We start from the raw sequence: 55,464 nt of genomic DNA, 5'->3' as shown, positions 1-55,464 counted from the left end.
GACCTGCCGGAGTACGACCCGGTGGCGATCCACGGCTCGCGCATCCCGGCCGCGGACGTGCGCCGGGTCAGCGAGCGCCTCCTGGCCATGCCGCGGCAGCAGCGCGCGGCGCTGCCGGTCATGCACCCCGGCCGGGTCGACGTCATCGGCGCCGGCGCGCTGATCCTGCGCGTGATCGTGGACGAGTTCGGCATGGACGAGGTCGTGGTCAGCGAGCACGACATCCTCGACGGCATCGCGCTGCGCCTCGCCCGCGGCTGAGCCGTTCAGCCGCCGGCGCGGGCCTGCCGCACGCGGTGCATGGCGCTGCGGGCGAGCTCCCGCGCACGGCCGTCGAGCGCCCGCCGCGCCATCGCCAGCACGGCCGAGGCGGCGGTCGTCACGGGGATGTAGCCGGCGGAGCCCAGGAGGCCGGGCCGGGGGAGCAGCACCCGCTCCGCCGTCACGTGGTCAGGACGCCAGCGGAGCTTGTAGTCCTCGTCGCCCCGCAGGAACGAGTAGCGGGGGAGCTCCAGCCGTTCGGCGAGGGCCAGGGCGCCGCCCACGAGGAGCACCGAGGTGTCGATGTGCTCGCGCAGGTCCGGGTCGATCCCGGCGAGGTAGTAGGCCAGCTCCCGGTGCCCGACCAGGTCCACCTCGCTGGCCATCACCCGGCCGTCCAGGCGGTACTCGACGACCACCGCCCGGCCTCCGGCGACCATCGCCGTGAGCGCCTCGGCCAGGAAGGTCCGGAACCGCTCGGTGAGGTGCTCGGGGTTGCCGCGCCGGCCCGCCCACTGCGCCTCGTGCAGCCGGATCAGCTCCGCGACGGCGTCCGGGACCTCGGCCGGCGTCAGCTCGACCCGCTCGATCCCCAGCTTGTCGACCTTCTTGAGCTTCCGGCGCAGGGTGCCGGCCGTCCGCGACGGGACGCGCGCCAGGAGGTCGGCCTGTGGCAGCACCGGCAGCTCGAGGTTGAGCGAGGACGGGGACCGCCGCACCCGGCCCGGCCAGAGCTGCACCCACCGCTCGGCCGCCGATCCCGGCAGCACCTCGGGCAGGTCGAGGACCCGCCACCCGGGGACCTGCGCCAGCGCGCGGACGAGCCGCGGGCCCGCGTCGGGGACCCGCGGGTCGAGGAGGACGTCGGAGGAGTCGCTCAGCGGGCCGCCGAGGAGAGCCAGCACCGTCACCGGCCCGCGGCGGGCCCGGAAGAGCGGAGCCGCGGCGACGAGCACGTCACCGTCCCAGACGGTGACCGCAGCCAGCTGCCCGGCGGGCACGTAGGCGCGCGCCCAGGCGCTGCACCACGCGTGCGACGAGAAGGCCGTGGCGGCGGGGCTGCGGCGCCAGAGGTCGTCCCACGCCGCGGCGAGGGCGTCGAACCCGCCGAGCTCGGAGACGACGGTCGTCCGGGAGGCGCCCGGGTGCGGCCGGTCGGGTCCTGTTCGCTGCAGCTCGTGCGCAGCGGGCAGCGCCGTCGCGCTCATCCGGGCTCACCCTTCGTCCGTGCGGCATCTCGCGCCGTCCGGGCGGAGTGCTGACCTCCCGAGCGTAGGGACGGGGGGACCGGGGCGAACCCCTCCGAAGAGGGATCTTGACCCGCAGCCACACTGGGCCGTGCTCTCCGACGCCGCGGCAGGCCTCCCCGTCACCCGGACAGCGGCGGGGGTCGTCCGCTCCGCACGGGCGACCCGGGAGCTCACCGTCCTGGACCGACGGATCTCGAACTGCTTCGCCTGCCCCCGCCTGGTGGCGTGGCGCGAGGAGGTCGCTCGGGTGAAGCGTGCCTCGTTCCGCGAGGAGGACTACTGGGGTCGGCCGGTGCCGGGGCTCGGCCCGGCCGACTCGCGCATCGCCGTCGTCGGGCTCGCACCCGCCGCGCACGGGGGCAACCGCACCGGACGGGTGTTCACCGGCGACCGCAGCGGCGATTGGATCTTCGCGGCGCTGTGGCGGGCCGGCCTGGCCAACCAGCCGGCCTCGACCCACGTCGGGGACGGCCTCCAGCTCACCGGCGTGCGGGTCGCGGCGGCGGTCCGCTGCGCCCCGCCGGCCAACGCGCCCACCCCCGCGGAGCGGGACACCTGCTCGCCGTGGCTCGCCCGCGAGCTGGACCTGCTGCCGCAGCTCCGGGTGGTCGTGGTCCTCGGGGGCTTCGGGTGGACGGCGCTGTGGCCGGTGCTCGCCGCGGCCGGCTACGCGGTCCCGCGCCCCCGCCCGGTCTTCGGTCACGGCGCCGAGGTGGAGCTCACCGGTCCGCGCGGCCCGCTCACCGTGCTGGGCAGCTACCACGTCAGCCAGCAGAACACCTTCACCGGCAAGCTGACCGAGCCGATGCTCGACGCCGTCCTCGGCCGGGCGACGGAGATCGCCGGATCGGCCGGCACCGCGCCGCACTAGCGTGCAGGCAGCGAGGACGTACGGCCCCCGTAGCCCAATCGGCAGAGGCAGGCCCCTTAAAAGGGTCCCAGCGTCGGTTCGAACCCGACCGGGGGCACCACCGGCACCGGCCGGGAGCGTCGTCGACACGCCGGAACTACCGGGGACCTCCGGGCGTTGACCAGACCGAGTGGAGTGCACCACCGTGTACGACACGATCCAGCGGTCACCTCGAGGAGATGACAATGCCCAGCAGTAACCCCGCTTTCCGGGGGCTCGGCGGCGCAGGCGGCCAGCAGCAGGCGGGCTGGGGCTCCGCGCCGCAGTACGGCGCGCCCGGCCAGTACGGTGCCCCCACGCAGGACCCCTACGCCGCTCCGTCGCCGTACTCGGCGACGACGACGCGGTACATGACGATGGACGACGTCGTCACCAAGACCGGGCTGTCGTTCCTGGTCACCGTGATCGCCGCGGCGGCCGTGTGGGCCGCCCCCGGTCAGGCCGCGTGGGGCCTGGCCCTCCCGGCCGTCCTCGCCGCCTTCGTGCTGGGCCTGGTGATCTCGTTCAAGCAGATCGCGAACCCGATCGCCACGCTCTCCTACGGCGCGCTCTACGGCGTCGCCCTGGGCGCGATCAGCGAGGCGTTCAACACCGTCTACCCCGGCATCGTGGTGCAGGCCCTGATCGGCACCTTCGGTGTCTTCGGCGGCATGCTGGTGGTCTACAAGACCGGCGCCGTCCGGGTGACCCCCAAGCTGACCCGCTGGGTGATCGGCGCGCTCGTCGGCGCGCTGGTGCTGATGCTGGCCAACTTCGTCGCCTACTTCTTCATGGACGACGGCCTCGGCATCCGCAGCGACGGCCCGCTGGGCATCCTGTTCAGCGTCGTGATGATCGGCATCGCCGCGTTCCTGCTGCTCATGGACTTCGACGCGGCCGACGAGGCCATCCGGCGCGGCGCCCCGGCGAAGTTCGCCTGGTACATCGCGTTCGGCCTGCTGGTCACCGTGGTCTGGCTGTACATCGAGATCCTGCGGCTGCTCAGCTACCTGCGCGAGTAGTACCCGGACACCACCGAGCAGTGGCCCGGTCCCCGCACGGGGGCCGGGCCACTGCCTCGTCCGGGGGGCGTCGCCCTCGGAACGCACAGCGGCCCGGCCCCACGAGGGGCCGGGCCGCTGCCTTGCTGGAGCTGGATCAGGACAGGCGCTCGATGACCATCGCCATGCCCATGCCGCCACCGACGCACATGGTCTCCAGACCGAAGGTCTTGTCCCGGGTCTGCAGGCCGTTGATCAGCGTGCCGGTGATGCGGGCACCGGTCATGCCGAACGGGTGCCCGACGGCGATGGCGCCACCGTTGACGTTCAGCTTGTCGATGTCGATGTTGAGGTCCCGGTAGCTCGGGATGACCTGAGCGGCGAACGCCTCGTTGATCTCGACGAGGTCGATGTCGTCGATGCTCATGCCCGCGCGCTTGAGCGCCAGCTTCGAGGCGTCGACGGGGCCGTAGCCCATGATCTCCGGCGACAGACCGGTGACCGCCGTCGAGACGATGCGGGCCAGCGGGGTCAGGCCCAGCTCGGCGGCCTTGGTGTCGCTCATGACGACCACGGCGGCGGCGCCGTCGTTGAGCGGGCAGGCGTTGCCGGCGGTGGCCCGGCCGTCGGGGCGGAAGGCCGGCTTCAGGCCGGACAGCGCCTCGACGGTGGTGCCGCGACGGGGGCCGTCGTCCTGGCTGACGACGGTGCCGTCCGGCGTCGTCACGGGGGTGATCTCGCGGGCCCAGAAGCCGTTGTCGATCGACTCCACGGCCAGCTGCTGGCTGCGGGCGGCGAACTCGTCCATCTCCTGGCGGGAGACGTCCTTGATCAGCGCCAGGTTCTCCGCCGTCTGGCCCATGGCGATGTAGACGTCGGGGATCTCGCCGCTCTCGCGCGGGTCGACCCACGTGTCGGCGCCGCTCTCGGCGGCCTTGGCGGCCTTGGCCTGCGCCTCGTTGAACAGCGGGTTCTTCGTGTCCGGCAGGCCGTCGCTGTTGCCCTTGACGAAGCGGGACACCATCTCGACACCGGCGGAGATGAAGACGTCGCCCTCGCCGGCCTTGATGGCGTGCAGCGCCATGCGGGTGGTCTGCAGCGACGAGGAGCAGTAGCGGGTGATCGTGGTGCCGGGCAGGTGGTCCATGCCCATGAGCACGCTGACGACGCGACCCATGTTGTAGCCCTGCTCACCGCCGGGGAGGCCGACGCCGAGCATCAGGTCGTCGACGTCGCGGGGGTCCAGAGCCGGCACCTTGTCCAGCGCGGCCTTCACGATGGTGGCGGCGAGGTCGTCGGGGCGCAGGTCCTTCAGCGAGCCCTTGAAGGCGCGGCCGATGGGGGAGCGGGCGGTGCTGACGATGACTGCTTCGGGCATGGGTCCTCCACGATGAGGGGGTCCGGCCACGCTCTCGCCGGACGTCGGGTCACCCACGAAGCTACCCCGGCCGCGTCCGCGCCTATGAGCCGCGGCACACGACGGCGCGCGCTGTGGTCCGCGTCACGCGGCGCTCAGGGCGCGACCGGCTCCTGCTCGGCCTGCTCGGCGAGCTCCGCCGCGGGGATCTCCGGCGGCCGGCGGCGGCGCAGCAGGGCCCAACCGCCCCGCGGCCCGGCGGCCGAGCCGGCCACCTCGGCCGGCTGCACCTCGCTGCCGGTGCGGCTGGCGGCACGGGCGGCCGCGCTGGCGACCGGGCGCACGGTGTCGCGGCGCAGCGGACCCCGGCGGCGCTCGGCCGCCGGCCAGACGCCGAGCGCGTCGGCCACCGACGGCAGGATCACCGCGGCGGCGTGCGCGTAGCCGTAGGCGCTGGGGTGGAACTCGTCCCGGCTGAACAGCGAGCGGTCGGTGGCGAAGGACGGCCCGAGGACCGACCCCAGCGAGACGGTGCGGCCGCCGGCCTCGACGACGGCGATGGTCTGCGCCGCCGCCATCTGCCGGCTCCAGCGGCGGGCGAGGGTCCGCAGCGGCTGACCGATCGGGCGGATCGTGCCGAGGTCCGGGCAGGTGCCGACCACCACCTCGGCACCGGCCGCGGTCAGCCGGCGGACGGCGTCCCCGAGGTGGCGCACCGAGACGGCCGGCTTGGTCCGGCTGGTGACGTCGTTCGCGCCGATCATGATGAGCGCGACGTCGGGCCGCTCCAGGAGGGCGGCGTCGACCTGCGCGTCGAGCTGCGGGGACTTGGCGCCGGAGACGGCCAGCCGGGTCAGCCGGACCGGCCGCTCGGCCAGCTCGGCCAGCGCGGCCGCGACCAGGACACCCGGGGTCTGGGCCGCGCGGTCGACACCCAGGCCCACCGCGCTGGAGTCGCCGAGCACGGTGAACGAGATCGGGGTGCCGCGGCCCCGGCCGTAGACGCCGTCGCCGGACGGGGGATCAGGCTCGCGGCGGGCGTCCACCCGGCGCCGGGCGGCGCGCGCCTCCTCCCGGAGCAGCGCGTAGACCAGCGCCCCGAGGAGGCCGACGCCGCCACCGCCGTAGGCGGCACCCGAGGCCAGCCTGCGGGCCGCGCTCGCTCGCGTCACGGTGCCTCCCTCCGGCCGTCGTCGGATGCGTCCCCGGTCGTCGCCACCGAGGTTATCCGCCGCCTACCGTGCACCCCGTGGCCGTCTCCCCCGCAGGTGTGACCCCGTCCGCGCAGCTCGACGAGCGGTCCCGGCAGATCGTCGACGTCCTCGTCGAAGCCTTCTCCGACCTGATGGCAGCCGACGCCGCGGCCTTCCGGACCAAGTTCCGGAAGATGGCCGCCGACCCGTTCGCCTTCTACCGGGGCAGCGCGTGCCTGTTCTACGCCGACATGGCGGGCACCGAGGACCGCTGGTGCGACGAGCGCACCTCGCGCGTGTGGATCCACGGCGACCTGCACGCCGAGAACTTCGGCACCTACATGGACGCGACGGGGCGGATCGTCTTCGACGTCAACGACTTCGACGAGGCCTACCTCGGGCACGTGAGCTGGGACCTGCGCCGGTTCGCCGCCAGCTTCGCCCTGCTGGCCTGGCGCAAGGCGTTCTCCGACGAGGTGATCGGCGAGCTCCTCGCCGTCTACCTGGACGCCTGGCTGGACCAGGTGGAGGCCTTCACCCGCTCCGACGCCGACCGGGACTTCGCCCTCGTCGCGGGCAACACCGAGGGCGCCGTGCGGGACCTCATCCGCCGGACGGCCGGTCGGACCCGGTTGGGCCTGCTCGACCGGATGACCGTCGTGGAGGACGGGGAGCGCCGCTTCGCCGACTCGCCGCGCAACCGGCGGCTGGAGGAGGCCGAGCACGACGAGGTCAGGGCGGCGCTGGACCGGTACCAGGCCACGCTGCCGCCGCGCCCCTGGCGGCGCGAGGTCGCCTACGACGTGAAGGACCTCATCGGGACCGCCGGGTTCGGCATCGGCAGCGCCGGGCTGCCCGCCTACAACGTGCTGCTCGAGGGCTACGACCAGGCGCTGGAGAACGACGTCGTCCTGTCGGTGAAGCAGGGCGCCGTGCCGGCGCCCAGCCGGATCGTGACCGATCCGGCGATCCGGGGGTACTTCGAGCACGAGGGGCACCGGACGGCGGTGAGCCGGCGGGCGTTGCAGTCGCACGCGTCCCAGTTCCTCGGGTACACCGAGCTCCGCGGGACCGGCTTCGTCGTCGCCGAGCTGTCGCCCTACGAGCTGGACCTCGAGTGGGAGGACCTCACCGAGCCCGACGAGATCCGGCCGGTGCTCGCGCAGCTGGGCCGGGCGACGGCCAAGCTGCACTGCGTGGGCGACGCCGACAGCGACCACGCGCTGGTGCCGTTCCAGACCGAGGAGGCGATCGTCGCGATGCTCGACGGCCGGCGCGAGGAGTTCGTCGCCGACCTGGTCGACTTCGGGCACGCCTACGCGCGGCGGACCCAGGAGGACTTCCGGCTCTTCGTCGACGCGTTCCGCGCCGGCGCCGTCCCCGGCATCAGCTCCAGCGGCGCGCAGCCGGGGCGCTGACCGCGGGCGGCAGGTGCGCGGCCAGCCGGTCGGCGAGGTCGGAGACCTGCCAGCGGTGCCCGCTGCCGGGCAGGTGCACCCGCTCGGCGGCCGGCAGCGCGGCGACGAGCGCATCCGCGGCGTCGTGCATGAACGCGAAGGTGCCGGTGCCGACGAGCACGACGGCCGGAGCGGTGATGCCGGCCCACAACCGGGACCGGGGCGCCGACTGCGTCCAGGCCAGCGCCTCCGCGTCGGCCTCGAGGGTGGGGGCCATGCGCTCGTACAGCGGCCAGCGCGGCCCGTCGCGCATGTCCCGGAACCACTGCGGCGGCATGCCGTCGGTGTAGAGCCGCCACACGGCCTCGCGGTCGCCGGCCGCCACGAGGTCCCGGACGGCGGACAGGTACGCGGGCCCGTCCGCCCCGCACTCGGGGCCCAGCGGCACCTCCCAGAGGAACAGCCGCTCCACGCCGTCGAGCTCGGCGGCCGCGGCGAGGGCGATCGCGCCGCCCGACGAGCTGCCGTACAGCCACGCCCGGCCGCCGACGAGGTCGAGCAGTGCGCGGACCGCCGCCACCTCGCGGGCCAGCCCGAACGGCGGCTCGCCGCCGCTGTCGCCGCGGCCGGGCCGGTCGTGGTGGACGACGTCGAAGCCGCGCCGCGCCAGCTCGCCGGTCAGCAGCCGCGTGTCGGCGTCCACCGCTCGGAACTGGCCCGCGCCGCCGATCAGGACCAGCGGCTGGCCGGCGCCCTCGCGGTCGTAGGCGATGCGGGTGCCGTCCGCGGCCAGCGCGTACTCGGTCATGTGCTGCAGACCGCGGGCGCGCCCAGGAGTGAGCGGTCAGCGGCTGCGGCGGCCCTTCCGCGACCGCAGGTAGTCGGCCACGACGAACTCGCCGAGCCGGTCGCTGTCCGGGGTGAACACCCGGCCGCCGGCTCGCTCGGTCAGGTCGTGCACGAAGTGCACCAGACCCGGGTCCGGGTCGAGCGCGAACACGTTGACCGTGGCGCCGGAGCGGGCGACCCGCTCGACCTCGGCCACCGTGCGGGCGATCGTCTCGGGCATCGGTGGCCAGCAGAAGAACGGCGTCCCGTCGTCCTCCAGGTGGGCCGTCGGCTCGCCGTCGGTGACCACCAGCACCACCGGCTCGGCGTCGTGGTGCCGGGCCAGGAACCGCCGGGCGAGCATCAGGCCGTGCTGCAGGTTCGTGCCCTGCAGCGTGTCGACCGACAGCTCGGCGAGGGTCTCCGGGCGCAGCACCTGCGCGGTCGAGGCGAAGCCGATGATCTCGATGGCGTCCTGCGGGAAGCGGGTGGTGACCAGCGAGTGCAGGGCCATCGCCGTCGACTTCGCCGCGCCCCACGTGCCGCGCAGCGCCATGGAGTAGGAGAGGTCGACCAGCAGCGCGACCGCGGCGCCGGTGCGCCGCTCGGTCTCGACGACCTCGAAGTCCTCGACGGCGATGCGGACGCGGCGCTCGTGCTCGGGTCGCGGCTCGTGCGCGGTGCGCAGGACGGCGTTCTTCACCGTGCGGACGACGTCCAGCGGCTGCTCGTCGCCGAACCGCCACTCCCGCGAGCTGCCGGTGAGCTCGCCGGCCGCGCCCGCGTCGGCCACGTCGTGGTCGCCCCGGCCGGCGGCGTCGAGCTGGGCGAACACGCGGCGCAGCGCCGTCGCCCCCAGCCGCCGCACCGCCTTGGGCGAGAGCTCCAGCTTCCCGCCGGACCGGTTGAGGTAGCCCTGCCGCTCGAGCTCGGTCTCCATCTGCCGCAGGGCGGCGAGGTCGTCGACGGCGGGCCGGCCGAGCGCGCGCTCGAGCAGCTCCTCGTCGATGTCGGCCAGCGAGGCGCCGGCGTAGCCCTGCGAGAGCTGGTTGGACAGCGCCTCCAGGTCGGCGAGCTCGGCGACGGCGGAAGTCGCGTCACCCATGCCGAGGGCCTGCTCGCCGTCGGGCACCTGGCCGCGCCGGCCCCAGGGGAGGTCCGGACGGGCCTGGCGCAGCGCGTCGCCCAGGTGGGCCATCTCGCTGGCCAGCCCCATGTCCTCCATGGTCTGCGCCATGAGGTCGGCCAGCTCGGCCCGCTGCTCGGGGGAGAGCCCGGCCATCATGCGTTCCTGCGCGGCGGCCCGGCGGGCCAGGGAGTCGATGAGCTCCTCGACCGACTGCGGGTCGTCGGGGAAGAACTGGCCGTGCTTGTCCATGAAGTCGGCGAACCGCTCGTCGGTGTCCTCGCCGCGGTTGTGCGCGTCGACCAGCTGCGAGAGGTCGGCGACCATGTCCTTGATGGCCTGCATGTCCTGCTCGCCGGCGTTCTCCAGCGCCTGCTTCATGGAGGCGAAGGAGCTGTCGAGCACCTCCCGGCGCAGCAGGTCCTGGATCTGCTCGTAGGCCTGCCGCGCCTCGTCGGACCGCCACTGCCAGTCCTTGAGCGCGCGCACGGCCCCGGCGGTGTCCTCGGGGAGGGCGTCGAGCTCGCCCTCGGCCAGCCGGGCCGAGTCGTCGGGGTCCGGGAAGAGCTCGCGGCGCTCGGCCTCGACCGCCCGGTCCAGCAGCTCGCGCACCTCCTGCAGCGTGCCGTCCATCCGGCCGGCGGTGCGGGCCTTGCGCAGCCGCTCGCGCACCGAGCGCCGCAGCTCGTCGAGGCCGCGGCGGCCCTCGGCGCCGCGGCGCAGCAGCTCGCGCAGCGCCTCGCGCACGCCGCTGCCGGCCAGCACGGAGTCGCCGATCTCGTCGACGGCGTTGCCCAGGTCGTAGGGCGGCGCGAGCGGGTCGGGCCCGCCGCGCCAGCGTCCGTAGCGGTACCCCTTCGGCGTGCGCCCCCGGGTCATGGTCAGGCCCCGTAGATCGTGCGGCCGCCGTCGGTGTCCTTCGCCAGCCGCCGGGTCAGGTAGAGGCCCTCGAGTGCGAACTCCACGGCCGCGGCGGCCTGCTCGGCGGACTGCTCGCCCTCCGGGACGCCGAGCCGGCCGAGGAGCTCGGCCAGCCGCGGGATGGTGCCGAGCTGGCCCAGCAGCGCCGGGGCGCTCACCAGCTCGCCGGACTCCACGGTCTCCCCGCCGGTGAAGTGCTCCTGCAGCCCGGTGAGGTCCAGGCCGGCGCACCGCGCGCGGAACGTCTGCGCCGTCGCCTGCCGCAGCAGGTGGTCGAGGATCTCCAGCTCGCGGTCGTCGTCGTTGTCGCTGCCGGAGTCGGCGAACTCGACCTTGCCGCGGCTGGCCGGGACGACGCTCGGGAGGTCGACCACGCGGGCCACCGGACGGGTCTCCCCGGCGATGGCCGCCCGGCGGACGGCGGAGGCGGCCACCGTCTCCAGGCCGGCGATGGCGAAGCGGGCGCTGACGCCGGAGCGCTGGTCCACGTGCGTGGACTCGCGAACCAGGCGGGTGAACCGGGCGACGATCTCGGTCAGGTGCTCGGGCACCAGCGGGGCGCTCTGGTCGTCGCCGCCCAGCGCGGAGGTCTGCGCCTCCTGGTGCAGCAGCCGGATCTCGTCGGCGAGCTCGATCGGGTAGTGGGTGCGCACCTCGGCGCCGAACCGGTCCTTGAGCGGGGTGATGATCCGGCCGCGGTTGGTGTAGTCCTCGGGGTTGGCGCTGGCCACCAGGAGGAGGTCCAGCGGCAGCCGGACCCGGTAGCCGCGGATCTGGATGTCGCGTTCCTCGAGCACGTTGAGCAGCGCGACCTGGATCCGCTCGGCCAGGTCGGGCAGCTCGTTGACGCTGAAGATGCCGCGGTTGGTGCGCGGGACCAGCCCGTAGTGGACCGTCTCGGGGTCGCCGAGCGTGCGCCCCTCGGCGACCTTGATGGGGTCGACGTCGCCGATGAGGTCGCCGACGCTGGTGTCGGGGGTGGCCAGCTTCTCGCCGAAGCGCTCGCTGCGGTGCAGCCAGCCGACGGGGGTGGCGTCGCCGTGCTCGGCGATCTGCCGGTGGGCCCACACGCTGATCGGGGCCAGCGGGTGCTCGTTGAGCTCGCTGCCCGTGAGCACGGGGGTCCACTCGTCGAGCAGGCCGACCAGCGTGCGGATCAGCCGGGTCTTGCCCTGGCCGCGCTCGCCGAGCAGCACCAGGTCGTGGCCGGCGATGAGCGCCCGCTCGACCTCGGGCAGCACGGTGTCCTCGAAGCCCACCATGCCGGGCAGGCTGGGCTCCCCGCGGCCGAGGCGGGCGAGCAGGTTGGCCCGGATCTCGGCCTTGACCGGGCGGGCGGTGGCGCCGCTGGCGCGCAGCTCGCCGAGCGTCGTGGCAGCGGGGGCGGGGGTGGTCGGTCCGGTGGCTGTTCCGGCGGTGTCCGTCACCCCAGGAACGGTACGACGCGGACGGCCCGAACGGGGGCGCCGAACGATCTCCCTCGCGGCGGGCGCTGAGTTCGGCGCCCGAGCGCGGTCGTCACGGTCATGGATGCCCAGCGCACGCTCCGCTCTCCGCGAAAAGCACTCGGGAACTGTCGGTACCCCGCCCTAGCGTGGCCGGCATGACCGACGCGATCGTCGTCGAGGGCCTCGTGAAGCGCTTCGGCGCCACCACCGCCCTGGACGGAGTGGACCTGACGGTGACCGAGGGCTCGGTGCTGGGGCTGCTCGGCCCCAACGGGGCCGGGAAGACCACGGTGGTGCGGATCCTGACCACGCTGCTGACCGCCGACGCCGGTCGGGCGGAGGTCGCCGGGCTCGACGTGGCGGGCGACGCCGACGCGGTCCGCGCGACCATCGGGCTCACCGGCCAGTACGCCGCCGTCGACGAGTACCTCACCGGCTTCGAGAACCTCGAGATGGTGGGCCGGCTGTACCGGTTGCCCCGGGCGGAGGCGCGGAAGCGGGCGGGCGAGCTGCTGGAGCGGTTCGACCTCACGGGGGCGGCGAACCGGCCGGCCAAAACCTACTCCGGCGGCATGCGCCGCCGGCTGGACATCGCCGCCTCGCTGATCAACCGGCCGCGGGTGCTGTTCCTGGACGAGCCGACGACCGGCCTGGACCCGCGCAGCCGGCTGGCGATGTGGGAGTTCATCGCCGAGCTCGCCGACGGCGGGACGACGATCCTGCTCACCACCCAGTACCTGGAGGAGGCCGACCGGCTGGCCGACCGCATGGTGGTCATCGACCGCGGCCGGGTGATCGCCCGCGGCACCGCCGACGAGCTCAAGGCGCAGGTGGGCGGGCAGCGGCTGGAGTTCACCGTCACCGACGCCGCAGTCCTCCCCGGGATGGTCGAGGCGTTGCGGCCGCTGGCGGTGGACGAGCCGAACGTCGACACCGCGAGCCGGCGCTTCTCGATGCCGGTGAGCGGCGGCGCGGAGGTGCTGGCCGAGGCGCTGCGCCGGCTGGACGGCTCGACCGCGCAGATCTTCGACGTCGGCCTGCGCCGGCCCGACCTCGACGACGTGTTCCTCGCCCTGACCGGGCACGCGGCCGAGGAGGCCGCCACCGACGACGACGACGAGCACCGCGAGGTCGCGGCCGTCCCCACCGGAGGAGTCCGATGAGCAGCCTGGCCGCGACGCTGTCGGACAGCGTCGTCATCACCAAGCGCAACCTGATCAAGGTCAAGCGGGTGCCCGACCTGATCGTGTTCGCGACGCTGTCGCCGATCATGTTCGTGCTGCTGTTCCGCTACGTCTTCGGCGGCGCCATCAACCTGCCGCCGGGCATCAACTACGCGGAGTTCCTGCTGCCCGGCATCTTCGCGCAGACGGTGGTCTTCGGGTCGACGGTGACCGGCGCCTCGATCGCCGAGGACCTGCAGAAGGGCCTCATCGACCGGTTCCGGTCGCTGCCGATGTCCCGCGCCGCGGTGCTCATCGGCCGCACGGTCGCGGACGCCGGGCTGAACGTCATCTCGATCACCGTTATGGCGCTGACCGGGCTGGCGGTCGGCTGGCGGATCAACTCGTCGGTGCTCGAGGCGGCCGGTGGGTTCCTGCTGCTGCTGGTCTTCGCCTACGCGGTCAGCTGGCTGATGGCGCTGGTCGGACTGCTGGTGCGCACGCCGGAGGTCGTGAACAACGCCAGCTTCATGGTCATCTTCCCGCTGACGTTCGCGTCGAACGCCTTCGTGCCGCTGGAGTCCTTCCCGTCGGTGCTGCAGACGTTCGCGGAGTGGAACCCGGTGTCCACCGTCGTCCAGGGAGCCCGGGAGCTGTTCGGCAACACCGTCCCCGGTGCGCCGGTGCCCGACGCGTGGCCGCTGGAGAACCCGGTGCTCTACACGCTGCTGTGGACGGCGACCATCCTGGTGGTCTTCGTGCCGCTGTCGGTGCGCGCCTACCGCCGGACGGCGTCCCGCTGACCGGCGGCCCGCGGGACCGCGGTGTAGACAGCTCGTGATGAGTGCTGCAGACACCCCCTCGGTGACCTCCGCCAACCCGTTGTCGACCCCCTCGACGCTGCCGTTCGCGCTGCCGCCGTTCGGGGAGATCACCGCGGAGCACTGCCGGGAGGCGCTGCTGGCCGGGATGGTCGAGCAGCGGGCGGAGGTCGCGGCGATCGTGGGCTCCGCGGAGCCGGCGGGCTTCGAGAACACGGTGGTCGCGATGGAGCGCTCCGGCCGGCTGCTCACCCGGGCGTGGAGCGTCTTCGGCAACCTGACCTCGTCGGTGTCCACGCCGCGGCTGCGGGAGATCGAGCGGGAGATCGCACCGCTGGCCGCCGCCCACTCCGACGCGCTGCGGCTGGACCCGGCGCTCTTCGCGCGCATCGACGCGGTGCACGAGGCCCGTCACGACCTCGGTCTCGACGCGGAGCAGCTGCGCCTGGTCGAGCGCTACCACCTGGACTTCCGGCTGGCGGGCGCTCAGCTGGACGAGGCCGGGCGCGAGCGGCTCACCGCGCTCAACCAGGAGCTGTCCGGCCTGACGACGACCTTCGGGCAGAACGTGCAGCTGGCCATGGAGGCCGCGGCGGTGCACGTCGACGACGTGGCGCAGCTGGCCGGGCTGAGCCCGGAGGAGATCGACGCCGCACGGACCGCCGCGACGGACCGCGGGTCGGAGGGGTGGCTCCTCCCGCTGTTCCTGCCCACCCGGCAGCCGGTGCTGGCCAAGCTCCGGGACCGGGACCTGCGGCGCCGCGTGCACGAGGCCTCGGTGGGCCGGGCGTCCTCCGGGGAGCACGACAACGGTCCGGTGGCCGTCCGCATCGCCACGCTCCGCGCACAGCGGGCGCGGCTGCTGGGCTTCGCCTCGCACGCCGAGCTCGTGCTGGCCGACCAGACCGCTCGCACCACCGAGGCGGTCGACGCGATGCTGGCCTCGATGGTCCCGGCGTCGGTGGCCAATGCCGAGGCCGAGGCGGCGGTGCTCGCCGAGGCCGCAGCCCGCGACGGCGTCGAGCTCGCGCCGTGGGACTGGGCCTTCTACAGCGAGCAGGTCCGCGCCGAGCGCTACGCCGTCGACACCGCCGCGCTGCGCTCGTACTTCGAGCTGGACCGGGTGCTGGTCGACGGCGTCTTCCACGCCGCCGAGCTGCTCTACGGGTTCCGCTTCACCCCGCGCCCGGATCTGTCCGGCTACCACCCCGAGGTGCGGGTCTGGGAGGTCAGCGACGCCGACGGTTCCCCGGTCGGGCTCTACCTGGGCGACTACTTCGCCCGCGAGGGCAAGCGCGGTGGCGCCTGGATGAACTCCTTCGTCACCCAGTCACGGCTGCTCGGCACCTCACCGGTCGTGGTCAACAACCTCAACGTCTCGCGCCCTCCGGAGGGCCGCCCCGCCCTGTTGACGCTGGAGGAGGTGGACACGCTCTTCCACGAGTTCGGGCACGCCCTGCACGGGCTCAGCTCGTCGGTCACCTTCCCGCGGTTCGCCGGCACCAGCGTGCCGCGCGACTTCGTCGAGTTCCCGAGCCAGGTCAACGAGATGTGGGCGACCTGGCCGGAGGTGCTGGGCAACTACGCCCGGCACGTCGAGACCGGCGAGCCGATCCCGGCCGCGGCGGTGGAGGCGGTCGACGCCGCGCGGCTGTGGGGCGAGGGCTTCGCGACGCTGGAGTACCTGGCGGCCACGCTGCTGGACCAGGCCTGGCACCGGATCGGGCCGGACACCGAGGTCGGCGACCCGCAGGAGTTCGAGCGGGGCGCGCTGGAGCGGGCCGGCGTGGTCTCCGAGCTCGTGCCGCCGCGCTACCGGACGACGTACTTCAACCACGTCTTCGCCGGCGGCTACTCGGCCGGCTACTACTCCTACATCTGGTCGGAGGTCCTCGACGCCGACACCGTGGAGTGGTTCAAGGAGAACGGCGGGCTGAGCCGCGAGAACGGCGACACCTTCCGTCGCGAGCTGCTCGCCGTCGGGGGATCGGTGGACCCGCTCGAGGCCTTCCGCGCCGTCCGCGGCCGCGACGCCGACCCCGGCCCCCTGCTCAGGCGCCGGGGCCTGGCCTCATAACCAGGGCAGGGACAGCACCAGGTCCAGGTCGTCGGGGGCGTCGCCGTCCCGGACGAGACGGTTGGGCTGGCGGTGGCCGCAGGCGGTGCAGCGGTGCACCACCTGCCAGCCCTTGCCCGACTTCTCCACCAGCCCGACCGGCTCCATCGGCTGCCGGCACGTGCTCGCCCGGTCACCGGGCAGCTCGTCGACGTGCAGCGACCACAGGCAGTACGGGCAGTGGTTCCGGTAGTGCCCGTCGGTGTTGGCGGGCACCGGTGTCGCGCAGTGCACGCACGCGAACCCGGTGTTCTCTGCCCGACGGGATCGGGTCACCGGCAGATCAGGGGACGAACGGCTCGACGCCGACGACCTCGACGGTCATGTCCCGGCCGTTGGGCGCCTGGTAGGTCACCGTGGCGCCCGGAGCCGCGCCCAGAATGGCCGCGCCCAGCGCCGACTCGGGGGAGTAGACGGTCAGGTCGGTGGTGCCGGCGATCTCGCGAGAGCCGAGCAGGAACTTCTCCGTGTCGTCGTCGCCGGCGAACTTGACGGTGATCACGGTGCCGAGCGCGGCGTTGGTCGCCGTCGCCGGCGGCTCGCCGACCTGGGCCTTGCGCAGCAGGTCGGTCAGCTGGCGGATCCGGCCCTCCTGCTTGCCCTGCTCGTCCTTGGCGGCGTGGTACCCGCCGTTCTCCTTGAGGTCGCCCTCTTCGCGGCGGGCGTTGATCTCCGCGGCCATGGCCGGGCGGTTCGCCACCAGCTGGTCGAGCTCGGCCTTGAGCCGGTCGTAGGCGTCCTGGGTCAGCCAGACGCCCTGGTCCTGCTCGTCGGTGGGGGTGGACACGACGGACTCCTGATAATCGGGAGGCCGCCCCCGAACGGGGACGGCCGGTGGTCGAACGGCCAAGCTAACACCGCGCGGAAGGCGGGTGCACGGAGCTGCGGGGCCGCTCCCGGGTTACGAGACGGTACCGGTTCGGGGGTGACCGGCGACACAGTTCACCCGTCCGAGGCGCCGGTCGGGGCACCGGTCCGGCGGGTGCGGGGACGGTCCACCGGCTCCGCGGCCGGACGGGGGACAATGCTCCGGTGACCCGACCCGACCAGCTGCGCCTGCTCGCCGTCCACGCCCACCCGGACGACGAGTCGAGCAAGGGCGCCGCCACCATGGCCAAGTACGTCGCCGAGGGCGTGCAGGTCATGGTGGCCACCTGCACCGGCGGCGAGCGCGGCTCCGTGCTCAACCCGGCGATGGACCGCCCCGAGGTGTGGGAGCGGCTGCCCCAGATCCGCGTCGAGGAGATGGCGAAGGCCCGCGAGATCCTCGGCGTCGAGCAGGAGTTCCTCGGCTTCGTCGACTCCGGCCTGCCCGAGGGCGACCCGCTGCCGCCGCTGCCCGAGGGCTGCTTCGCGCTCGTGCCGCTCGAGGAGGCGGCTGCGCCGCTCGTCGCCCTGATCCGCCGCTTCAAGCCGCACGTCATCACGACCTACGACGAGCGCGGCGGCTACCCGCACCCCGACCACATCAAGACCCACGAGGTCTCCGTGCACGCCTTCGAGGCCGCCGGCGACCCCGACCGCTACCCCGGGCTCGGCGACCCCTGGCAGCCGAGCAAGCTCTACTACCACATGAGCTTCACGCTGCCCCGGACGAAGGCGCTGCACGAGGCGATCCTCGCGACCGGCGCGGAGTCGCCGTACACCGAGTGGCTGGCCAACTGGGACCCGGCGCGCGACATCTCCCACCGCGTCACCACGAAGGTGCCGTGCGGCGAGTACTTCGCCGTCCGCGACGCCGCGCTCATCGCCCACGCCACCCAGATCGACCCGCTGGGCCGCTGGTTCGCCTGCCCGATCGAGACGCAGCAGGAGATCTGGCCGACCGAGGACTACGAGCTCGCCCGCTCGCTGGTGGAGGCCTCGGCGCCGGAGGACGACCTGTTCGCCGGCCTGCGCAGCGAGGTGGCCGCCCGATGAGCACCACCCTGGGAGCCGTCCTGGCCGCGGAGCAGCAGCTGCCGGAGGACGTCGGCAAGTCCGGCCCGCTGGGCCTGCTGCTCATCGTCGTGCTGCTCGTCGCGGTCGCGTTCCTCGTCCGGTCCATGACGGGACACCTCCGGAAGCTGCCCCGCAGCTTCGACCCGGCCGACGAGGCCTCCTCGGTCGTCGTCCCCGACGACATCTCCGAGCTGGACCGGCGCGACGAGCCGGGGCAGGAGCTGCTGGACACGCTGCGCCGGGCGCCGCGGGCGATCGAGGCGCCGCGCCGGGACGACGACCGGCCCGAGGGGCCCACGCCCCGGGGATAGGTCGCGTTCGCCGTCGGCGGAGCGGGCGACCCTTGCGAACGGTCCGCTGCGGTCTACCGTTGTAAGCGTGTAATCAACCGCTGCACCGGGAGGTCGCCATGCACGCCCACCGATTCGCCGACGCCGCCTTCGGTCCCGGCTCCCGCCGCGGACGCGGCCGCGGGCCGGGCGGCCGCGCCCAGGAGACGGCGCCGCCGGTCGACCGCGCGGAGGTCGCCGGCTGGTTCGCCGGCCGGCTCCCGGACGGCTGGTTCACCGGTCCGGTCGAGCTGCTCGTCGACCGCGACGAGATCACCGTCGTCGGCACGTTGCCGGAGCCCTCGGCCGGGGAGGGGGACGCCGTCGCCGCGCAGGCCGGCCGGATCGCCCGCTTCCGCGAGGACACCCGGCGCGAGCGGATGGCGATCGCCGACGCCGCCCAGGAGCGGTACGGCCGCTCCGTCGCCTGGGGCGCCGCGTGCGGCGGCACCCGCGAGCTGTTCACCACCCTGTCGGTTCCGGTGATGACCCGGCTGCGCCAGCCCGAGCGGCTGGTCCTGGACACGCTGGTCGACGCCGGGGTCGCCCGGTCGCGGTCCGAGGCGCTGGTCTGGGCCGTGCGCCTGGTCGGCCGCAACACCGAGGACTGGCTGGCCGAGCTGCGCGCGGCCATGGCGTCGGTCGAGGAGGTCCGGGCACGGGGTCCGCAGCCCGGCTGAGCCGACCAGGGACACTGGGTGACGTGCCGACCAGCGCCCTCCCCGCCGCCACCGACGTCCTCGTGGTGGGAGCCGGGCCGGCGGGGTCCGCGGCCGCTGCCTGGGCGGCGCGCGACGGCCGCGACGTCGTCCTCGCCGACGCCGCCGTCTTCCCGCGCGACAAGACCTGCGGCGACGGGCTGACGCCGCGCGCCGTCGCCGAGCTCGACCGGCTCGGGCTCGGCGACTGGGCGCGCGGCAAGGCGCGCAACCGGGGGCTGCGGGCCGCGGGCTTCGGCCGGGAGTGGCAGCTGCCCTGGCCGGGCGGGGAGCTCCCCGACCACGGCAGCGCCGTGCCCCGGACCGAGCTGGACGCGCGGATCCGGCAGGTGGCCCTCGACGCCGGGGTCGCGCCGATGGACGGTGCCCGCGCCGTGGACGTGGAGCGTGACGGCGACCGGGTGCGGGCCGTCGTGTTCGAGCACTCCGACGGGCAGCGGTCGACCGTGGCCTGCCGGCGCCTCGTGGTGGCCGACGGTGTGCGCTCGCCGCTGGGCCGGCTGCTCGGCCGCACGTGGCACCGAGACACCGCCTACGGGGTCGCCGCCCGGGGCTACGTCCGCTCCGCCCGGGCCGACGACGAGTGGATCTCCTCGCACCTGGAGCTGCGCGGGGTCGAGGGCGAGCTGCTCTCGGGCTACGGGTGGATCTTCCCGCTGGGCGCGGAGGCGGGGGAGGTGAACATCGGCGTCGGCACGCTGGCGACGTCCCGCCGCCCGGCCGGGGTGCAGCTGAAGAGCCTGCTCGAGAAGTACACCGACACCCGCCGCGCCGAGTGGGGTCTCGACGGCGACGTCCGGCTGCCGGCCTCGGCGCTGCTGCCCATGGGCGGCGCGGTGTCCGGCGTCGCAGGGCGCAACTGGGCGCTGGTCGGTGACGCCGCCGGCTGCGTCAACCCGCTCAACGGGGAGGGCATCGACTACGGCCTGGAGACCGGCCGGTCGATCGCCGGGCTGCTCGACGAGCCCGACTGGTCGACCGCGTGGCCGGAGACCCTGCGCGGGCACTACGGCGAGGCGTTCTCCATCGCCCGCCGGCTGGCCGGGCTGCTCACCCTGCCCCGCTTCCTGCCGGCGGCCGGGCCGGTGGGCATGCGCTCCCGCCCGCTGATGACCGTCGCGCTGCGCGTGATGGGCAACCTGGTCACCGAGTCCGACAGGGACCTCACCGCCCGCCTGTGGCGCACCGCCGGGCGGCTCTCCGTCCGCCTGGACGACCGCCCGCCCTTCAGCTGACCCGGTGCCCTGACCGGCCGGCTCAGTTGAAGGGCGAGTTGTACATCGCGAAGTAGACGGCGATGTAGTGGCAGATCGCGGCCACGACGGTCATCGCGTGGAAGACCTCGTGGTAGCCGAACGTGCCCGGCCACGGGTTGGGCTTCTTGATGCCGTAGGCGATGCCGCCGAGGGTGTAGAGCACGCCGCCGGTGGCGAGCAGGACCAGCGACGCGACGCCGGCGAAGTGCAGGATGTCGGTCAGGACGAAGACGGCGACCCAGCCCAGGCCGATGTAGAGCGGCACGCCCACCCAGCGGGGCGCCGTCGGCCAGGTCATCTTCAGCGTCACGCCGCAGATCGCGCCGATCCAGACCACCGCGAGCACCCAGAAGCCGGTCACCTGGTCGACGGCCAGCAGCGCGAAGGGCGTGTACGTCCCGGCGATGAACAGGAAGATCATCGAGTGGTCGAGCCGCTTCATGATCTTCCAGCCGCGCGGTGACCAGCGGCGGCGGTGGTAGAGCGCGCTGACGCCGAAGAGGCCGCAGATCGTGAGGCAGTAGACGGTCACGGAGAGCCCCGCCCGCGCGCTCTGCACATAGGCCAGCGGGATGAGCACGGCGCCGGCGACGATCGCGCCGAAGAACGAGAACAGGTGCAGCCAGCCGCGCATCCGCGGCCGGGTGTCGGGGTGGTTCCAGTCGGAGTCGCCGAAGTCCTCGGCGGTCCAGGCCCGTTCGACCCGCTCGCCCTCCTCGAGGACGGCGGTGACCGCCTCCTGGCGCGGCGCTTCCAGCTCCGCGCTGTCGGCCTCGACCCGGACGGGCTCGCGGTCGGCGGGGGACGAGGTTCTCATGCGCCGAGGCTACGGAGCCGTAGGTCCGCCGTCATCCGGAGGCACTGTGAGCTTGCTGCCAGCGGCGTCGTGTCCGCCGCGGGCAGTGGGCCTAGGGTGAGCGTTCGTGGGTGTGCGGCGCGGTGTGCGGGACGCGCTCACCCGCGTCTACGAGCGCCGGCTGGCCCGTGGGCTGGTCGGTGCCGACATCCCGCGGCACGTCGGCGTGATCATGGACGGCAACCGCCGCTGGGCGCGCTCCATCGGCATGGAGGACGTCGCCCACGGGCACCGCCGCGGTGCCAGCAAGATCGTCGACCTGCTGGGCTGGTGCGACGACGCCGGCGTGCAGGTGGTCACCCTCTTCATGCTGTCCACCGACAACCTGCGCCGTCCCGAACCCGAGCTCAGCGCGCTGCTGCGGATCATCGAGGACGTCGCCGTCGACCTGGCCGGTCCCGGCCGCCGGTGGCAGATCCGCTCGATGGGCGCCGCGGAGGTGCTCCCGCCGGAGACCGTCGCCGTCCTCAAGCAGGTCGAGGAGGACACCCGCGACCGCGGCGGCGCCACGGTCAACCTGGCCGTCGGCTACGGCGGACGGCGGGAGATCGCCGACGCCGTCCGCTCGCTGCTGTCCGAGCACGCCGCGCGGGGGACGTCGCTGGACGACCTCGTGGAGGCCCTCGAGGTCGAGCACATCGCCGAGCACCTCTACACCCGCGGGCAGCCGGACTGCGACCTGGTCATCCGGACCAGCGGCGAGCAGCGCATGTCCGGCTTCCTGCTGTGGCAGACGGCGAACGCCGAGTTCCACTTCACCGACGTGTACTGGCCCGACTTCCGGCGGGTCGACTTCCTGCGCGCCCTGCGCGACTACTCCGCCCGGCACCGCCGCTTCGGCGAGTGACCGCGGGCTGCGAGACTGCCCGCATGAGCGCCGGAGCCCTCGACCTGCCCGCGGAGTACGTGCGGCTGGGGCTGCGCTTCGACCGCCTGGAGGCCGGCTTCGTCGACGCGTTCACCGGCGACCCGCGCATCCGCGCGCAGGTGCTCGACGAGCCGGCGCCGACCCCGCAGCAGCTGCGGGACCGGGCCCGCGACCTGCTCCGGGAGCTCGACGCCGCGGGCCTGGCCCCCGACCGGGCGGAGTTCCTGCGCGGGCAGCTGACCGGTCTGGAGTGCAGCGCGCGGAAGATGAGCGGCGAGCCGGTGGGGTTCGTCGAGGAGGTGTCCCGCTACTTCCAGGTCGACGTCACCCTCGGCGACGAGGCCGACTACGCGGCGGCGCACGCCGAGCTCGACCGGCTGCTGCCCGGCACCGGCTCGCTCACCGAGCGGTACGCCGCCCACCGGCGGCGGGAGGAGTGCCCGCCGGACCGGCTCGAGGCCGCCGTGCACGCGCTGTCCAGCGCGCTGCGCGACCGCGTGCGCGGCCGGTACGGGCTGCCCGAGGTGGAGACCGTCCGGTACGAGGTGGTCACCGACAAGCCGTGGTCGGGCTTCAACTACTACGAGGGCGGCTTCCGCTCGCGCGTGGCGATCAACGCCGACCTCCCGCACCGGCTCTCCCAGCTCGCGCACCTCGTCGCGCACGAGTCCTACCCCGGTCACCACACCGAGCACTGCCGCAAGGAGCGCGGGCTGGTCGAGCGCGCCGGCCGCGTCGAGCACACCGTCTTCCTGGTCAACACCCCGGAGTGCCTCATGGCCGAGGGGCTGGCCGACCTCGGCGTCGAGGCGGCGATCGGCGACGGGTGGGGGCCGTGGTCGGCGGAGATCCTGGGCGACCTCGGGCTGCGCTTCGACGGGCACCTGGCCGAGCGCATCGCCGCTGCCGCGGCGCCGCTGAACCGGGTGCGGCAGGACGCGGCGATCCTGCTGCACGACCGCGGCGCCGACGCCGACGACGTGGCGGCCTACCTGCAGCGCTGGTCGCTGGTGGCCGGCGACCGGGCCCGCCAGCAGATCCGCTTCCTCACCGATCCGCTGTGGCGGGCCTACATCTCGACCTACGTCGAGGGCTACGGGCTGCTGTCGCGCTGGCTCGGGGCGCGGCCGGAGGAGCAGCCGGCCGCCGACCGCTTCCTGCGGCTGCTCGACGAGCCGCTCACCCCGGCCGCCGTCGCCGGCGAGCTCGCGGCCGCCTGAGCGCCGTGCGCCGCGATCCGCGAGCCGCCCGGGTGCTCGGGCTGTGGACGGCGGGCTGGCTCGCCGTCCTCCTCGTCGCGGGGATGGTGTGGCTCGGCGAGCCCTCCGTGCAGTGGCCGGTGCTGGCGGTGCCGCTGCTGTGGGCGCTGGTGGCGCTGCGCCCGCGCCGGCGCGCGGCCGCGCAGTGGTCCGACGACGAGTGGGACGGCTACCCGGACGACGAGCACGACGACCGGTGGGACGACGGCTGGGACGACCGCGCGCGGCAGGAGCGTCCCCGGGTGCCGCCGGGGGAGCGCACCGACACCGTGGAGCGCCCCGCGCTGCGCCGTCCCGAGGACGACGACCCGTGGGAGCGGCGCCGCGGTCGCTGACCGCGGCTGACGTCCCGGGGCGTGACCGGGCGGTGGTTCGGGCGTGGCCGGTGTGACCGATCAGGTGAACGTTGTGTTCCGCCGGGTGTCGGCGCGGCGCTTTCGTCGGTGGCCGGGCCTACCGTCCGGGGTGAACGGCGCGGAACCGCCCGGGCCGTTCGCGGGAGGCCCGGTTGGTGCTGACGAGTTCGTCGACCAGGGGGGCCGGCGCCCGGCCTCCGTGCCGGGGCCCGGCCACCTTCGAGTCGGGGCGTGCCGCGCGCCCCACGGGAGCTGTCACGTGAACCCTCGTCGCACGTACGTCCTCGACACCTCGGTCCTGCTGTCTGACCCCGGCGCGCTGCTGCGCTTCGGCGACTCCGACGTGGTGCTCCCGCTCGTGGTGATCGGTGAGCTGGAGGGCAAGCGCGACCACCCCGAGCTGGGCTGGTTCGCCCGCCAGTCGCTGCGCATGCTCGACGACCTGCGCGTGCGGCACGGCCGGCTGGACGCCCCGGTGCCGGTCGGGGAGGCCGGCGGCACGCTGCACGTGGAGCTCAACCACAGCGACCCCGCCGTGCTGCCGGCCGGTTTCCGGAACGACAGCAACGACAGCCGGATCATGGTCGTGGCGCTGAACCTGCGTGCCGAGGGCCGCGACGTCTGCCTGATCACCAAGGACGTGCCGCTGCGGGTCAAGGCGGCCGCGGTGGGCCTGGCGACCGACGAGTACCGGGTGCACGACGCCGTCGACACGGGCTGGACCGGCATGGCCGAGCTGTCGCTCGACGACGCCGAGCTCGGCGAGCTGTACGACGCCGGTGAGGCGTTCCTGCCCGCGGCCGCCGAGCTGCCGACCCACACCGGCCTGGTGCTGCTGTCCTCCCGCGGGTCGGCCCTGGGCCGCGTGCTCCCGGACAAGAAGGTGCGCCTGGTGCGGGGCGACCGGGAGGCGTTCGGGCTGCACGGCCGCTCGGCCGAGCAGCGCGTTGCCCTCGACCTGCTGCTCGACCCGGACATCGGGATCGTCTCCCTCGGCGGGCGCGCCGGCACCGGCAAGTCGGCGCTCGCGCTGTGCGCCGGCCTGGAGTCGGTGATGGAGCGGCGGGCGCACAAGAAGGTGGTCATCTTCCGGCCCCTCTACGCCGTCGGCGGGCAGGAGCTCGGGTACCTGCCCGGCAGCGAGGGCGACAAGATGTCGCCCTGGGCGCAGGCGGTGTACGACACGCTCGGTGCGCTGGTCTCGACCGCGGTGCTCGACGAGATCGCCGACCGCGGGCTGATCGAGGTGCTGCCGCTCACCCACATCCGCGGGCGGTCGCTGCACGACTCGTTCGTGATCGTCGACGAGGCGCAGTCGCTGGAGCGCGGTGTGCTGCTCACCGTGCTCTCCCGCCTCGGCGCCGGGTCGCGGGTGGTGCTCACCCACGACGTCGCCCAGCGCGACAACCTGCGCGTCGGCCGGCACGACGGCATCGCCGCCGTGGTGGAGAACCTCAAGGGGCACCCGCTGTTCGCGCACATCACGCTGACCCGCTCCGAGCGCTCGCCGATCGCCGCGCTGGTCACCGAGATGCTGGAGGACCTGCCCCTCTGAGCCGCTCCCGCGCTCCCGGGGACCTGCGGGACCCCGGGAGCGCGGGGAACACCCGGACGGCGGTGAGCGGCGTCAGGCGGCGGGCTCGTCCTCGGCCACGGCAGGTGCGGGGCGCCGAGGACCGGGCTTGCGGGCCGGCGCGGGCGGCGTGGCGACCAGGCGCAGCAGCGCCACCGCACCCCACCCGGCTGCCAGGCACCACGGCAGCCGCACCACCACCTCCTCGGCGGTGAAGTCGCCGCGCAGCCCGAGCGCGATCACCGGCAGGGCCAGCACGAACCCGACGAGGAGCACGTCCCAGCGCAACGGGTTCATGCCGGTGCGCTCTCCAGCCGCTCGCACAGCACCGACGCCCAGCGGTGCGGCGTCGCGCGGACGCCGTCGACGACCGCGACGGGGGCGGCGAGGCGGTGCAGCACGGCAGCGGGATCGGCGGAGAGGTCGGTGTCCTGCACGACGAGCGCGTCGACGCGCGGGAGGCCGTCGATCCAGTGCTCGAGGTCCTCGGGCTTGCGGGTCGCCTCGACGACCGCCCAGACGGCGACCGGCGACCAGATGGCCAGCATCTGGGCCATCCAGTAGGCGTCGGTGCGCAGCGGCGCGTCGACGGCGACGATCGTCACCGTGCCCGACGCCGCGGCGTCCTGGCGACGGCGCAGCGCGGCGTCGATCGTGCTCATGCGGCTGCTCTCGGGCGCGAGGCCCACCAGGTCCCCGCGGGTGGCCCACTGCACGCGGTCGGTGTCCAGCCGCAGCGTCGCGGCCAGGGAGCGCGCGGCCCGCAGGGTCTCGACACCCGGGCCCACCACGAAGAGCACGTCGCCGGCGCCGGTCGGGAGCTCCGGGGCCTCGGCCAGTCGCTCGCCGAGCGCGCGGGTGAGGGCCGCGTAGGTGCCGTCCGCCGCGACGGCGGCGGTGAAGGCGGCGTCCAGCAGGTCCGCCGGGACGCCCAGGTCCGCGAGCCGGGACACGACCTCCGCCGGGGTGCGCGGCGGGTCGATGCGCACGCGGGCCGGCCGCACGGGCAGGAGCGCGGGGAGGTCGGCGGCGTCGAGCAGGCCGGACCGGTCGGCCTCGATCAGGTCGGCCAGGCTCGCGAGCCCGGGCAGCTCCGGGGTCTCCGGGGTGGCCCTCAGCGGGGCGACCGGGAGCCGGGTGACCGTGGCCAGCTCGGAGGTGCGGCTGCCCGCGGTCGGGGCGGCGGCGCGGGCCGGCGACGGCGGCACCGGCGGGCGGCCGGTGCGCGGCGGCACGGGGGGCAGACCGCGGCCCCGGGACGACGACCCCGGCAGGAGCGACAGCGGCGGCATGACCGTGGTCGCGTCCATCGCCGCGGGCCGCACGGGCGGGGCGGGGTCGCTGGCCGTGGGTGCCAGCACCAGTGCCGGCTCCAGGCCCAACTCCTCGGGGACGACGGGCTCGGCTGCGGGGAGGTCGGGCTCGACCGGCTCCGTGACGTCGACGTCCACCGGCTCGTCGACGGCGGGGACCTCGTCGGCAGGGGCGTCGACCAGCGGGGTGCCGAACAGGGTGTCGGGGAGGGGCGCCTCGGTGGCCGGGGCCTCGAACAGCGTCCCGAACAGCGGGGTGCCGACCTGCGGGACGTCGACCGGTGCGGGCTCGGACGCAGGGGCGCCGAACAGCGACGGCGCGGCGGACGCGGGCGGGCCCCAGATGAGCAGGTCCGGGGTCGGGCTCTCGGCGGGCGCGACCGGGGCCGGCTCGGGAGCCTCGCCCCACAGCTGGACCGGCGGCAGCGGGGCGGGCTCGGCCGGCGCGACGGCGACCGGGGAGGCGACCGGGGACGCCACCGGGGCGAAGAGGTCGAAACCGGGGACGGCGGGCTCGGGGACGGCGGGCTCGGGCACGACGGTCTCGTCGACCGGGACCTCGTCGACCGGGACCTCCACGACCGGGGACTCCACGACCGGGGACTCCTCGATCGTGGCCGCCTCGATCGTGGCCGCCTCGATCGTGGCCGCCTCGATCGTGGCCGCCTCGACGACCGGCGCCTCGACCACCTCCACGACCGGCAGCTCGGCGACCGGCTCGGCCAGCGCGTCCCGCGGCGAGTCGCCGGCGACGACCTTGCGCAGGATGCCGGCCAGCGCGTCGTCCGAGTGCCCCTCGGCCAGGGCTGCGCGGAGCACCTCGGCGATCTCCTCCTCCCGGGAGACCGGCGCGGCGACGACCGGGACGGGCTCCACCGCGACCGGCTCGGCACCGAGGTGCGCGGACAGCCGGCTCGCGAACGACCCGACCGGAGCCGGCGCCTCGTCCGCCCAGGAGGGCAGCTCCGCCCGCTCGTCGACCGACGTGGAGGGCGGCGCGATGACCTGGTTCCCCACCGTTTCCTCCTCCTGGTGCGTCGCACGCGACCACACCGCTGTCTGGCTTCCCGACCGGGACGGTTCCGACGTCTCCAGGGCCTCGCGCACCGCGTGCTGCACGTCGCGGTCGCCGGCGACCATCCGCGCGAGCGCGGCGGTGAACGGTGAGGGTGCGCCGGAGGCCGGCTCGTCGGCGCCTGCGTCGGCGACCTCGGGCGGAACCTCCCGGGTGGCCCGCGGGAAGCTGGCCCGCGCCACACCGGACCGGACGGGCGCCGCCGTCGACGGCGCCCCCGGCTCTGCGACCGGCGCAGCGAACGGGGCCCCCAGGAGACCGGCGAGCTCGTCGACGCGGGCGTCGTCCGCAGGGAGGGGACGGGCCGCCGCGGGACGGTGCCCGACCGCCGACCCGACCAGCTCCCGGGCCGCCGGGGAGCCCGAGCGCGCGGCCTCCGCAGCCCACGCCGAGGCGCCGTTGCGGGGCGGGGCCGTGCGCGCCCGTGCAGGCGCGGCCGCGGCCAGCGGAGAACCGTAGGCGGCCAGCGACCCGGTGTCGGGGTCCTCGGTCAGCGCGCCGGCCGGGCGCGCCGGGGCGGCGACGGGGAGCACCGGTGCACCGGCGGGCTCGGGCGCGACCTCGGCGACGTAGCGCTCGGTCGCGAAGAACCCGAGCACGCCACCGGAGCGGACGCGGCGGACGCCGACGACCCGGGCGGAAGGACCGAACTGCTCGCGCGCTGCCGCGATCGCATCGTCGCGGGTAGCAGCCTCAACGGATCGCAACGGCACCGCTCACAACTCCCAGCGACTCGATCTGTGCCGTCCGGCTGACCTCGGCGTACGAGATGACCGGCAGGCGGGGCAGGACCTGGCGCATGAGGCGGGCCAGGGCGGAACGGACCTGCGGGGAGCACACGAGCACGGGGGAGAGGCCCTGGCGCTCGGCCTCCTCGAGCAGCCCCCCGCACCCGACGACCAGGGCGTCGACGGCGCCGGCGTCCAGCGCCAGGACGGCACCGGCCTCGCTCTGCCGCACCGACTCGAGCAGGCGCTGCTCGAAGCCCGGGTCGAGGGTGAACACGTGGAGCCGCTCGTCCGGGGTCACGTACGGGTGGCTGATCGCCGAGCCGAGCGCGGCGCGTGCGGCCTCGACGAGCCCGTCGAGGTCGGTCGACTGCTTGGCGCGCACGGACAGCGCCTCGAAGATGCGGACCAGGTCGCGGATGGAGACGCCCTCCTCGAGGAGCGCGTGCAGCACCCGCTGCACCTCGCCCAGGGTGAGCAGCGAGGGGGTCAGCTCCTCGACGACGACGGGGTGCGTGCGGCGGACCATCTCCACCAGCAGGCGCACGTCCTCGCGGCCGAGCAGGTCCGCGGCGTTCTGGCGGACGACCTCGGCCAGGTGCGTCGTGATCACCGAGGAGCGGTCGACCACGGTGGCGCCGGCCATCTCCGCGGCGCGCTGGAGCTCGATCGGCACCCACTTGGCCGCCAGGCCGAAGACCGGCTCGCGGGTGACCTTGCCGGGCAGCCCGTCGAGGTTGTCGCCGATGGCGAGCACGGTGCCGGCGGGCGAGATGCCCTTGGCCGCCGGGACGCCGTTGAGCCAGATGACGTACTGCGAGCCCTGCAGGTCGAGGTTGTCGCGGGTGCGCACCAGCGGGATGACCAGGCCGGTCTCCATGGCGACCTTGCGGCGCAGCGCCTTGACCCGGTCGAGCAGGTCGCCCCCGCGGGAGGTGTCCACGAGCTCCACGAGGTCGAAGGCGACCTCGAGCTCCAGCGGGTCGACCCGCATCTTCTCGACGATGGCCTCGGGGGAGTCCGGCTGCGGCTCGGCCTCCGCCGCGGCAGCCGCGGCCTCGGCCTCCTCGTCCACCTCCGGCGTCTCGGTCATCCGCGCCGCCGCGAGCAGGAACAGGCCGCCGACCACCAGGAAGGGCAGCTTGGGCAGGCCGGGGATCAGGCAGAGGGCGAGGGCGGCGCCACCGGCGATCTGCACCGGCTGCTTGAACCGGCCGAGCTGGGCGATGAGGTCGGTGCCCATGTCGCCCTCGGTCGCCGACCGGGTGACGATGATGCCGGTCGCGGTGGACATCAGCAGCGCCGGGATCATCGAGACCAGACCGTCGCCGACGGTCAGCAGCGAGTAGGTCGTCACCGCCTCGCCGGGGGCCAGGCCGCGCTGCATGACGCCGATGGCGAACCCGCCGATCAGGTTCACCAGGGTGACGATGATGCCGGCGATGGCGTCGCCCTTGACGAACTTCGAGGCGCCGTCCATCGAGCCGTAGAAGTCGGCCTCGGCGGTGACCTCGTGGCGGCGCTTGCGGGCCTGCGCCTCGTTGATCAGCCCGGCGTTCAGGTCGGCGTCGATGGCCATCTGCTTGCCGGGCATGGCGTCGAGGGTGAAGCGGGCACCGACCTCCGCCACGCGGCCGGCACCGTTGGTGATCACCACGAACTGCACGACGGTGAGGATCACGAAGATCACCAGTCCGACGACCAGCGAGCCGGCGATGACGATGTGGCCGAAGGCGTCGATGACCTTGCCGGCGTAGCCGTCGGTGAGGACCAGCCGCGTCGAGGAGACGTTGAGCGCCAGCCGGAACAGCGTGGCGATGAGCAGCAGCGAGGGGAAGACCGCGAAGTCCAGCGGCTTCTTGATCTGCATGGCCACGAGCAGGATCAGCAGGGAGACCGCGAGGTTCAGCCCGATGAACAGGTCCATGAGGGCGGCCGGCACGGGCACGACCAGCATGAGCACGATCGCGACGACGCCCACGGGCACCGCGACCTTGCTGAAGCCCTTCACACGCACTGCATCGGCAGTCCGGAGGCCGGTCGGTACCGCCGTCAGGCGGCGGGCTGGACGACCCGCCGGCGGCCGGCCTTGGGCAGGTCGGTGGTGTCGGGCGCCTCGAAGCCGGGGCGGTGCAGCCCGCCGCGCACGCCGCGGGCGCCCAGGTGCATCACGAAGGCCAGCACGCGGGCGACGGCGGTGAACAGCTGCGCCGGGACCTCCTGGCCCAGGTCGCACGAGGCGTGCAGGGCGCGGGCCAGCGGGATGTCCTGCACCATCGGCACCCGCGCCTCCGCGGCGATCTCGCGCAGCTTCGCGGCCACCTCGCCGGCGCCCTTCGCCACGACGCGGGGTGCGCCCTTGGCCGCCTCGTACTTGAGCGCGACGGCGACGTGGGTGGGGTTGACCAGCAGGACGTCGGCCTCGGCGACCTCGGCCATCATCCGGTTCCGCGACATGGACAGGGCCACGCCCTTGCGGTGGGCCTTCATGTGCGGGTCGCCCTCGGCCTGCTTGTGCTCCTGGGTGATCTCGTACTTGCTCATCTTGAGCTGCTTCATCATCTTCGCCCGGACGACGACGTAGTCGGCGATGGCCAGCACCAGCCCGGTCAGCGCCACGACGCGGAACATCAGGATGGCCGAGTCGACGAAGGTGTCGACCACGGCGGACAGCGGCAGCGCACCGGCGGAGGAGACCAGCGTCTGCGCCCGGTCGCTGGTGACGACGACGACGACGCCCAGCGCCACGGTCTTGATCAGCGCCTTGACGACCTCCCAGAGGCCCTGGGTGCCGAACATGCGCTTGATGCCCGTGACCGGGTTGAACTTCTTGAAGCTCGGCTTCATCCCCTTGCTGGCGAACACGATGCCGCCCTGGCTGGCGGCCGCGACCAGGCCGACCACCATCAACCCGAGCGCCAGCGGCAGCACCGTCATCATGAACGCGGTGAGGGCCTGGCCCAGCAGCGCGGCGATCGCGGACGCCTCGGGCTGTGCTGCGACCGCCCGGATCTGCACGAAGAGCATCTGCACCTCCGCGAAGCCGTTGCCGGCCACCATCGGCAGCAGCACGCTGGCCGCCGCGATGCCCGACCAGGTGCCGAGCTCCTGGGTGCGGGCGACCTGCCCCTCCTTGCGCGCCTTCTTCAGGCGCTGGGGAGTGGGCTTCTCGGTCTTCTCACCGCCGGGACCGTCCTTGGCCACGGGTCACCCGCTCCGGAGCGACGTCATGGCCCGCACCCCGTGCTCGAGCAGCGCGTCGAGCGCGGGGGGCAGCAGCGGGAAGGTGAGGCCGAGCATCAGCAGCGTCAGGGTGATCTTCACCGGGAAGCCGATGGCGAAGATGTTGAGGGCCGGCGCGGCCCGGCTGAGCAGGGCGAGCGCGACGTCGGCCAGCAGGAGCACCGCGACCATGGGGCCGGCGATCTGCAGCGCGGCCAGGAACATCATGGACACCGCCTGGACGAGCACCGCGCCGAGCTGGTCGACCGGCACCTCCCCGCCGACGGGCATCCCCTCGTAGGAGGTGGCGAACCCCTTCACCAGCAGCAGGTGCCCGCCGCTGGTGAACAGCAGCGTGATCGCCAGCAGGTAGTGCAGCCGGCCGATCGCGGCGTTCTGCGTCATGGCCAGCGGGTCGTAGGCCGGCTGCAGCGAGAAACCGCCGGTGACGTCGATCAGGTCGCCGGCCATCTGGACGGCGGTGAACAGCAGCTGCACGACGAAGCCCAGCGCTGCGCCGATGACCACCTCGGTGAAGGCGGCGACGACGATGAAGCCGGCCGTCGGCTCGGGCAGCGACGGCGCGATCTGCGTCGACAGCAGCAGCGACAGCGCCATGGCCAGCGCGCCCTTGACCGGACCGGGGATGCTCCGGGAGTTGAACGGCGGGGCCAGGAGCACGAACCCGGCGGCCCGGGCGGTGCCCAGCAGCAGGGCGACCAGGGTGACGGCGGGGACCGAGAGGTCCATCGCTCAGGTCCGGTCGAGCAGTCGGGGCAGCTGGGCGAACAGGTGCTCGGTGAAGTCGACCACCGAGGCGAGGATCCAGTTCCCGGTGATCAGCAGCACGATGGCCACCGCGATCATCTTCGGGACGAAGGACAGGGTCGCTTCCTGGATCTGGGTGGCCGCCTGGAACAGCGAGATCAGGAACCCCACCGCCAGGGCGGTGAGCAGGATGGGCGCCGCGACCTTGGCCGACAGCAGCATGGTCTGCAGCGCGATCTCGGTGACGTCCGCGTCGCTCATCGGCTACCCACCCCCGTAGGAGCCGACGAGCGCGGTGGTGATCAGCGACCAGCCGTCCACCACGACGAACAGCAGCAGCTTGAACGGCAGCGACACGATCGTGGGCGGCACCATCATCATGCCCATCGCCATGAGCGAGGCGCTGACGAGCATGTCGAGCACCAGGAACGGGATGAAGATGACCAGCCCGATGATGAACGCGCTCTTGAGCTCGGAGAGCACGAACGCCGGGACCAGCGTGGTCATGCTGACCGCGCTCGCGTCGGCCGGGGCCTCCTCGCCGGAGAGGTCGACCATCAGCGCGAGCTCGTCCTCGCGGGTGTTGCCGAGCAGGAACTCCCGCAGCGGGACGACGCCGGCGTCGTAGGCCTGGGAGACCGTCATGGCGCCGTCCATGTACGGCTGCACCGCGACCTCGTTGATGTCGCCGAGCACCGGCCCCATGACGAACAGGGTCAGGAACAGCGCCAGCCCGGTGAGCACCTGGTTCGGCGGCGACGTGGGCAGCCCGAGGGCGTTCCGGGTGATGCCCAGGACGACGATGATCTTGGTGAACGAGGTCGCCAGCAGCAGCACCGAGGGAGCCACCGACAGCACGGTGATCGCGAGGATCAGCGTGATCGACGTGCTCGCCGAGCCGCCGCCGATGGAGATGTCCACCCCGCCGTCGGCACCGCCGACGCCCGGGACGACCGGCTCGCTGGGCGCGGTCGGCTCCGTGGGCGCCGCGCCGGCCGGACCGGCCAGCAGCACCGCGGCCACGCCGGCGAGCAGGGTGAGCAGCAGGACGACCGTCGCGCGCCACCGGGTCGCGGCCGGGCGCGCGCGCCGCCGGAGCAGGGCGGTCATGACCGGCGGACCGTGCGCTCGCGCAGCTGGTGGACCAGGTTGCCCCAGCCGTCGCGGTCGAGCACGGAGCCCGCGAGCGCGCGGGAGGTGGGGGTCCGGGCGACGAGCGTGGGGGAGTCGTCGGCGTCCTGCTCGCGGGCGCTCGCCAGCCGCACCGGCGTGCGCTCGCGCAGCGCGGCGTCGACGGTGTCGGGATCCATCTCGGCGAGCAGGGTGACCTGCTCCTCGGTCGCGCCGACGACGAGGACGACGTCGGCGATGCGGACGACGTTGAGCGTGCTCGTGCGCCCCATCCGCTGGCGGGCCACGACCTCGATCAGCCCGGAGCCCTGCCCGAGCCCGCGCTTCTTCGCCAGCCGCGCGGCGAACAGCAGCACCGCGGCGATGAACCCCAGGGACAGGACCAGCCGGATGATCATCCAGGTCATGCGGAGGCCCCGAGCTCGGCGGCGTCGCTGACGATCTCGCTGATCCGCAGGCCGAAGTCCTCGTCGACGACGACGACCTCGCCGCGGGCGATGAGGGTGCCGTTGACCAGCAGGTCGGCCGGGGCGCTGGCCGCGCGGTCGAGCTCGACGACCTCGCCGGGGTGCAGCGAGAGCAGCTCCTGCACGGTCATCCGGGTGCGGCCGATCTCGACGGTGACCTCCATGGCCACGTGCCGCAGCAGCTCGAGGCTGCCGGTCTGGCTGCGGGCCGCGGGCAGGGTCACCTGCAGCGCGAACGTCGCCTGGTGCTCGCCGTCGGCCATGAGCGGGACGGCGACGAACATGCCCTTGTCGCGCAGCCCGTCGAGCGCGGCGACCGGCTCCTCGACCCGCTCGGAGGCGACCCGCACCCGGCCGAGCGTGGCGGCGGCGGCCTCCAGCGCGGGGCGCAGCGCGGCGGCGACGTCCATCTTGCCGACGGGGGAGTTGCTCAGCGCCTCGACGACGTCGGCCGAGACGACCAGCACGACGTCGCCGCTGACCTCACCGGACAGGCCGGCGCTGACCGCCGAGGCGGCCGCCGGGGGGAGCGGGACGGTGTCGGGGTCGCTGACCGGGCTGCCCGCGACCAGCTGCGTGGTCGCCGGGACCAGGCTCGCGGCGGCGCGGGCCGCGGCCGCCACCACGGCGGTGACGGTCTGGGAGTCCTGGGAGCTGTCGGTGCTCATGCGGTGTCCTTCGCGGCGGCGGCGTGCGGGGTGGGGACGATCGAGGCGGCCAGGCGGCGCCGGTGGTTGCTGGCGATCGCGTAGGCGAACGTCGCGTCGTTGGTGGTGACCTCGAGCGGGCTGTCGCGCGGGTGGCGCAGCAGCAGCACGTCACCGACGGCGAGCGAGAGCAGGTCGGCCGAGGAGACCTGCAGCGGCGCGAAGCGCACGCTGACGTCCACCGGCACGAGGTTGAGGCGGGCGGCCAGGGCCTCGGCCGCCTTCTTGCGCTTGCGCAGCGCGGACTCCGACAGCTGCGGGGAGGCGGCGTTGTTCAGCGCGGAGGCGAACGAGGCGAACGGCAGGACCAGCGTGGCCTCGCCCTCGCGGCTGCCCACGGCCATGGCGAAGTTGGCGACCATGACCGTGTCCGAGCCGGCGGCGGCCTGGGCCAGCTGCGGGTTGTACTCGAAGCCGGTCATGACCGGCTGCAGATCGGTGATGGAGCCCAGCGAGGTGGCGAACTCCTTGAGCAGCCGGTCCAGGAGATGGGTGGTGATGGTGGTTTCCATCCCGGTCATCGGCCGGTTGGGCTGCGCGGCGGCGCCGGAGCCGCCGAGCATGTGGTCGACGATCGCCATCGCGATGTCCAGCGGGTAGGCGAGCATCCCCTTGCCGGCCAGCGGCTCGATCGTGAACGTGGTGATGAAGACCGGGTCGGGCAGCGTCTGGACGTAGTCGTCGTAGGAGAACTGCTCGATGCTGCGCAGCTCCATGCGGGCGCCGGTGCGCAGGAAGGTCGTGAGGATCGTCGTCGCCTGGCGGGCGAAGTTCTCCTGCGCGATCTGCATGACGCGCACGTGCTCGCGGGAGAGCTTCGTGGGCCGGCGGAAGTCGTAGGTGCGCGGCTCACCCCGGCGGCTGCGGGCGCCCATCGGCGCACCGGCCGGTGCCTGGGCGCCCGTCCCGCGGGGAGCGGGGCCGGTCTCGGGGGTGGTCACGCACGTTCTCATCGGCGGGGAACGGGGTCACCCTGACCGGCCGGGGAGCTGCCACCGGTCGGGCGGGAACGCTGTGCCGGGTGGTGCGGGAGGGGCCGGCGGGACGGCGGACCGGCCGGGAGCACCAGGGCAGGACCGGCAGGTCCTGCCCTGGTGCACGGGCGCTGCTACTGGGTGACGTACTCCGTGTAGTAGATGCCCATGACCATGGGCACCTCGTGCTCGGTGTAGGCGGCGATGATCTTCTGCTCGAGGGCTTCCTTGAGCGCTTCCCGCGCGCTGACGACGTCGGCCGGGTTGGCCTGCGAGAAGGTCGAGATGATCGCGTCGTAGGCCTTGGCGCCGTCGACGCCGCCCCCGCCGTGACCGCCACCCGCGGCGGCCGCGGTGTAGTCCAGCGTGATGCCGATCTTCAGGTAGCCCCCGCCGGCCAGGTTGACCGCGATCGGCTCCAGCGCGGTGTACCCGCCGTGCTCGGGTGCCGCGGCCTCGGCCTCGCCACCGGAGAAGAGGAAGAAGTACGCCGCCCCGGCGAGGGCCAGCACGGCCACGCCGATGACGAGGAACAGCTTCTTCTTGCCCTTCGGGGCGTCCTCGTCGGTCGTCTCGGTCTGCGGTTCCTTGCTCATCCGTGAGCCTCCTCGTGTGCGGCTGCCGGGGCGGTCGCCCCGGTGGTGGCTGCCTGCGCGTTGGACTCCAGGCCCGGCAGCAGGGCGTTCGCCTCGGGCGAGGCGGTGGACAGCACGACGACGTCGACGCGCCGGTTGACGCTGATCGCCGTGGGGTCGGTGATCGGGACCAGCGGCTTGGTCGACGAGTAGCCGGCCGCGGAGATGCGGTCCTCGGGGACGCCGTCCCCGGTCAGGTACCGCAGCACGGTGCTGGCCCGCCAGCCCGAGAGCTCCCAGTTCGACGGCCAGGGGCCGCCGGCGGTCACGGGCAGGTGGTTGGCGTGGCCCTCGACGCGGAGCTGGTTGGGCAGCCCGGTGAGGGTGGGGGCCACGGCGCTCAGGATCGCCTGGCCCTCGGGGCGCAGCACGGCCTCCTCGGCGTCGAACAGGACGGCGTCGGCCACGATGTGCACCACCAGGCCGCGCTCGTCGATCTCGAACCGGGCGGCACCGGCGTAGCCCGCCTCGTCCAGGGCCCCGGCGAGCTGCTCGCGCGCGGCGGCCAGCTCGTCGTAGGCGCCCTGCGCCTCGTTCGCGACCCGCTCGGCGCGCTCGAGCGCCGCCTGCGCGGCCGCGGCGTCGACCGCCGCCTCCGAGACGGTGTCGTCCGGCGGCAGCGCCGAGGCGATGTCGACCGCGCCGGGCAGCCCGTCGAGGACCGACCCCTCCGGGGTGGGCCCGGGGGAGACGGTGATCGGGCCGCCGAAGCTCTCGGCGAGGCCCTTGGCCAGGGCGGCGAACTTCTGCTCGTCCACCTTGCTCATCGCGAAGAGGACCACGAACAGCACGAACAGCAGCGTCATCATGTCGAAGGCCGACACCAGCCACCGCTCGTGGTTCTCGTGCTCCTCGTGCTCCTCGTGCTTCTTGCCGCGGCGACGGCCGTGACCGGCACTCACGCCGCGGCCTTGGCGAGTTCGCTCGGCGGGATGAGCGCGCTGAGCTTCTGGCGGACCGCGCGCGGGCTGGTGCCGGCCTGGATCTCGGCGATCCCCTCGACCAGCAGCTCCATCTGGGCGGCCTGCAGCTCGCTGACCCGGAGGATCTTGGCGCCCATCGGCAGGAACCAGAAGTTGGCCGCCATGACGCCCCACAGCGTGGCGATGAACGCCGCGGAGACCATGGGGCCCAGCGTCTCGGGGTTGTTCAGGTTCCCCATCACGTTCATCAGGCCGACGATGCAGCCCAGGATGCCGATGGTCGGCGCGTAGCCGCCCATCGCGTTCATGAACTTGGCGGCGACCTTGTCCTCGGCCTTCTTGGCCGCGATCTCGCTCTCGAGGACGGTGCGCAGCTCCTCGGGGTCGGTGCCGTCGATGCCCATCTGCAGGCCGCGCTTGAGGAACGGGTCCTCGATCGCCTTGACCTGCGCCTCCAGCGCCAGCAGGCCCTCCTTGCGGGCCTTCTCGGCGAGGCTGACCAGGGTCTGGATCTGGTCGGAGGCCGCCGGGACCTTGGCCGGCAGGAGGGCCATCTTGAACCAGGCCGGGAGCTTCTTCAGGTCCTCCATCGTCTGGCTGGCCGCCGCCGCGCCGAACGTCGCGACGATGACCAGGACGATGGCGGGCAGGAAGATCAGCGCCGAGGGCGAGACGCCCTCGAGGGTCATGAAGACGAACAGGGCGACGACGGAGACGCCGAAGCCGATCAGGGTGGCCGGATCCATGGGTCAGCGCTCCTCGCGTCCGGGGAAGGGCACGACGGAGGAGACCTCGGCCAGCTCGGGCACGAGGGCGCGGTACTCGCCGCGGTCCATCTCGTAGGAGGTCGCGAGGATCCCCGCGCGGTACTCCCGGATCTCCAGCAGCACCTCGTCGACGGTCTCCTTGACCACGTACCGGGTGCCCTCGGTCAGGAAGACGACGGTGTCGGGGTGCGCCTCGACCCGCTCGATGAGGTCGGGGTTGAGCGCGAACTGCTCCCCGTTCAGGCGGGTCACACGGATCACGGGTCGGTCCTCTTGCTCGGTGGGGCGGTGGCGGTGCGGGAGGATTCGTCACGGTGACCATCGGCTCCCGCTGAGAAGTCCTTGAGCCGACGGCGCCGCCGACCTCGCGCGCCCCCGCGGGGGAGCGGGCGAGGTCGGCGATCCCGCGGACGGCCTCCCTACCGGCGAGCAGCAGGGAGGCCCTCGGTCAGCGCTTGAGGTTGACCAGGTCCTGGAGGAGCTCGTCGGAGGCGGTGATCACGCGGCTGTTGGCCTGGAACCCGCGCTGGGCGACGATCAGGCTGGTGAACTCCTCGGAGAGGTCGACGTTGGACATCTCCAGCGCGCCGGAGGAGAGCACGCCGCGACCGCCGGTGCCGGCCACGCCGACCATCGGCTCGCCGGAGTTCTGGGCGACGCGGAAGGCGGAGTTGCCGGCCTTCTCCAGGCCGCTCGGGTTGTTGAACGACGCCATCGCCAGCTGGCCGAGGTTCTGCCGCAGCCCGTTGGAGTAGGTGCCGGTGATCGTGCCGTCGTTGGACAGCGAGAAGCCCTGCAGGGTGCCCATCGCGTAGCCGTCCACGTCGGAGGGGACGACCTCGCTCTTGCCGCCGAACTGGTCGATCGCGGACAGGTCGATGTCCACCGTGCCGGGCCAGCTGGGCGTGCCCGGCGTGAAGCGGATGCCGCCGGTCGGCGCCGTCATCACGCCGTCGGTGCCGAAGGTGACCGTGCCGTCGAAGGCAGTCCCGTCGGCGTTGGTCAGCGGCAGTGCGCCGCCGCCGTTGGCCACCGTCAGGGTCCAGGTGTTCGCCGCGGCGGCCTTGGTGAAGGTGTAGGTGACCTCCTGGCGGACGCCCATCTGGTCGAACATGCGCACCGGCGTCTGCACGAAGGCCCCGGTCGCGGCGGCGGAGTCGAGGTTGCCCTCGACGGTGGAGGTGCGGGTGGCGGTGGGCGGCACGGTGGCGCCGTAGGGGACCGAGAGGTCCTCGATGGGGCCGTTGGGGTTGATCGTCCCGTCGGGCTCGGCGATCCAGCCCTGCAGGATGCTGCCGTCCGGGGTCACCAGCCGGCCGGTGGCGTCGAAGTCGAAGGAGCCGGCCCGGGTGTAGAGCTGCTCGGCGCCGCTGCCGCGGGTGACGAAGAAGCCGTCGCCCTCGATCATGAAGTCGGTCGAGCGGCCGGTGGACTGCGCGGCGCCGTTGGTCCAGTTCGTGGTGATCGCGGCGAGCTTCACGCCGAGGCCCACCTGCGCGGGGTTCGTGCCACCGCGCTCGGCGGCGGGGGCGCCGCCGGCCCGGACGACCTGCGACAGCGTGTCCTGGAAGACGGTGCTGCTGCTCTTGTAGCCGACGGTGTTGACGTTGGCGATGTTGTTGCCGGTGACGTCCATCTTCGTCTGGTGGGCCTTGAGGCCGGAGATGGCCGAGAACATGGAGCGGAGCATGGGGAGGGTCTCCTCGGGGGTCGGGCGGGAAGTGGGTCAGGACGCCGCGGAGGAGCTCGTCCCTGAGCTCGGCGTGGTGGTGGAGATGGCGGTGATGCGACCGACCTGGACCTGCTGGCCGTCCACGATCGCCACGGCCTCGGAGTTGCCGGAGGCCAGCCGCACGGAGCTGACCAGCCCGGTCCTCGAGGTGCCCGTCGTGTCGGTGTAGGTGACCTGGCGGCCGACCATGGCGCCCGCGGCCGCGTGCTCCTGGAGCACGAGCGCGGTGGCGCTGGTCGAGGCGATCTGCTCCAGCTTCTCCACCTGGGTGAAGGTGGCGGTCTGGGCGATCATCTGCGAGGAGTCGACCGGGTTGGACGGGTCCTGGTAGCGCATCTGGGCGACCAGCAGCTTGAGGAAGACGTCCTTGCCCATCTGGTCACCCCGGTCGACCTGCTGGGTCGCCTGGGTGGTGGGCACGTTGCCGTAGCCGCCGACCGGGTCTGTCATGGGGTGGTCTCCTGTTCAGACGCGGACGTCGACGCCCGACGACGCCGTTCCGGTGGTCGGGACGGTCCTGGTCTCTCCGCTATCGGCAGGGGTCAGCCAGGACCGTGACCGCCCGTCGGGCGCGCCCTGCTGCCCGGGGCGGTCCCCCCAGCCCTGCTGCGCCTGCTGACCGGCGGCGTGCCGGTCCAGCCACGAGCCGCCGCTGTCCCGGGCCACCTCGACCCGCGACGTGGTCAGCCCGGCGGTCTCCAGGTCGCGGCGCAGGTCGGGGAGGGCGTCGAGGAGCGCGGCGCGGCCCTGCTCGTGCGCCCCGCGGAGGAACAGGTCGACGGTGCCCTTGGTGACGGTGACGGAGACCTCGACCGGCCCGAGCGTCTCGGGGGTCAGGACCAGCGTCATCGTGTGCGAGCCGTCGGGTGCGCCGCGGAGCACCGCGACCTGCCGGGCGACCTGACCGGCCACGGGCAGGCTGGCCGCGTCGCCCGTCGCGCCGGCCGGGACCGCGACGGCGGGCGGAACCGGAGCCGCCGTCGCGGGAGCGGCGCCGGGGAGCACGGAGGCCGCGGGAGCGGTCGCCTCGTCGCCGGGGGAGGAGCCGCCGGTACCCGGGCCGGAGCCGCCCGTCCCGGTGTCGCCCGTCCCGGTGCCGTCCGCACCGGTGCCGGCTGCCGGCACGGTCGCGGCGGACAGCCCGGCCGGGGTCGTGGACGAACTGCCCGCGGCCTCCGCGGGCACCTGGCCCGCAGGGGCCTGCGCACCCGTGGCCAGCGGCACCGCGGCCGCCCCGACGGCGGTCGGGTCGCCGGCGCCGGGCAGGGTCGGGAGCGAGGCGGGTGCGCTGCCCGGCGCCGCCTCGGTCGCGGGCGCGGGCACCACGACGAGGCCGGGGGGCAGCCCGGTCGCGGACGCCGGTGCGGCGCCCGCGGGCAGACCGGGGACGCCGGCGGGCGGGGTGTCCGCCGGGACCGGGACGCCGGCGAGGGCCGCCGCGCCGGGCAGGCCCGGGACCGTCGCCGCCACCGCCACCGCCACCGCCGCACCCGTGCCCGCGGTCTCCGGCGCGATCGTGCCCGTCGTCGCGCCGAGGGCGAGCGCCCACACCGGCGGGGCGAGGGGGACGGCGGCGGTCACCGCGAGCGCGGCGGCCTCCGGCGGGACGGCGGCGTCCTCGCCGGCGCCCGAGCCGGGCTGCTCGCCGTCGCCCGGAGTCCCCTCGCCGACGGCGTCGCGGCCCTCGGCGAGCGCGCCGTCGAGCGCGGAGGCGAACGGCGCGGCGCTGTCGACCCCTCCGCTGCCCGACGTCGCGCCGGTCGTGGCTGCGCGGGGGGCCGGGGCCGCCGGCATCACGGGTGCACTCATCGGTAGCTCTCCGCCTTGCTCATGACTGCGCGGACGTAGTTCTGGGTCTCGGCGTAGGGCGGGATGCCGCCGTGGCGGCTCACCGCGCCGGGGCCGGCGTTGTAGGCGGCGAGGGCCAGCTCGGTCGACCCGAACCGGCCGGTGAGGCTCGTGAGGTAGCGGGCCGCGCCGTCGACGGCCGAGGCCGGGTCGAGCGGCGAGACCCCGAGGCCGGCCGCCGTGGCCGGCATGAACTGCATGAGGCCCTGGGCGCCGGCGGGGGAGACCGCGCCGGGGTCGAAGCTCGACTCGACCGAGGCGACGGCGGCCAGCAGCGCGGGGTCGATCCCGTGGCGGGCGCCGGCACTCGTGAACAGGTTGGCGTAGGGGACGCCCGCGACCCCGCCGGCACCGGCGGTGGGCAGCGCGGCCGGCGCACCTGCCGGGAGCACCCGCCGGATGGACGTCGGGGTGCCGACGTCCTGCATCTTGACGTTCTCGCCCGCCTGCGGGGCGGCGATCATCTTGCCGCCGCCCACGTAGATGCCGACGTGGTCGATGCCGGCCCGCGCGGAGGAGTTGTCGAAGAAGACCAGGTCACCCGGGCGGGCGTCGGCGAGCGAGGCGACCGCGGTGCCGCTGGTGGCCTGCTGCGAGGAGGTGCGGGGCAGGTCGACGCCGAGGTTGCCGTAGACCAGCTTCACCAGGCCGGAGCAGTCCAGGCCCTTCGCCGGGTCGGTGCCGCCCCACAGGTAGGGCACCCCGAGGTACTTGCTCGCCTCGGCGACCACGGCCTGCTCCGAGGCGGTCCCGGCGGCGGCCGGCGCGGTGGTGGTCGTCGTCGAGGTGGTGCCGGTCAGCCCGGCGGCGGCCGCGGCCGACGCCCACCCGGTCGACGCGGTCGCGATCTGCGGGGTGAAGCGCGCCTGGATCTCGCTGATCCGCGCCTGGACCGCGCTCAGCCCGTCCACGGGTCCTCCTCGGTCGCGGGCCGGCCGGCGCGGCCGGTCACCAGGTCGTCGACGGCGCGCTCCTCGGCGGCCGCCTCGGCGTGCTGCTGGGCCTCGCGGTGCCGTTCCCGCAGGCGTTCGAGCGCCTTGGTGCGCTGCGCCGCGGCCGTCCACTGCGCGCGGACCGCCTCGGCCTGCTCGGCCGACGCGCGGGCGGCCGCGCGCGCGTCGGAGGCGTCGGTCGCGGCGAAGCGCAGGATGGTCAGGGCGGCGAGGAAGTCGCCCGACGGCAGGGAGCGGGGGAGCGAGGCGCCGGCCAGCGTCGTCTCGTACGCGGTCGCGCGCAGCTCGGCGTCGGCCGCGGCCTGGGCCGCCCGGGCCGACGCGACGGCCGCGGCGCGCTCCTGGGTGCGGCGCAGCTCGAGCACCGGCTGCAGCCGGAAGGCGGGCTTCTTCACGAGGACCGCACGATCCGCTGCAGCCACGCCCACGCCTCGGGCGTCGGCGTCGACTCGCCCATCGGCTGCTGCAGGAAGGCCTCGATCTGCGGGGCCAGCTCACGGGCCCGGTCGACCAGCGGGTCGCTGCCGGGCTGGTAGGCGCCGATCTCGATGAGCTCCTTGACGTCGCGCAGGGCCCCCATGAGCCGGCGGACCTCCCGCGCGTCGGTCATGAGCGCCGGCGGCACCACCGCGGAGGCGACGCGGGAGATCGACTCCAGGACGTCGATCGCCGGGAAGTGCCCGACGGTGGCGAGCTTGCGGGTGAGCACGACGTGCCCGTCCAGGATGGAGCGGGCGGTGTCGGCGATCGGCTCGTTGTGGTCGTCGCCCTCGACCAGGACCGTGTACAGCCCGGTGATCGAGCCGGTCGCACCGGTGCCGGCCTTCTCCAGCAGCTGCGGCATCATCGCGAAGACGCTCGGCGGGTAGCCGCGGGTCGCCGGCGGCTCACCCGCGGACAGGCCGACCTCGCGCTGGGCCATGGCCGTGCGGGTGATCGAGTCCATGAGCAGCAGCACGTCGCGGCCCTGGTCGCGGAACGCCTCGGCGATGCGCGTGGCGACGAAGGCGGCCTTCAGCCGGACCAGCGGTGGCTCGTCCGACGTCGCGACGACGACGACGGTGCGCGCCATCCCCTCGGCGCCGAGGTTCTCCTCGATGAACTCCCGGACCTCGCGGCCGCGCTCGCCGATCAGCCCGATCACCCGGACGTCGGCGTCGGTGCCGCGGGTGATCTGGGCGAGCAGGCTGGACTTGCCGACGCCGGACCCGGCGAAGATGCCCAGGCGCTGGCCCTTGCCGCAGGGGACCAGGGTGTCCAGTGCCCGGACGCCGAAGGTGAGCGGCTGCTCCACCCGGGCGCGGGACAGCGCGTGCGGCGTCTCGCTGGCCAGGTCCACCCACGAGACGCGGGAGGCCAGCGGCGGGCCGCCGTCCACCGGACGGCCGAGCCCGTCGAGCACCCGGCCCAGCAGTGCCTCGCCCACGGGCACCTGCAGCGGCAGGCCGGTCGCCCGGACCGGCGCGCCGGCGTGCACGCCGGACAGCGTGCCCAGCGGCATGCAGGTGAGCCGGCCGGCGCCGACGGCGACCACCTCGGCCAGCAGGGGGCTGGTCGCGGGGTTGATCTCGACGAGGTCGCCGACGGCGGCGACGACGCCCTCGACGGTGAGCGTCAGGCCCATGGCCCCGGTCACGACGCCGGTGACCTGGGGGCGGGCGGCGGCGCGGGCGCGGGTGAGCAGGGAGGCCGGCAGGGTCACGAGGACAGCACCGCCTGCACCCGCTCGAGCGCGGCCACGAGCTGGGCGTCGATGCGGCGGGAGCCGGTCTCGGCGACCGCCCCGGCCCGCTCGACCGCCGGGTCGCCGACGACGCGGACGGTGTCCGGCAGCGCGGCGAGGGCCTCGGCCGGGACCTCGGCCAGGTCGTCGGGGTGCACCCGCACGAGGGCCGGGGCGTCGGCCGGGCACAGGGTCAGCGCCCGGTGCAGGGCGTCGAGGACGGGGGACTCGGCGATGGCCAGCTCCCGGCCCAGGAGGTCCTCGACCAGGGTGAGGACGGTGCCCAGGACGGTCTCCCGGACCTCGTCGGCGGTCGGCAGCGCGGCCTCCTCGAGCCGGGCGGAGGCGGCACCGAGGGCCGCGGTGGCCGAGGCGATCCGCCGCTCCCAGCGCTCCTGGCCCGCGGCCACGCGCTCGGCGGCGGCCTGCTCGGCCGCCGCGACCAGCTCGTCGGCGGCGGCGAGGCCCTCGGCGCGGCCGGCCGCGAAGCCCTCGGCCTGCGCCTGGCGGCGCAACCGGTCGAGCTCCTCGGCGTAGACCTCGCCGAGCCGGTAGGACGGCCGGCCGCCCGCCACGCGCTGGTCCGCGGCGCGGCGGTCCGCCGTGCGCCGCTCCACGGGGGAGGGCTGCGACGGGACGACGGGCGCGCCGCCCTGCTCGCCCGGCCGGTAGGGCCGGGCGGTGCTCGCCGCGCCACCCCGCAGGACCGCGCCCTCGCGGGGCGTCCTGGGGGCGGGCGCGGCTGCGGTCTCCGTGGAGCGCAGCAGCACGGGCAGGGAGTCGGTCGTCACGTCAGGCCACGAACTCGTCGTCGCCGCCGCGCGAGATGGTCAGGACACCCTGCTCCTCGAGGGTGCGGATGACGCCGACGACCTTGGCCTGGGCCTCCTCGACGGTGCGGGTGCGCACCGGGCCGAGCAGCTCGATCTCCTCGGAGAGGTTCTCGGCGGCGCGCTCGGAGAGGTTGCGCTGGATCTTGTCCCGCACGTCGGGCCGCACGCCCTTGAGCGCCGTGGCGAGGTCGTTGGCCTCCACCTCGCGCAGCACCAGCTGGAGGGAGCGGTCGTCGATGGTGACGATGTCCTCGAAGACGAACATCTGCGAGCGCACCTGGTCGGCGAGCTCCGGGTCGGTGTTGTCCAGCCACTCGAGGATCGAGCGCTCGGTCGGTCGCGGCGAGCGGTTGATGATCTCGACCAGGGCCTCGACGCCGCCGGCGGTGGACATGTCCTGGTGGGCGAGGATCGAGCCCATCCGGCGGCCCAGCTCCTCCTCGACCAGGCGCACCATCTCCGGGGAGGTGCGGTCCATCGTGGCGATCCGGTGCGCGACCTCGGCCTGCTGGTCGGGGGCGAACCCGGACAGCACCTCGGCGGACTGCGCGGCCGGGAGGTGGGCCAGCACCAGCGCGATGATCTGGGCGTGCTCGTCCTTGAGGAAGGTGACCAGCTGCCGCACGTCGGCGTTCCGCAGCGAGGCGAAGGGCACCTCGGTGTAGACGACGTTGAGCCGGGAGAGGATGCCCTCCGCCTTGTCCTCGCCCAGGCCGGCGGCCAGGATCTCGCGGGCGAAGTCGACGCCGCCGCGGCCGATGAACTGCTGCGCGGTCATCATCGTGTGGAACTCGGTCATGACGCCGTCGACGTCCTCGACCTCCACCGAGCCCAGGCGCATCAGCTCGCGGGTCAGCGACTCCACCTCGCGGGGCCGCATCTTCGACAGCAGGACGCCGGCCTCCTCCTTGCTCATCTGGGCGAGGAAGACCGCGGCCTTGCGCAGGCCGGGCAGCTCGGGGCGGGCGGCCGGGGGCGCCACGGCCGGCAGGTTCGCCGTCGGCAGCGCGGTCAGCTCGTCGATACCGGTGATGGTCATGACTTGCTCTCCGTCAACCAGCCGCGGAGCATCGCCGCGACCTCGTCGGGGCGCTCGGTGATCATGGTGGAGATGTCGCCGCGCACCCGCTGCCGCTCCGCGGCCTCCAGCTCGGCGGCGTGGTTGTCGATGACCGGCTCCTCGCGGGTGCTCGCGATCCGGATGCGGTCCAGCTCGGCGAGCATGTCGTCGGTGAGCTCGAGGGGCTCGTAGTCCTCCTCGACCTCGCCCCGACGCCGGGAGCGCAGCCACACGACCAGCACGACGAGCGCGATGCCGGCGGCGATGCCGCCGGTGCGGATCATCGACCACATCTGCGCCGACGCCTCGGCCTCGCGGGCGGCCTCCATGTCGGCGGCGGCGGCGTCGGCGGCGGTGGTGTCGAACGGCATCGCGGAGACGGTGATCGCGTCCCCGCGGGCCTGGTCCAGGCCGACGGCGTTGCCCACCAGGGCCTGGATCTCGGCCTGCGGGAGGGCCCCGGCGACCGCCTGGTCCATCACCACCGAGACGGTCAGCCGGTTGAGGCCGCCGGGGGCCGCCTGGACCACCTCGGTCGTCTCGCCCACGGCGTTGTTCGCGGTCGTCGACTCCTTGGTGTAGCTGGAGTCACCGCCACCGGCGTTCTGCCCGGCGTCGGGCATGTTCTCCGGGCCGAGGACGCCGCCGACGATGGTGCCGCCGCCACCGGCGTACTCCTCGACGTCCCGCCGCTCCGAGACCGGCGGCGTCCCCTCCTCGTAGGTGTAGGTCTTCGAGGTGGTGTCGCGCTGGTCCAGGTCGACGTCGGCGCGGACGGAGACGACCGCCCGGTTCGGGCCGAGCACCGCGTCGAGGATCTGCTGGGCGCTGGCCGCCAGCCGGTTCTGGTACTCCGTCTCGACCTGCGAGCGGGCGTCGCCGGCGCCGGCGGTCACGCCGGTGCCCGGGCTGGAGAGCACCTGGCCGGTCGCGTCGGCGACGGTGACCTGGTCGGGCTCCATGTTCTGGACGCTGGCCGAGACCAGGTTGGTGACCGCCTGGATCTGCTCGCCCGACAGCGTCGTCCCGGGGGCGACGTCCAGGAGCACCGAGGCGGTGGGGGCCGCCTGCTCGCTGACGAACACCTCGTCCTCGGGCAGCGCCACGTGCACCGTGGCCTGCCGGACGCCCTCCAGGGACTCCAGGGTCTTGGCCAGCTCGCCCTCGAGCGCCCGCTGGTAGGTGACCTGCTGCTGGAACTCGCTGGTGGTGATGCCCTGCTCGTCGAGCAGCGCGTAGCCGGTGTCCTGCCCGGCGGGCAGGCCCTGGCCGCTCATCCGCAGGCGCAGGTCGTAGACCGCGTCCTTGGCGACCATGATCGTCTGGCCGCCGTCGGTGAGGTCGTAGGAGACGCCCGCGGCGTTGAGCTCCTCGACGATCGCCGAGGCGTCGCTGGCGGCCAGGTTGGAGAACAGCGGCGCCTGGGTGGGCGTGGTGATCCACCGGGAGAAGAAGAAGGCGCCCAGGAGCAGCCCGGCCAGCAGCAGGCCGATGACGACCTTCTGCCCCAGGCTGACCGAGGCGAACGCGGAGCGGGCACGCTCCAGCGTCCCGGCGAGAGCCGACTTCATCAGACGGGCATCCTCATGATCTCGTTGAAGGCCTCGACGGCCTTGTTCTTGATGGAGACGACCATCTCGACGGCCAGCGACGCCTCGTTCCTGGCGATCATGTAGTCGTGCACGTCCTTCAGGTCGCCGGTGGCGGCCTGGGCGGCGAGCCCGTCGGCGTTCGCCTGGGTCGCCTGCAGCTGGTCGAACGACGACGCGAGGATCGAGGAGAAGCCGCTGTCGGCGGCGCCGGTCGTGGCGGCGGTGGCGGTGCTGTCGATGCCCGCCACCCCGCCCATGCCGGCGAGAGCGCTGACGCCGGGGATGCCGGCGATGGGGAAGGTCATGGTCAGCCCTTCCCGAGCTGCAGGGCCGCCTGGTAGGCGGCGGTGGCGCGCTCGACGACGGCCAGGTTCGCCTGGTAGCCCCGCTGCGCCATGATCATCTGGGACATCTGCTCGCCGAGGTCGATGTCGGGGTACTTCACGTAGCCCTCGTCGTCGGCCAGCGGGTGGTCGGGCTGGTAGACCAGCCGGCCCTCGGCGTTGCCGAACTCCGCGCGCGCGGCGCGCACGCCGCCCTCGCCGGTGCCGTACCCGACCGCCTCGGCGACGATCATCCGCTCCTGGAACGCGTCCTCGTCGGTCCGGCGGACGGTGTTGACGTTGGCGATGTTGTCCGAGACGGCGTCGAGCCACTTGCGGTGGGTCATCAGGCCGGACCCGGAGATGCCGAACGTGCCGAAGAGGCTCATCCTTGCGCCCGCAGGGCCGTGCGGATGGTGCTGTACTTGCCGTCCAGCGCGTTGAGGGCCAGCTGGTAGCGCAGGCCGGTCTCGGTCGCGATGAGGGTCTCCGCATCCAGGTTGACGTTGTTGCCGTTGGTGTTGGTCGGCTCGAGCGACCGGCTCACGGTGCCCCCGTCGATGCGCGGGGTCTCGCCGTTGCGCAGCGCGCCGCCGAGTGCCGACTCGAAGTCGGTGCGGCCGGCCAGGAACCCCGGCGTGTTGATGTTGGCGATGTTGTCGGCCGTGACCCGCTGGCGCTGGGCCAGGCCCGACAGGGTGGCGTGCAGGGCAGCGGGGGTGATCTCGCCGATCACGGGACGGGCCGGCGGGAGGAGCAGGGCACGATCGACCTCCGGGTACGCGGAAGGCACTCGCGAACGAGTGCTGGGTCCGCCGATCCGTGGCGAAAGGGCTGTGCTCTCCGTGCCCTGCCTTCATCGGCAGCGGCGGTCCGGCGGCTGACCATCGCGGTGTTCCGCGAGTGGCCGGGATCGACCCGTGGGGGAGCCGGGTCTGCTGTGACCCGCGGTGACCGCGCCGTGTCCTGCGCCGTCCGGGGCGGGGGAGTTGGCACCTTCCGCGCCCCTCCCCACGAGCGCTGTCTGCTTTTCCCCGGAGAAGCGGGCTGCTCTTCCGCAACAAAGCGGGCTGCTCTTCCGCGGAGAAGCAGGACGCCCCGCCACCGGGGGTCCGGGGGCGGGGCGTCGAGGGTGCGGGGCGGGAGCGGGTCAGCTCGTCGCGGTGGCCAGCGAGCCGGTGCCGGCGGCGCGGGTGCGGTTCTCGCGGGCGGTGCGCCAGGCCGCGGCCCACCGCTCCGCGGTGTGCTCGGTCAGGTGCTGGGCCAGCACCCGCTCGCGGGCCGCGGCGGCCGTCTCGCGCCGCCGGTCGGCGTCCTCGACGCCGACGGTCAGCCACTTCGCCCAGTCCTTGGGGGCGCGGGCGGGCAGGCCCAGGCCGAGACGCTCGTACTCGTCGGTCCGCGCGCGGACGCAGTAGATGCCGCGCGCCGAGTACTCGAGCGGCTTGAGCCAGCTCTTCGAGGTGTTGAACCGGTCCACCCGCAGCGGGGCGATACCGATGTCGAACAGCTCGCCGAGGCGCGCGGCGTACCCGTCGACGTCCATCACCCACGGCACCTCGTCGGGCTCGTCGGGCAGGCCCATGCGCTCCCGCATGTCCCACTTCTGCCCGAGGATGAGCAGCCGGCTGCGTCCGCGGGTCCGGTCCAGCGCCTGCTGCAGCCCCGACCCCATCTCCTGCAGGTCGTACGGGTGGCTGGGCACGCTCCCGGCCCAGCCGATGGTCGCGACGTCCGGGGTGCGCTCGTAGGCCGGCGGCAGCTCGGCGGTCCGGCGGGGGACGGCGTTCTCGATGACGACGCCGCGGCCGTGGCGGGCGTACTCGCGCAGCAGGGCGGGTGTGGACACCGTGACCAGGTCGGCCTCGCGGGCGGCCTGCGCGGCGAACTCGCTGGTCCCGGTGCGCACCAGGACCTGGTGGCCCATGTGCCCGTAGGGCACGCCGGAGAGCAGGTCGTCCATCTCGACGACGACGGCCACGCCCTGCGCCTGCAGCAGGCGCAGGATCTGCAGCATCTCGGCGGTCTTCGGCAGCTGCAGGACGACGACGTCGGCGCCCTGGGCGTCCACGTCGACGATCTCCATGGGCCCGCCCTCGGTCGTGGCCCGCATCGTGGTGCCCAGGCCGCGGCTGACCGCCACCTCGACGCCGAGGTCGGCGGCCTGGACGGCGCGGGCCGGCTCCTCGATGCGGTAGTACGTCGAGCCGGGGGCGATGGCGTGCGTGAGGAGGACGCGCATGGAGGGACCTTTCGGTGTGGACCTGCCGGGGACCGGCCGGGGAGGACGCCGCTCCGGCGTCCGGGCCGGTGCTCGCCCCTCAGTCATCGGCAGCCGGGCGCCCCGATGGTTCCGTCAGCGCCGATTTCCCCGGCGCCGGTGCTCAGAGACCGCGGTCGATGAAGGACGCGGCGGGGCGCTCGGTGCCGTAGGACATCCGGGCCGCGACGTCGCGCTGCTTCTGGGACTGCGTGATCCGCTCGACCAGGGCCTCGGCCACGGCGAGCTGGTGCTGGAGGAGGCGCGCGGCGCGCTCCCGCAGGTCGTCGGGCAGCGGACCCAGGTTGGTCGGGGGCACCCAGTCCGAGCTGCGACGTCCCCAGGCGGCGATCTCCTCCGCCCGCCCGCGGGCCAGGCTCTCCTGCGCGTCGAGGACGTCGCCCTCGAGCTCGTCGAGGGCCTCCTTCCAGGTCGCGGGCGTGCGCCGACCGCCCCGGCCGCCGGTCGCCGCGTCGTCGGCGGGACCGCCCTGCCCGGCGGGCGTGTACGGGCTCTGGCCGAAACCGGCCAGCCCCGAGCCGCTGACCGGGCTGATGGTCACGAGACCGCGCCGGCCAGGGAGGCGGCGGCCTGCCGCCACGCGTCGCGCAGCGGCTCGACCACCTGGCGGCAGGAGCCGATCCGGTTGGCGTCCATCTTCAGGTTGGCCTGCACCAGCTCGCCGAGCAGCCAGTTGTAGAGCGCGGCCAGCCGGGGACCGCCCTCCCACACGTCCACCTGGAGGCTGGACAGCAGCTCGAGCACGATGGCCTGCGCGTGCTGCAGCTCGTCGTTGACGCGCGGCCGGTCACCCGCGGCGACGGCCACCTGCGCGCGCTCGAGGTCGAGGGTCAGCCGGTCGTACAGCATGACCAGCACCTGCTGCGGCGAGGCGGTGGCGACGGAATCGCCGAGGTAGCGGGCGCGAAGCGAAGCGGCACTCATCGGTAGGAGCTCCTGAGGCGTCGGGTGGTGCGGGTGCGGCAGAGGATCAGGACAGCGAGCCGAGCTGGCCGGCCAGCCAGTTCGACTGGTTGGACAGCGAGCTCAGCGCCGTCTCCATCGCGGTGAACTGGCGGGTGAGCGTCTCCTTGCGCTTGGCCAGGCGCAGGTCCCAGGCCGCGATGCGGTCCTGGATGTCACGCGCCAGCGAGTCCTGCCCCTTGGCCAGGGAGCTGAGCGTGCCGGTGGTGGTGTCCGAGGCCGTCTTGGCGACCTCCCGGACCCGCCCGGCGATGCCGGTGACGGAGCCGGGGTCCCCCGGCATGCCGGTGCCGCCGACCAGGCGCTGGGCCAGGTCGGGGGTGGCGGCGAGGGCGGCGGTGAACTTCTCCTTGTCGAAGGTCAGCCGGCCGTCCCGGGTGGACTGGACGCCGATCTGCGCCGCCGACCCGGCGTCGCCGACCGCGCCGATCACGGCGTCGAGCAGCTGGCCGCCGATCGAGGTGACCGCGTACTCGCCGCGCAGCGCGGCCTTGCTGCCCGGGGTGTTGTTCGTGTAGGTCGCGATCGTCGACAGCGCGTTGTTGACGGCGTCGACCAGCCCGGACACCTTCGTGGCGAGGCCGTCGGGGTCGGCGACGACGGAGACGGTGAGCGGGGTGGTCTCCTCCTTCGTCACCGTGAACGTCGCACCCGGCAGGACGCCGGTGAACGTGTTGCTGGCCGAGCGGATCGTGTACGACGACGTCGTCGCGGTGTCGGTGCCGACCTTCAGCTGGGCGTCCCGGCCGGCGCTGGTGGCGGTGAACGGCGCGCCGCCGGCGAGGGTGAAGCCGGCCGCCTCGCCGGAGGCCTTGGCGGTGAGCTGGAGGGCGAACCGGCCCGGCGCGATCTGGACGGTCGAGGCAACCACGCCCAGGTCGGCGGTGCCGTTGATCTTGGCCGCGACCTCGGCGAGCGACTCGGTGCCGTCCAGGGCGACGGTGCCCTTGGCGGTGCCGTCGACGCTGCTGCGGAAGTCCAGCGTGCCGAGGTTCGCCGCCTCGGTCGTGGTCGCCCAGCGGCCGGTGCTCACGCTGGCGGCGGTCGTCGCCACCTGGGCGACGGTGAAGGTGAGGGAGCCGGGGGTGGCGGTCGCGGTCGTCGCGACGCTGACGCTGCCCGCCGAGCTGCTGGCCTTGGTGCTGCTCCACGACTCGGCCCTGGTCAGCGCCTCGGCCGCGGTGCTGAGGGCCGCCAGCGCCGAGTTGACCGTGCGGTAGGCCGACGCGGTGGTCTGGGTGTTCGAGAGGCGGGTCTTGAGCGCGTTCTGGGGTGCGGCCTCGAGCTGGATGAGCTGGCTGACCATCGTCCCGGTGTCGATGCCGGACACGAGGCCGGTGTTGATGCTCATCGTCATGCCGCGGGCTCCTGGGGCTCGAGGGGAAGTGGGGCAGATGCGAGTGAGGGGGGAGTCCCGAGGGCCTCCCCCCTCACCCGGGGTGCTGCTGAGGGTCTGCGGCCTCAGCTACTCAGCTGATCGGGATCAGCGGAGCAGCGAGAGGACGCCCTGCGAGGCCTGGTTGGCCTGCGCGAGCATCGCGGTGCCGGCCTGGCTCAGGATCTGGGCGCGGGTGAACCCGACCATCTCCTGGGCCATGTCGGCGTCGCGGACCCGGCTCTCCGACGCGCTCAGGTTCTCGATCGAGACGTTGAGCGAGTTGATGGTGCTCTCGAAGCGGTTCTGCTTGGCACCGAGGGTGGCGCGGGACTCCGACACCGTCTTGATCTGGGTGTCGAGCGACGTCAGGTCGGCCGTGGCGGTGTAGGTGCCCGAGGCAGCCATGTTCGTGGCCACGCCGGTCACCGCGGTGGCCACCGTGGTCACGTTGCTCAGGTCCACGGTCATCGTCTCGCCGCCGTTGGCGCCCGTCTGGAACGACAGGCTGGAGGCCGAGCCGTTCAGCAGCTTGGTGCCGTTGAAGTCCGTGCGGCTCGCGATGTCGGTCAGCGCGCCCGCGAGCTCGGTGACCTCCTTCGCGATGTAGCCGCGCGCCTTGCCGTCCACGACGCCGGTGTTGCCGGCCTGGACGGTCAGGTCACGGACGCGCTGCAGGATCGAGTGCACCTCGGTGAGGGCACCTTCCGCCGTCTGCACGACGGAGACGCCGTCCTGAGCGTTGCGGACGGCGACCTTGAGGCCACCGACCTGTGCGCGCAGGCCCTCGGAGATCGCCAGACCGGCCGCGTCGTCGGCGGCGCGGTTGATCCGGAAGCCGGAGGACAGCTTCTCGAGCGACTTGCCCATCTGGTTGTCGGTGATCGACAGGTTCCGGTGGGCGTTGAGAGCAGCGATGTTCTGGTTGATGCGCAGACCCATGATGTTCCTCCTTGGACGGGGTCGTACTGGTTGCTCCCGCTGCATCCGTGCTGCGGGCCGTGCACGTTGGTCTTCGGCGTCCGGCCGTCGGGGCTTGAGCCGAAGAGGACGATTTCTTTCCGAACGGGTGACTCAGGCGGTGCGGGCGGCGCGCTCCCGGCCGGCCGGCCAGCCGGTCCGCTGCAGGGGGAGCGGGACGCCGCTGCGCCCGGCCACCCGGTCGACGTAGGCGGTCTGCTGGTTGCGGGCCCGGACCCCGCCGTCGGGGGTGACGGCCCGGCCCTCCCACACCTCGCTCATGGCGGCGTGCAGCAGCGTCAGGGCGCGAGCCCGCATCTGCGAGACGCGGGAGAGGGTGACGCCGAGGTCCTCGGCGATGTCCGTCAGTGATTCATCACCGAAGAAATTGCGCTCGACCACCTCGTCCAGGCGGTCGGGGAGGGCGCGGATGGCCTCGTGCAGGTAGCGCGCCCGCTCCCCGCGCAGCAGGGCGCGCTCGGGGGACTCGCCGGTGTCGGGGAGGTCCAGCGACCCGCCGTCCGGGCCAGACTCGGCGTCGATGCTCACCATGACCGCGCGGTGCACATCGACCTGCAGGCTCTCCAGCTCGCTGCGCGGCACCCCGAGGGCGGCGGCGAGCTCCTCGCGGGTGGGTGGCCGGCCCAGCGAGGTGGTCAGCGCGTCGGCGGCGGCGTCGGTGCGCCGGGCCGCGGCACGGACCGACCGGCTGGCCCAGTCACCGGAGCGCAGCTCGTCCAGGACGGCGCCCTGCAGCCGGGCGAGGGCGTAGGTGGCGAAGGACGCCCCGGCGGCGGGGTCGAACCGCCTGGCCACCTCGACCAGCGCCACGTGCGCGCAGGAGACCAGGTCGTCCCGGCTGACGTGGGCGGGCAACGAGATGCGCGCGGCGACCGCGTTGACGGCGAAGGCCGCAAGCGGCAGGTGCTCGGTGACCAGGGCGTCCACGTCGGCCGCGGAGCGCGGCGGCACCGCTCCCCGGGACGGGTTCGGGGTGCGACCGGACGCGCTCCGCTCGCTGGCGGTCCGCTCGCGGACGGGACGCTCGGTCACGACGGCACGGGCTGGGCTCACGCCCTACTTCTCGGCTGACCCGGCGGCGGGTGACACCACCCATCGGCAACTTTCCTCGGGAGCTTGAGCGCCGATCTGCCCGCTCGGCTTGAGGTGCGGTCCGCGGGTGCCGAAGCCAGCCCCGACGAGGAGGCGCGCGGCGGGTCGGACCGCCGCGGCGCCCCGGAGCGAGACGGAGAGGCGGTGGCCGCGTGAACTACCAGCACCTGTCGACGCTGCTGTGGCGGGAGCAGGAGCTCCTGGACCTCCTGCTGTTCAAGGCCGAGGAGAAGCAGTACCTGATCGTCACCGGCAAGACCCGGTGGCTGGCGCGCATCGCGCACGAGATCGAGGTCGTGCTCGACCAGCTGCGCACCCTGGAGGTCGAGCGCTCCGCCGCCTCCGAGGTCATCGCGGCGTCGCTGGGCCTGGCGTCGAATCCCTCCCTGCGGCAGGTGGCCGACGCCGCCCCGGCCCCGTGGAACGACCTGCTGGCCAAGCACCACGAGGCCCTGCTGGTGCTCATCACCGACCTGCGCAGCCTGTCGGACGCCAACCGGGAGCTGATCGAGGGCGGCCTGGCCGCCATCGGCGACGCCCTGGCCTCCACCCGGGCGCCTTCGGCCGGCACCTACGGCGCGACCGGCCGCACCGCCGACGGGACGCACCGGGCGGTCACCCTGGACGGAGCACTCTGACGTGAGCACCTTCGGGTCCCTCAACACCGCGACCACGTCGCTGTGGGCGCAGCGCCGCGCCCTGGACGTGACCGGCCAGAACATCGCCAACGTCAACACCGACGGCTACTCGCGCCAGCGCGTCGACCTGCGCGCCCTCGGTGGCAGCGCGGTGCCGGCCTTCTACTCGACCAGCACCGGGATCGGCGCCGGCGTCAGCGCCGAGGACGTCATCCGCATCCGCGACGCCTTCCTCGAGGGCCGCGGGCACACCGAGCACGGCAACAGCGCCCGGCTGACCGCCGAGACCGAGGCCTACTCGCTGGTCGAGCAGGCCTTCCGGGAGCCGGGCACCACCGGGCTGCAGAACCTCATGGCCGACATGTGGCGCGGCTTCCAGGACGTCGCCAACAAGCCCGAGGACCCCGCGGCCCGCGGCCAGGTGCTCAAGCG

Annotated in this window: 58 protein-coding genes and 1 tRNA gene (2 of these 59 running past the window's edge); 18 read left to right on the top strand and 41 right to left on the bottom strand. The window is 74.0% G+C overall.

Annotation, left to right across the window (positions count from 1 at the left end; all coding sequences use genetic code 11):
* A protein-coding gene (locus tag ACI79H_RS01420; protein ID WP_456552587.1) for a Ppx/GppA phosphatase family protein crosses the window boundary here: on the top strand, positions 1–261 show its 3' portion. It extends 690 nt beyond the left edge of the window; only the last 261 of its 951 coding nucleotides appear in the window; its start codon lies off the left edge, out of view; its stop codon occupies positions 259–261.
* 5 nt (positions 262–266) lie between these two features.
* Here ACI79H_RS01420 and ACI79H_RS01415 read toward each other — a convergent pair whose 3' ends face one another.
* Positions 267–1,469 (bottom strand): GNAT family N-acetyltransferase, encoded by a 1,203-nt coding sequence (locus ACI79H_RS01415; protein ID WP_456552586.1) that lies wholly within the window; start codon positions 1,467–1,469, stop codon positions 267–269.
* A 289-nt stretch (positions 1,470–1,758) separates the two neighbouring features.
* Between ACI79H_RS01415 and ACI79H_RS01410 the strand changes: the two genes are divergently transcribed.
* From ACI79H_RS01410 to ACI79H_RS01400, 3 genes are all read left to right on the top strand, one after another.
* Complete coding sequence (locus tag ACI79H_RS01410; RefSeq protein WP_456552585.1) at positions 1,759–2,382, top strand: uracil-DNA glycosylase; 624 nt, start codon at positions 1,759–1,761, stop codon at positions 2,380–2,382.
* A 23-nt stretch (positions 2,383–2,405) separates the two neighbouring features.
* Positions 2,406–2,482, top strand: a tRNA-Leu gene (locus tag ACI79H_RS01405).
* 124 nt (positions 2,483–2,606) lie between these two features.
* A complete protein-coding gene (locus tag ACI79H_RS01400; RefSeq protein ID WP_456552584.1) occupies positions 2,607–3,422 on the top strand; it encodes a Bax inhibitor-1/YccA family protein in 816 nt (271 codons plus the stop codon).
* Positions 3,423–3,558: 136 nt separating this feature from the next.
* Here ACI79H_RS01400 and ACI79H_RS01395 read toward each other — a convergent pair whose 3' ends face one another.
* Positions 3,559–4,779, bottom strand: coding sequence for an acetyl-CoA C-acetyltransferase (locus ACI79H_RS01395; protein WP_456552583.1), 1,221 nt, complete (start codon positions 4,777–4,779; stop codon positions 3,559–3,561).
* A 134-nt stretch (positions 4,780–4,913) separates the two neighbouring features.
* A complete protein-coding gene (locus ACI79H_RS01390; protein ID WP_456552582.1) occupies positions 4,914–5,930 on the bottom strand; it encodes an SGNH/GDSL hydrolase family protein in 1,017 nt (338 codons plus the stop codon).
* Positions 5,931–6,007: 77 nt separating this feature from the next.
* On the opposite strand from ACI79H_RS01390, the gene ACI79H_RS01385 reads away from it, so the two are divergent.
* Positions 6,008–7,369: a DUF2252 domain-containing protein gene (locus ACI79H_RS01385; RefSeq protein WP_456552581.1), complete on the top strand. Its 1,362-nt coding sequence runs from the start codon at positions 6,008–6,010 to the stop codon at positions 7,367–7,369.
* Here the strand turns inward: ACI79H_RS01385 and ACI79H_RS01380 are convergent.
* Genes ACI79H_RS01380 through ACI79H_RS01370 form a run of 3 tightly spaced genes read right to left on the bottom strand, consistent with a single transcriptional unit; the run spans position 7,338 to position 11,650 of the window.
* The gene (locus ACI79H_RS01380; RefSeq protein ID WP_456552580.1) at positions 7,338–8,156 is read right to left on the bottom strand and encodes an alpha/beta fold hydrolase; all 819 of its coding nucleotides are present in this window, start codon (positions 8,154–8,156) and stop codon (positions 7,338–7,340) included. The two genes, ACI79H_RS01385 and ACI79H_RS01380, sit on opposite strands and share 32 nt — an antisense overlap.
* A 36-nt stretch (positions 8,157–8,192) precedes the next feature.
* Positions 8,193–10,181, bottom strand: a complete 1,989-nt coding sequence (locus ACI79H_RS01375) for a VWA domain-containing protein (protein WP_456552579.1) — start codon at positions 10,179–10,181, stop codon at positions 8,193–8,195.
* A gap of 2 nt (positions 10,182–10,183) precedes the next feature.
* Positions 10,184–11,650, bottom strand: a complete 1,467-nt coding sequence (locus ACI79H_RS01370) for a sigma 54-interacting transcriptional regulator (RefSeq protein WP_456552578.1) — start codon at positions 11,648–11,650, stop codon at positions 10,184–10,186.
* 176 nt (positions 11,651–11,826) lie between these two features.
* Here ACI79H_RS01370 and ACI79H_RS01365 point away from each other — a divergent pair, with 176 nt between their 5' ends.
* The 3 genes from ACI79H_RS01365 to ACI79H_RS01355 are packed head-to-tail and all read left to right on the top strand — an operon-like array spanning position 11,827 to position 15,732.
* The gene (locus ACI79H_RS01365; RefSeq protein WP_456552577.1) at positions 11,827–12,834 is read left to right on the top strand and encodes an ATP-binding cassette domain-containing protein; all 1,008 of its coding nucleotides are present in this window, start codon (positions 11,827–11,829) and stop codon (positions 12,832–12,834) included.
* On the top strand, positions 12,831–13,637 hold the full coding sequence (locus ACI79H_RS01360) for an ABC transporter permease (RefSeq protein ID WP_456552576.1): 807 nt from the start codon (positions 12,831–12,833) through the stop codon (positions 13,635–13,637). The genes ACI79H_RS01365 and ACI79H_RS01360 overlap by 4 nt, the downstream gene beginning before the upstream one ends.
* A gap of 37 nt (positions 13,638–13,674) precedes the next feature.
* Positions 13,675–15,732 carry a M3 family metallopeptidase gene (locus ACI79H_RS01355; RefSeq protein WP_456552575.1) on the top strand — a complete coding sequence of 686 codons (2,058 nt, stop codon included), beginning with the start codon at positions 13,675–13,677 and terminating at the stop codon, positions 15,730–15,732.
* On the opposite strand, the gene ACI79H_RS01350 is transcribed toward ACI79H_RS01355, so the two are convergent.
* Positions 15,727–16,047 (bottom strand): RNHCP domain-containing protein, encoded by a 321-nt coding sequence (locus ACI79H_RS01350; RefSeq protein ID WP_456552574.1) that lies wholly within the window; start codon positions 16,045–16,047, stop codon positions 15,727–15,729. The genes ACI79H_RS01355 and ACI79H_RS01350 overlap by 6 nt on opposite strands.
* 7 nt (positions 16,048–16,054) lie before the next feature.
* Positions 16,055–16,558: a transcription elongation factor GreA gene (greA, locus tag ACI79H_RS01345; protein WP_456552573.1), complete on the bottom strand. Its 504-nt coding sequence runs from the start codon at positions 16,556–16,558 to the stop codon at positions 16,055–16,057.
* A 245-nt stretch (positions 16,559–16,803) separates the two neighbouring features.
* Between greA and mca the strand changes: the two genes are divergently transcribed.
* From mca to ACI79H_RS01325, 4 genes are all read left to right on the top strand, one after another.
* On the top strand, positions 16,804–17,691 hold the full coding sequence (mca, locus tag ACI79H_RS01340) for a mycothiol conjugate amidase Mca (RefSeq protein WP_456552572.1): 888 nt from the start codon (positions 16,804–16,806) through the stop codon (positions 17,689–17,691).
* Positions 17,688–18,023, top strand: a complete 336-nt coding sequence (locus ACI79H_RS01335; RefSeq protein WP_456552571.1) for a hypothetical protein — start codon at positions 17,688–17,690, stop codon at positions 18,021–18,023. Before mca ends, ACI79H_RS01335 begins: the two co-directional genes overlap by 4 nt.
* A 98-nt stretch (positions 18,024–18,121) precedes the next feature.
* The gene (locus tag ACI79H_RS01330) at positions 18,122–18,721 is read left to right on the top strand and encodes a hypothetical protein (protein ID WP_456552570.1); all 600 of its coding nucleotides are present in this window, start codon (positions 18,122–18,124) and stop codon (positions 18,719–18,721) included.
* Positions 18,722–18,744: 23 nt separating this feature from the next.
* Complete coding sequence (locus tag ACI79H_RS01325) at positions 18,745–19,995, top strand: geranylgeranyl reductase family protein (protein ID WP_456552569.1); 1,251 nt, start codon at positions 18,745–18,747, stop codon at positions 19,993–19,995.
* Between the two features lie 22 nt (positions 19,996–20,017).
* On the opposite strand, the gene trhA is transcribed toward ACI79H_RS01325, so the two are convergent.
* Positions 20,018–20,833, bottom strand: a complete 816-nt coding sequence (gene trhA / locus ACI79H_RS01320) for a PAQR family membrane homeostasis protein TrhA (protein ID WP_456552568.1) — start codon at positions 20,831–20,833, stop codon at positions 20,018–20,020.
* A 106-nt stretch (positions 20,834–20,939) separates the two neighbouring features.
* Here trhA and ACI79H_RS01315 point away from each other — a divergent pair, with 106 nt between their 5' ends.
* From ACI79H_RS01315 to ACI79H_RS01300, 4 genes are all read left to right on the top strand, one after another.
* Positions 20,940–21,719, top strand: coding sequence for an isoprenyl transferase (locus tag ACI79H_RS01315; protein WP_456552567.1), 780 nt, complete (start codon positions 20,940–20,942; stop codon positions 21,717–21,719).
* Between the two features lie 23 nt (positions 21,720–21,742).
* Complete coding sequence (locus ACI79H_RS01310; RefSeq protein ID WP_456552566.1) at positions 21,743–22,960, top strand: DUF885 domain-containing protein; 1,218 nt, start codon at positions 21,743–21,745, stop codon at positions 22,958–22,960.
* A 5-nt stretch (positions 22,961–22,965) separates the two neighbouring features.
* Positions 22,966–23,334, top strand: a complete 369-nt coding sequence (locus ACI79H_RS01305; RefSeq protein WP_456552565.1) for a hypothetical protein — start codon at positions 22,966–22,968, stop codon at positions 23,332–23,334.
* A 280-nt stretch (positions 23,335–23,614) separates the two neighbouring features.
* Positions 23,615–24,910 (top strand): PhoH family protein, encoded by a 1,296-nt coding sequence (locus ACI79H_RS01300; protein WP_456552564.1) that lies wholly within the window; start codon positions 23,615–23,617, stop codon positions 24,908–24,910.
* Positions 24,911–24,982: 72 nt separating this feature from the next.
* On the opposite strand, the gene ACI79H_RS01295 is transcribed toward ACI79H_RS01300, so the two are convergent.
* From ACI79H_RS01295 to ACI79H_RS01140, 32 genes are all read right to left on the bottom strand, one after another.
* Complete coding sequence (locus ACI79H_RS01295) at positions 24,983–25,225, bottom strand: hypothetical protein (protein ID WP_456552563.1); 243 nt, start codon at positions 25,223–25,225, stop codon at positions 24,983–24,985.
* Positions 25,222–27,915, bottom strand: a complete 2,694-nt coding sequence (locus tag ACI79H_RS01290) for a hypothetical protein (RefSeq protein WP_456552562.1) — start codon at positions 27,913–27,915, stop codon at positions 25,222–25,224. The genes ACI79H_RS01295 and ACI79H_RS01290 overlap by 4 nt, the downstream gene beginning before the upstream one ends.
* Before the next feature lie 94 nt (positions 27,916–28,009).
* The gene (gene flhA, locus ACI79H_RS01285) at positions 28,010–30,055 is read right to left on the bottom strand and encodes a flagellar biosynthesis protein FlhA (RefSeq protein WP_456552561.1); all 2,046 of its coding nucleotides are present in this window, start codon (positions 30,053–30,055) and stop codon (positions 28,010–28,012) included.
* A gap of 41 nt (positions 30,056–30,096) precedes the next feature.
* A complete protein-coding gene (locus ACI79H_RS01280; protein WP_456552560.1) occupies positions 30,097–31,248 on the bottom strand; it encodes an EscU/YscU/HrcU family type III secretion system export apparatus switch protein in 1,152 nt (383 codons plus the stop codon).
* 3 nt (positions 31,249–31,251) lie between these two features.
* On the bottom strand, positions 31,252–32,016 hold the full coding sequence (gene fliR / locus ACI79H_RS01275) for a flagellar biosynthetic protein FliR (protein WP_456552559.1): 765 nt from the start codon (positions 32,014–32,016) through the stop codon (positions 31,252–31,254).
* 3 nt (positions 32,017–32,019) lie between these two features.
* Positions 32,020–32,295, bottom strand: a complete 276-nt coding sequence (gene fliQ, locus ACI79H_RS01270) for a flagellar biosynthesis protein FliQ (RefSeq protein ID WP_456552558.1) — start codon at positions 32,293–32,295, stop codon at positions 32,020–32,022.
* Positions 32,296–32,298: 3 nt separating this feature from the next.
* Positions 32,299–33,144 (bottom strand): flagellar type III secretion system pore protein FliP, encoded by an 846-nt coding sequence (fliP, locus tag ACI79H_RS01265; protein ID WP_456552557.1) that lies wholly within the window; start codon positions 33,142–33,144, stop codon positions 32,299–32,301.
* Positions 33,141–33,572 (bottom strand): FliO/MopB family protein, encoded by a 432-nt coding sequence (locus ACI79H_RS01260; RefSeq protein ID WP_456552556.1) that lies wholly within the window; start codon positions 33,570–33,572, stop codon positions 33,141–33,143. The genes fliP and ACI79H_RS01260 overlap by 4 nt, the downstream gene beginning before the upstream one ends.
* Positions 33,569–34,300: a flagellar motor switch protein FliN gene (gene fliN, locus ACI79H_RS01255; protein ID WP_456552555.1), complete on the bottom strand. Its 732-nt coding sequence runs from the start codon at positions 34,298–34,300 to the stop codon at positions 33,569–33,571. The genes ACI79H_RS01260 and fliN overlap by 4 nt, the downstream gene beginning before the upstream one ends.
* Entirely contained in the window at positions 34,297–35,280 is a 984-nt protein-coding gene (locus tag ACI79H_RS01250; RefSeq protein ID WP_456552554.1) for a flagellar motor switch protein FliM, read from the bottom strand. The genes fliN and ACI79H_RS01250 overlap by 4 nt, the downstream gene beginning before the upstream one ends.
* Positions 35,281–35,447: 167 nt before the next feature.
* Positions 35,448–35,909: a flagellar basal body-associated FliL family protein gene (locus tag ACI79H_RS01245; RefSeq protein WP_456552553.1), complete on the bottom strand. Its 462-nt coding sequence runs from the start codon at positions 35,907–35,909 to the stop codon at positions 35,448–35,450.
* Positions 35,906–36,850: a flagellar motor protein MotB gene (locus ACI79H_RS01240; protein WP_456552552.1), complete on the bottom strand. Its 945-nt coding sequence runs from the start codon at positions 36,848–36,850 to the stop codon at positions 35,906–35,908. The genes ACI79H_RS01245 and ACI79H_RS01240 overlap by 4 nt, the downstream gene beginning before the upstream one ends.
* Positions 36,847–37,617, bottom strand: a complete 771-nt coding sequence (locus tag ACI79H_RS01235; protein ID WP_456552551.1) for a motility protein A — start codon at positions 37,615–37,617, stop codon at positions 36,847–36,849. Before ACI79H_RS01235 ends, ACI79H_RS01240 begins: the two co-directional genes overlap by 4 nt.
* Before the next feature lie 3 nt (positions 37,618–37,620).
* A complete protein-coding gene (locus ACI79H_RS01230; protein WP_456552550.1) occupies positions 37,621–37,899 on the bottom strand; it encodes a flagellar FlbD family protein in 279 nt (92 codons plus the stop codon).
* 187 nt (positions 37,900–38,086) lie between these two features.
* Positions 38,087–39,328: a flagellar hook protein FlgE gene (locus tag ACI79H_RS01225; protein ID WP_456552549.1), complete on the bottom strand. Its 1,242-nt coding sequence runs from the start codon at positions 39,326–39,328 to the stop codon at positions 38,087–38,089.
* A gap of 36 nt (positions 39,329–39,364) precedes the next feature.
* Complete coding sequence (locus ACI79H_RS01220; protein WP_456552548.1) at positions 39,365–39,820, bottom strand: flagellar hook assembly protein FlgD; 456 nt, start codon at positions 39,818–39,820, stop codon at positions 39,365–39,367.
* A 15-nt stretch (positions 39,821–39,835) separates the two neighbouring features.
* On the bottom strand, positions 39,836–41,179 hold the full coding sequence (locus tag ACI79H_RS01215) for a flagellar hook-length control protein FliK (RefSeq protein ID WP_456552547.1): 1,344 nt from the start codon (positions 41,177–41,179) through the stop codon (positions 39,836–39,838).
* Positions 41,176–42,129, bottom strand: coding sequence for a transglycosylase SLT domain-containing protein (locus ACI79H_RS01210; protein ID WP_456552546.1), 954 nt, complete (start codon positions 42,127–42,129; stop codon positions 41,176–41,178). The genes ACI79H_RS01215 and ACI79H_RS01210 overlap by 4 nt, the downstream gene beginning before the upstream one ends.
* A complete protein-coding gene (locus ACI79H_RS01205; protein ID WP_456552545.1) occupies positions 42,117–42,593 on the bottom strand; it encodes a flagellar export protein FliJ in 477 nt (158 codons plus the stop codon). Before ACI79H_RS01205 ends, ACI79H_RS01210 begins: the two co-directional genes overlap by 13 nt.
* Positions 42,563–43,873: a FliI/YscN family ATPase gene (locus ACI79H_RS01200; RefSeq protein ID WP_456552544.1), complete on the bottom strand. Its 1,311-nt coding sequence runs from the start codon at positions 43,871–43,873 to the stop codon at positions 42,563–42,565. Before ACI79H_RS01200 ends, ACI79H_RS01205 begins: the two co-directional genes overlap by 31 nt.
* Positions 43,870–44,685, bottom strand: a complete 816-nt coding sequence (locus ACI79H_RS01195) for a FliH/SctL family protein (protein WP_456552543.1) — start codon at positions 44,683–44,685, stop codon at positions 43,870–43,872. Before ACI79H_RS01195 ends, ACI79H_RS01200 begins: the two co-directional genes overlap by 4 nt.
* 1 nt (position 44,686) lies before the next feature.
* Complete coding sequence (gene fliG, locus ACI79H_RS01190) at positions 44,687–45,766, bottom strand: flagellar motor switch protein FliG (protein ID WP_456552542.1); 1,080 nt, start codon at positions 45,764–45,766, stop codon at positions 44,687–44,689.
* Positions 45,763–47,358 (bottom strand): flagellar basal-body MS-ring/collar protein FliF, encoded by a 1,596-nt coding sequence (gene fliF / locus ACI79H_RS01185; protein ID WP_456552541.1) that lies wholly within the window; start codon positions 47,356–47,358, stop codon positions 45,763–45,765. The genes fliG and fliF overlap by 4 nt, the downstream gene beginning before the upstream one ends.
* On the bottom strand, positions 47,358–47,684 hold the full coding sequence (fliE, locus tag ACI79H_RS01180) for a flagellar hook-basal body complex protein FliE (protein WP_456552540.1): 327 nt from the start codon (positions 47,682–47,684) through the stop codon (positions 47,358–47,360). The genes fliF and fliE overlap by 1 nt, the downstream gene beginning before the upstream one ends.
* A 2-nt stretch (positions 47,685–47,686) precedes the next feature.
* Positions 47,687–48,091 (bottom strand): flagellar basal body rod protein FlgC, encoded by a 405-nt coding sequence (gene flgC / locus ACI79H_RS01175; RefSeq protein WP_456552539.1) that lies wholly within the window; start codon positions 48,089–48,091, stop codon positions 47,687–47,689.
* On the bottom strand, positions 48,088–48,438 hold the full coding sequence (gene flgB / locus ACI79H_RS01170) for a flagellar basal body rod protein FlgB (RefSeq protein ID WP_456552538.1): 351 nt from the start codon (positions 48,436–48,438) through the stop codon (positions 48,088–48,090). Before flgB ends, flgC begins: the two co-directional genes overlap by 4 nt.
* 414 nt (positions 48,439–48,852) lie before the next feature.
* Complete coding sequence (locus ACI79H_RS01165; protein ID WP_456552537.1) at positions 48,853–49,944, bottom strand: glycosyltransferase family protein; 1,092 nt, start codon at positions 49,942–49,944, stop codon at positions 48,853–48,855.
* A 142-nt stretch (positions 49,945–50,086) separates the two neighbouring features.
* A complete protein-coding gene (locus tag ACI79H_RS01160; protein WP_456552536.1) occupies positions 50,087–50,524 on the bottom strand; it encodes a hypothetical protein in 438 nt (145 codons plus the stop codon).
* Complete coding sequence (gene fliS / locus ACI79H_RS01155; protein ID WP_456552535.1) at positions 50,521–50,907, bottom strand: flagellar export chaperone FliS; 387 nt, start codon at positions 50,905–50,907, stop codon at positions 50,521–50,523. The genes ACI79H_RS01160 and fliS overlap by 4 nt, the downstream gene beginning before the upstream one ends.
* Before the next feature lie 46 nt (positions 50,908–50,953).
* Entirely contained in the window at positions 50,954–52,303 is a 1,350-nt protein-coding gene (fliD, locus tag ACI79H_RS01150) for a flagellar filament capping protein FliD (RefSeq protein ID WP_456552534.1), read from the bottom strand.
* 126 nt (positions 52,304–52,429) lie between these two features.
* Positions 52,430–53,263, bottom strand: coding sequence for a flagellin N-terminal helical domain-containing protein (locus tag ACI79H_RS01145; protein ID WP_456552533.1), 834 nt, complete (start codon positions 53,261–53,263; stop codon positions 52,430–52,432).
* 132 nt (positions 53,264–53,395) lie between these two features.
* The gene (locus tag ACI79H_RS01140; protein WP_456552532.1) at positions 53,396–54,355 is read right to left on the bottom strand and encodes a sigma-70 family RNA polymerase sigma factor; all 960 of its coding nucleotides are present in this window, start codon (positions 54,353–54,355) and stop codon (positions 53,396–53,398) included.
* 191 nt (positions 54,356–54,546) lie between these two features.
* Between ACI79H_RS01140 and ACI79H_RS01135 the strand changes: the two genes are divergently transcribed.
* Positions 54,547–55,032: a flagellar protein FlgN gene (locus tag ACI79H_RS01135; RefSeq protein ID WP_456552531.1), complete on the top strand. Its 486-nt coding sequence runs from the start codon at positions 54,547–54,549 to the stop codon at positions 55,030–55,032.
* A 1-nt stretch (position 55,033) separates the two neighbouring features.
* A protein-coding gene (flgK, locus tag ACI79H_RS01130; protein WP_456552530.1) for a flagellar hook-associated protein FlgK crosses the window boundary here: on the top strand, positions 55,034–55,464 show its start. Its footprint extends 982 nt past the window's final position; 431 of the gene's 1,413 nt are visible here — the first part of the coding sequence; its start codon is at positions 55,034–55,036; its stop codon lies off the right edge, out of view.

Source organism: Blastococcus sp. SYSU D01042, assembly GCF_054050515.1.
This window is presented reverse-complemented; position numbering and strand designations above follow the sequence as displayed.

Coding starts and splice junctions, on each gene's coding strand:
- ACI79H_RS01355 (WP_456552575.1), top strand. CDS start 13,675: ATGAGTGCTGCAGACACCCCCTCGGTGACCTCCGCCAACCCGTTGTCG.
- ACI79H_RS01165 (WP_456552537.1), bottom strand. CDS start 49,944: ATGCGCGTCCTCCTCACGCACGCCATCGCCCCCGGCTCGACGTACTAC.
- fliS (WP_456552535.1), bottom strand. CDS start 50,907: ATGAGTGCCGCTTCGCTTCGCGCCCGCTACCTCGGCGATTCCGTCGCC.
- fliP (WP_456552557.1), bottom strand. CDS start 33,144: ATGACCGCCCTGCTCCGGCGGCGCGCGCGCCCGGCCGCGACCCGGTGG.
- ACI79H_RS01220 (WP_456552548.1), bottom strand. CDS start 39,820: ATGACAGACCCGGTCGGCGGCTACGGCAACGTGCCCACCACCCAGGCG.
- trhA (WP_456552568.1), bottom strand. CDS start 20,833: ATGAGAACCTCGTCCCCCGCCGACCGCGAGCCCGTCCGGGTCGAGGCC.
- ACI79H_RS01415 (WP_456552586.1), bottom strand. CDS start 1,469: ATGAGCGCGACGGCGCTGCCCGCTGCGCACGAGCTGCAGCGAACAGGA.
- ACI79H_RS01215 (WP_456552547.1), bottom strand. CDS start 41,179: ATGAGTGCACCCGTGATGCCGGCGGCCCCGGCCCCCCGCGCAGCCACG.
- ACI79H_RS01375 (WP_456552579.1), bottom strand. CDS start 10,181: ATGACCCGGGGGCGCACGCCGAAGGGGTACCGCTACGGACGCTGGCGC.
- ACI79H_RS01295 (WP_456552563.1), bottom strand. CDS start 25,225: ATGAACCCGTTGCGCTGGGACGTGCTCCTCGTCGGGTTCGTGCTGGCC.
- ACI79H_RS01225 (WP_456552549.1), bottom strand. CDS start 39,328: ATGCTCCGCTCCATGTTCTCGGCCATCTCCGGCCTCAAGGCCCACCAG.
- ACI79H_RS01260 (WP_456552556.1), bottom strand. CDS start 33,572: ATGACCTGGATGATCATCCGGCTGGTCCTGTCCCTGGGGTTCATCGCC.
- ACI79H_RS01395 (WP_456552583.1), bottom strand. CDS start 4,779: ATGCCCGAAGCAGTCATCGTCAGCACCGCCCGCTCCCCCATCGGCCGC.
- fliD (WP_456552534.1), bottom strand. CDS start 52,303: ATGACGATGAGCATCAACACCGGCCTCGTGTCCGGCATCGACACCGGG.
- fliR (WP_456552559.1), bottom strand. CDS start 32,016: ATGGACCTCTCGGTCCCCGCCGTCACCCTGGTCGCCCTGCTGCTGGGC.
- ACI79H_RS01360 (WP_456552576.1), top strand. CDS start 12,831: ATGAGCAGCCTGGCCGCGACGCTGTCGGACAGCGTCGTCATCACCAAG.
- ACI79H_RS01310 (WP_456552566.1), top strand. CDS start 21,743: ATGAGCGCCGGAGCCCTCGACCTGCCCGCGGAGTACGTGCGGCTGGGG.
- ACI79H_RS01330 (WP_456552570.1), top strand. CDS start 18,122: ATGCACGCCCACCGATTCGCCGACGCCGCCTTCGGTCCCGGCTCCCGC.
- ACI79H_RS01145 (WP_456552533.1), bottom strand. CDS start 53,263: ATGGGTCTGCGCATCAACCAGAACATCGCTGCTCTCAACGCCCACCGG.
- fliF (WP_456552541.1), bottom strand. CDS start 47,358: ATGAAGTCGGCTCTCGCCGGGACGCTGGAGCGTGCCCGCTCCGCGTTC.
- ACI79H_RS01400 (WP_456552584.1), top strand. CDS start 2,607: ATGCCCAGCAGTAACCCCGCTTTCCGGGGGCTCGGCGGCGCAGGCGGC.
- ACI79H_RS01380 (WP_456552580.1), bottom strand. CDS start 8,156: ATGACCGAGTACGCGCTGGCCGCGGACGGCACCCGCATCGCCTACGAC.
- ACI79H_RS01335 (WP_456552571.1), top strand. CDS start 17,688: ATGAGCACCACCCTGGGAGCCGTCCTGGCCGCGGAGCAGCAGCTGCCG.
- ACI79H_RS01365 (WP_456552577.1), top strand. CDS start 11,827: ATGACCGACGCGATCGTCGTCGAGGGCCTCGTGAAGCGCTTCGGCGCC.
- fliE (WP_456552540.1), bottom strand. CDS start 47,684: ATGACCTTCCCCATCGCCGGCATCCCCGGCGTCAGCGCTCTCGCCGGC.
- fliG (WP_456552542.1), bottom strand. CDS start 45,766: ATGACCATCACCGGTATCGACGAGCTGACCGCGCTGCCGACGGCGAAC.
- ACI79H_RS01245 (WP_456552553.1), bottom strand. CDS start 35,909: ATGAGCAAGGAACCGCAGACCGAGACGACCGACGAGGACGCCCCGAAG.
- fliN (WP_456552555.1), bottom strand. CDS start 34,300: ATGAGCACCGACAGCTCCCAGGACTCCCAGACCGTCACCGCCGTGGTG.
- fliQ (WP_456552558.1), bottom strand. CDS start 32,295: ATGAGCGACGCGGACGTCACCGAGATCGCGCTGCAGACCATGCTGCTG.
- ACI79H_RS01235 (WP_456552551.1), bottom strand. CDS start 37,617: ATGGATCCGGCCACCCTGATCGGCTTCGGCGTCTCCGTCGTCGCCCTG.
- flgC (WP_456552539.1), bottom strand. CDS start 48,091: ATGAGCCTCTTCGGCACGTTCGGCATCTCCGGGTCCGGCCTGATGACC.